This is a genomic window from Rothia sp. HMSC076D04, assembly GCF_001814645.1.
In the GTDB taxonomy this organism is placed as follows: domain Bacteria; phylum Actinomycetota; class Actinomycetes; order Actinomycetales; family Micrococcaceae; genus Rothia; species Rothia mucilaginosa.
The window spans coordinates 137,360-195,030 of the sequence record NZ_KV817369.1; the positions used below are offsets into that span (position 1 = coordinate 137,360).

Annotated in this window: 39 protein-coding genes, 5 tRNA genes and 1 pseudogene (1 of these 45 cut by a window edge); 34 read left to right on the top strand and 11 right to left on the bottom strand. The window is 61.7% G+C overall.

The window, feature by feature from the left end; all coding sequences use genetic code 11:
- From HMPREF2980_RS09520 to HMPREF2980_RS05165, 25 genes and pseudogenes are all read left to right on the top strand, one after another.
- Nucleotides 1–265: pseudogene (locus HMPREF2980_RS09520) on the top strand (hypothetical protein); the annotation flags it as partial.
- A gap of 186 nt (nucleotides 266–451) precedes the next feature.
- Nucleotides 452–1,507, top strand: a complete 1,056-nt coding sequence (locus tag HMPREF2980_RS05050) for a 3-isopropylmalate dehydrogenase (RefSeq protein ID WP_070688471.1) — start codon at nucleotides 452–454, stop codon at nucleotides 1,505–1,507.
- 354 nt (nucleotides 1,508–1,861) lie between these two features.
- Nucleotides 1,862–2,959 (top strand): branched-chain amino acid aminotransferase, encoded by a 1,098-nt coding sequence (locus tag HMPREF2980_RS05055; RefSeq protein ID WP_070633943.1) that lies wholly within the window; start codon nucleotides 1,862–1,864, stop codon nucleotides 2,957–2,959.
- Between the two features lie 148 nt (nucleotides 2,960–3,107).
- Entirely contained in the window at nucleotides 3,108–3,860 is a 753-nt protein-coding gene (locus tag HMPREF2980_RS05060) for a fumarylacetoacetate hydrolase family protein (RefSeq protein WP_005507404.1), read from the top strand.
- 57 nt (nucleotides 3,861–3,917) lie between these two features.
- A complete protein-coding gene (gene gltX / locus HMPREF2980_RS05065; protein ID WP_070690487.1) occupies nucleotides 3,918–5,429 on the top strand; it encodes a glutamate--tRNA ligase in 1,512 nt (503 codons plus the stop codon).
- Nucleotides 5,430–5,431: 2 nt separating this feature from the next.
- On the top strand, nucleotides 5,432–5,890 hold the full coding sequence (locus HMPREF2980_RS05070; protein WP_070690491.1) for a hypothetical protein: 459 nt from the start codon (nucleotides 5,432–5,434) through the stop codon (nucleotides 5,888–5,890).
- A 262-nt stretch (nucleotides 5,891–6,152) separates the two neighbouring features.
- Nucleotides 6,153–6,228, top strand: a tRNA-Gly gene (locus HMPREF2980_RS05075).
- A 526-nt stretch (nucleotides 6,229–6,754) separates the two neighbouring features.
- Nucleotides 6,755–6,826, top strand: a tRNA-Gln gene (locus HMPREF2980_RS05080).
- Nucleotides 6,827–6,848: 22 nt separating this feature from the next.
- Nucleotides 6,849–6,921, top strand: a tRNA-Glu gene (locus tag HMPREF2980_RS05085).
- 381 nt (nucleotides 6,922–7,302) lie between these two features.
- Nucleotides 7,303–7,377 (top strand) — tRNA-Val (locus HMPREF2980_RS05090).
- Between the two features lie 108 nt (nucleotides 7,378–7,485).
- The gene (locus tag HMPREF2980_RS05095; protein ID WP_070543779.1) at nucleotides 7,486–8,334 is read left to right on the top strand and encodes a PD-(D/E)XK nuclease family protein; all 849 of its coding nucleotides are present in this window, start codon (nucleotides 7,486–7,488) and stop codon (nucleotides 8,332–8,334) included.
- A 366-nt stretch (nucleotides 8,335–8,700) separates the two neighbouring features.
- Nucleotides 8,701–9,306: a peptide deformylase gene (gene def, locus HMPREF2980_RS05100; RefSeq protein WP_070506019.1), complete on the top strand. Its 606-nt coding sequence runs from the start codon at nucleotides 8,701–8,703 to the stop codon at nucleotides 9,304–9,306.
- Nucleotides 9,307–9,312: 6 nt separating this feature from the next.
- The gene (gene fmt / locus HMPREF2980_RS05105; RefSeq protein WP_070690494.1) at nucleotides 9,313–10,281 is read left to right on the top strand and encodes a methionyl-tRNA formyltransferase; all 969 of its coding nucleotides are present in this window, start codon (nucleotides 9,313–9,315) and stop codon (nucleotides 10,279–10,281) included.
- A complete protein-coding gene (locus HMPREF2980_RS05110; RefSeq protein WP_070690497.1) occupies nucleotides 10,278–12,281 on the top strand; it encodes an RsmB/NOP family class I SAM-dependent RNA methyltransferase in 2,004 nt (667 codons plus the stop codon). The genes fmt and HMPREF2980_RS05110 overlap by 4 nt, the downstream gene beginning before the upstream one ends.
- A 69-nt stretch (nucleotides 12,282–12,350) precedes the next feature.
- Nucleotides 12,351–13,052 carry a ribulose-phosphate 3-epimerase gene (rpe, locus tag HMPREF2980_RS05115; RefSeq protein ID WP_070690500.1) on the top strand — a complete coding sequence of 234 codons (702 nt, stop codon included), beginning with the start codon at nucleotides 12,351–12,353 and terminating at the stop codon, nucleotides 13,050–13,052.
- Nucleotides 13,053–13,405: 353 nt separating this feature from the next.
- Nucleotides 13,406–14,479 carry an ABC transporter substrate-binding protein gene (locus tag HMPREF2980_RS05120; protein WP_049356631.1) on the top strand — a complete coding sequence of 358 codons (1,074 nt, stop codon included), beginning with the start codon at nucleotides 13,406–13,408 and terminating at the stop codon, nucleotides 14,477–14,479.
- Between the two features lie 140 nt (nucleotides 14,480–14,619).
- The gene (locus HMPREF2980_RS05125; protein ID WP_070690503.1) at nucleotides 14,620–16,647 is read left to right on the top strand and encodes a prolipoprotein diacylglyceryl transferase; all 2,028 of its coding nucleotides are present in this window, start codon (nucleotides 14,620–14,622) and stop codon (nucleotides 16,645–16,647) included.
- 198 nt (nucleotides 16,648–16,845) lie between these two features.
- A complete protein-coding gene (locus HMPREF2980_RS05130) occupies nucleotides 16,846–17,892 on the top strand; it encodes a hypothetical protein (protein WP_049342129.1) in 1,047 nt (348 codons plus the stop codon).
- A 145-nt stretch (nucleotides 17,893–18,037) separates the two neighbouring features.
- Nucleotides 18,038–19,105: a FecCD family ABC transporter permease gene (locus tag HMPREF2980_RS05135; RefSeq protein ID WP_080974537.1), complete on the top strand. Its 1,068-nt coding sequence runs from the start codon at nucleotides 18,038–18,040 to the stop codon at nucleotides 19,103–19,105.
- The gene (locus HMPREF2980_RS05140) at nucleotides 19,105–20,211 is read left to right on the top strand and encodes a FecCD family ABC transporter permease (RefSeq protein WP_070690506.1); all 1,107 of its coding nucleotides are present in this window, start codon (nucleotides 19,105–19,107) and stop codon (nucleotides 20,209–20,211) included. The genes HMPREF2980_RS05135 and HMPREF2980_RS05140 overlap by 1 nt, the downstream gene beginning before the upstream one ends.
- Nucleotides 20,211–21,053, top strand: coding sequence for an ABC transporter ATP-binding protein (locus tag HMPREF2980_RS05145; RefSeq protein ID WP_049349016.1), 843 nt, complete (start codon nucleotides 20,211–20,213; stop codon nucleotides 21,051–21,053). Before HMPREF2980_RS05140 ends, HMPREF2980_RS05145 begins: the two co-directional genes overlap by 1 nt.
- Before the next feature lie 511 nt (nucleotides 21,054–21,564).
- Complete coding sequence (locus tag HMPREF2980_RS05150) at nucleotides 21,565–22,953, top strand: enterochelin esterase domain-containing protein (RefSeq protein ID WP_070690509.1); 1,389 nt, start codon at nucleotides 21,565–21,567, stop codon at nucleotides 22,951–22,953.
- A 268-nt stretch (nucleotides 22,954–23,221) separates the two neighbouring features.
- Entirely contained in the window at nucleotides 23,222–24,922 is a 1,701-nt protein-coding gene (locus HMPREF2980_RS05155) for a (2,3-dihydroxybenzoyl)adenylate synthase (protein ID WP_070690511.1), read from the top strand.
- A 66-nt stretch (nucleotides 24,923–24,988) separates the two neighbouring features.
- Complete coding sequence (locus HMPREF2980_RS05160) at nucleotides 24,989–25,216, top strand: phosphopantetheine-binding protein (protein ID WP_005507422.1); 228 nt, start codon at nucleotides 24,989–24,991, stop codon at nucleotides 25,214–25,216.
- A gap of 257 nt (nucleotides 25,217–25,473) precedes the next feature.
- Nucleotides 25,474–29,838 carry a non-ribosomal peptide synthetase gene (locus tag HMPREF2980_RS05165; protein ID WP_210399289.1) on the top strand — a complete coding sequence of 1,455 codons (4,365 nt, stop codon included), beginning with the start codon at nucleotides 25,474–25,476 and terminating at the stop codon, nucleotides 29,836–29,838.
- 74 nt (nucleotides 29,839–29,912) lie between these two features.
- Here the strand turns inward: HMPREF2980_RS05165 and HMPREF2980_RS05170 are convergent, their stop codons facing one another.
- Both HMPREF2980_RS05170 and aceE read right to left on the bottom strand, forming a co-directional pair.
- Nucleotides 29,913–30,782 carry a hypothetical protein gene (locus HMPREF2980_RS05170; RefSeq protein WP_070690513.1) on the bottom strand — a complete coding sequence of 290 codons (870 nt, stop codon included), beginning with the start codon at nucleotides 30,780–30,782 and terminating at the stop codon, nucleotides 29,913–29,915.
- A gap of 614 nt (nucleotides 30,783–31,396) precedes the next feature.
- Complete coding sequence (gene aceE, locus HMPREF2980_RS05175) at nucleotides 31,397–34,129, bottom strand: pyruvate dehydrogenase (acetyl-transferring), homodimeric type (RefSeq protein WP_070690516.1); 2,733 nt, start codon at nucleotides 34,127–34,129, stop codon at nucleotides 31,397–31,399.
- A 479-nt stretch (nucleotides 34,130–34,608) separates the two neighbouring features.
- On the opposite strand from aceE, the gene HMPREF2980_RS05180 reads away from it, so the two are divergent.
- Together HMPREF2980_RS05180 and gndA are read left to right on the top strand one after the other, a co-directional pair.
- Nucleotides 34,609–34,681, top strand: a tRNA-Val gene (locus HMPREF2980_RS05180).
- Between the two features lie 172 nt (nucleotides 34,682–34,853).
- A complete protein-coding gene (gene gndA / locus HMPREF2980_RS05185; protein ID WP_005505596.1) occupies nucleotides 34,854–36,326 on the top strand; it encodes an NADP-dependent phosphogluconate dehydrogenase in 1,473 nt (490 codons plus the stop codon).
- Nucleotides 36,327–36,546: 220 nt separating this feature from the next.
- Here gndA and epsC read toward each other — a convergent pair whose 3' ends face one another.
- From epsC to HMPREF2980_RS05220, 7 genes are all read right to left on the bottom strand, one after another.
- Nucleotides 36,547–37,131 (bottom strand): serine O-acetyltransferase EpsC, encoded by a 585-nt coding sequence (epsC, locus tag HMPREF2980_RS05190; RefSeq protein ID WP_005505599.1) that lies wholly within the window; start codon nucleotides 37,129–37,131, stop codon nucleotides 36,547–36,549.
- 299 nt (nucleotides 37,132–37,430) lie between these two features.
- Nucleotides 37,431–38,366, bottom strand: coding sequence for a cysteine synthase A (gene cysK, locus HMPREF2980_RS05195; RefSeq protein WP_005505601.1), 936 nt, complete (start codon nucleotides 38,364–38,366; stop codon nucleotides 37,431–37,433).
- A 402-nt stretch (nucleotides 38,367–38,768) separates the two neighbouring features.
- Complete coding sequence (locus HMPREF2980_RS05200; RefSeq protein WP_012903318.1) at nucleotides 38,769–39,545, bottom strand: DUF6318 family protein; 777 nt, start codon at nucleotides 39,543–39,545, stop codon at nucleotides 38,769–38,771.
- A gap of 117 nt (nucleotides 39,546–39,662) precedes the next feature.
- A complete protein-coding gene (locus HMPREF2980_RS05205; RefSeq protein WP_070690525.1) occupies nucleotides 39,663–40,631 on the bottom strand; it encodes a DUF6318 family protein in 969 nt (322 codons plus the stop codon).
- Between the two features lie 106 nt (nucleotides 40,632–40,737).
- On the bottom strand, nucleotides 40,738–41,580 hold the full coding sequence (locus HMPREF2980_RS05210; RefSeq protein ID WP_070690528.1) for a DUF6318 family protein: 843 nt from the start codon (nucleotides 41,578–41,580) through the stop codon (nucleotides 40,738–40,740).
- Between the two features lie 267 nt (nucleotides 41,581–41,847).
- Nucleotides 41,848–43,050, bottom strand: coding sequence for a DUF6318 family protein (locus HMPREF2980_RS05215; RefSeq protein ID WP_070690531.1), 1,203 nt, complete (start codon nucleotides 43,048–43,050; stop codon nucleotides 41,848–41,850).
- 269 nt (nucleotides 43,051–43,319) lie between these two features.
- A complete protein-coding gene (locus HMPREF2980_RS05220) occupies nucleotides 43,320–44,141 on the bottom strand; it encodes a DUF6318 family protein (protein ID WP_239664211.1) in 822 nt (273 codons plus the stop codon).
- 651 nt (nucleotides 44,142–44,792) lie between these two features.
- Between HMPREF2980_RS05220 and HMPREF2980_RS05225 the strand changes: the two genes are divergently transcribed.
- Together HMPREF2980_RS05225 and HMPREF2980_RS05230 are read left to right on the top strand one after the other, a co-directional pair.
- On the top strand, nucleotides 44,793–46,691 hold the full coding sequence (locus HMPREF2980_RS05225) for a dynamin family protein (protein WP_070690535.1): 1,899 nt from the start codon (nucleotides 44,793–44,795) through the stop codon (nucleotides 46,689–46,691).
- Nucleotides 46,692–46,738: 47 nt separating this feature from the next.
- Nucleotides 46,739–48,601: a GTPase gene (locus HMPREF2980_RS05230; RefSeq protein ID WP_070690539.1), complete on the top strand. Its 1,863-nt coding sequence runs from the start codon at nucleotides 46,739–46,741 to the stop codon at nucleotides 48,599–48,601.
- Between the two features lie 127 nt (nucleotides 48,602–48,728).
- On the opposite strand, the gene HMPREF2980_RS05235 is transcribed toward HMPREF2980_RS05230, so the two are convergent.
- Nucleotides 48,729–49,625 carry an IclR family transcriptional regulator gene (locus tag HMPREF2980_RS05235; protein WP_371440389.1) on the bottom strand — a complete coding sequence of 299 codons (897 nt, stop codon included), beginning with the start codon at nucleotides 49,623–49,625 and terminating at the stop codon, nucleotides 48,729–48,731.
- Nucleotides 49,626–50,035: 410 nt separating this feature from the next.
- On the opposite strand from HMPREF2980_RS05235, the gene leuC reads away from it, so the two are divergent.
- Nucleotides 50,036–51,478: a 3-isopropylmalate dehydratase large subunit gene (gene leuC, locus HMPREF2980_RS05240; protein ID WP_070543718.1), complete on the top strand. Its 1,443-nt coding sequence runs from the start codon at nucleotides 50,036–50,038 to the stop codon at nucleotides 51,476–51,478.
- Nucleotides 51,479–51,504: 26 nt separating this feature from the next.
- Entirely contained in the window at nucleotides 51,505–52,098 is a 594-nt protein-coding gene (gene leuD / locus HMPREF2980_RS05245) for a 3-isopropylmalate dehydratase small subunit (RefSeq protein ID WP_070593422.1), read from the top strand.
- A gap of 159 nt (nucleotides 52,099–52,257) precedes the next feature.
- On the opposite strand, the gene HMPREF2980_RS05250 is transcribed toward leuD, so the two are convergent.
- Nucleotides 52,258–53,706 carry a transcriptional initiation protein Tat gene (locus tag HMPREF2980_RS05250; protein ID WP_070690543.1) on the bottom strand — a complete coding sequence of 483 codons (1,449 nt, stop codon included), beginning with the start codon at nucleotides 53,704–53,706 and terminating at the stop codon, nucleotides 52,258–52,260.
- Between the two features lie 692 nt (nucleotides 53,707–54,398).
- Here HMPREF2980_RS05250 and murA point away from each other — a divergent pair.
- The 3 genes from murA to HMPREF2980_RS05265 form a co-directional block, all read left to right on the top strand.
- Nucleotides 54,399–55,832 (top strand): UDP-N-acetylglucosamine 1-carboxyvinyltransferase, encoded by a 1,434-nt coding sequence (murA, locus tag HMPREF2980_RS05255; RefSeq protein ID WP_049347430.1) that lies wholly within the window; start codon nucleotides 54,399–54,401, stop codon nucleotides 55,830–55,832.
- Nucleotides 55,832–56,689, top strand: coding sequence for a lysophospholipid acyltransferase family protein (locus tag HMPREF2980_RS05260; RefSeq protein WP_049347432.1), 858 nt, complete (start codon nucleotides 55,832–55,834; stop codon nucleotides 56,687–56,689). The genes murA and HMPREF2980_RS05260 overlap by 1 nt, the downstream gene beginning before the upstream one ends.
- 111 nt (nucleotides 56,690–56,800) lie before the next feature.
- Nucleotides 56,801–57,671, top strand: partial view of an NAD(P)H-dependent glycerol-3-phosphate dehydrogenase gene (locus HMPREF2980_RS05265; protein WP_070642638.1) — the 5' portion only. 248 nt of this gene lie beyond the right edge of the window; 871 of the gene's 1,119 nt are visible here — the first part of the coding sequence; it begins with the start codon at nucleotides 56,801–56,803; the stop codon falls past the right edge of the window.

Below are 57,671 nucleotides of genomic sequence, written 5' to 3' on the forward strand. Positions count from 1 at the left end.
TGGCGCAGGCTACGGTGGCGGTGGCTCCGGTGCTTCTACCTCCTCCTCCGCAATCGTTCTGACCCAGAAGTGGAACAACAACCCCAACGGTCTGCGCCAGAACGTTGGCTTCGCACAGTTCGGTGGCGGCGGTGGCGCTGGTGGCTCCTACGTTGCTCCCGGTGTTTCCGGTGGCTCCATCGAGTCCGCAGGTAACGCTCCGACCGAACGTGGCGTTCGTGGCAACGGCTACGTCAAGGTCTCCCTCTGCAAGCGCACCGCGTAATTGCATAGACCTTTAGGGCTCTAACTCTGAGTGAGAACTCATAACGATATTCCCCGGCTGATGATTCAGCCGGGGAATATTGTTTTAACCGGTAGTATCCATCTATCCCACCCCTCCCTAGCCCAGAGTCTGAGAACCCGCCCGCACACTCTACCGCCCACCCGCGGCGCGTATTACGGTAGAGGCATGACTGAAGCACGTAGCATCGACCTCGCCGTCATCCCCGGCGACGGCATCGGCCCCGAAATCATTACCGAAGCCCAGCGCATCCTCACCCGCGCCTGCGAGCTCGAAAACATCACCGTAACCCCCACCCACTACAAGCTCGGCGCCGAGCACTGGCTGGAAACCGGTGAAACCCTGCCCGACTCCACCATGGACGCCCTCAAGCAGCACGACGCGATCCTCTTCGGCGCCATCGGTGCAGACCCGCGCAGCGGCAAGATTCCCTCCGGCCTCATCGAACGCGAAATGCTCCTGAAGCTGCGCTTCGCCTTCGACCACTACATCAACCTGCGCCCCTCCCGCCTGTACCCCGGCGCAGTCTCCCCGCTCGCCAACCCCGGCAACATCGACTTTGTGGTCGTGCGTGAAGGCACCGAAGGCCCCTACATTGGCAACGGCGGCGTCATCCGCGGCGGCACCCCCCACGAAATCGCCACCGAAGTCTCCCTCAACACCGCACACGGTGTGGAGCGCCTGGTGCGCTACGCCTTCGAGCTGGCGTCCACCCGCCGCAAGAAGGTCACCCTCGTGCACAAGACCAACGTGCTCACCCACGCAGGTCGCCTCTACAACCGCTACTTCACCGAAATCGCGGCTGAATTCCCCGAGGTTGAGACCGACTACCTGCACATTGACGCGACCACCATCTTCATGGTCACCGACCCCGCCCGCTTCGACGTGATCGTCACCGACAACCTCTTCGGCGACATCATCACCGACCTCGCAGGTGCAGTCACCGGCGGTATCGGCTACGCGGCAAGCGGCAACATCAACGCCGTCGGCGAGTTCCCCTCCATGTTCGAGCCCGTACACGGCTCCGCACCGGACATCGCCCGCCAGAACAAAGCAAACCCCACCGCCGCAATCCTCGCCGGCGCAATGCTGCTGCGCCACCTCGGCCACGACGCCGCCGCAGCCCGCATTGAGGACGCTGTTGAAGCAGATATGCGCGAGAACGGCGCAAGCGTGCGCGGAACCGATCAGGTCGGCGCGGACGTGCTCGCACGCCTCGGTTAATACTTGCCCGGCTAAAACTGGCTCGGCTAAAACGTGAACTACGCTAGTGAAGCCCGGAAGGAACACACCTTCCGGGCTTCACCTGTTCACATCCTGAATGGGAGAAAAGGTGCGCATGCGGCAAACGCATCTTTCCGGTACTCTAAACAGGTCAGGCACACCCGCCCGGCACCTCGGCGGTGGACACCATCCACCACTAGCTTTGATGCATCCAACTAGCACAGACCGCTAGATGCACCATCTGCCCCGCACGACAACGCGCCCGGCGGCACACACCGGTCCCTCGCCCCGCCGCGAGAACCGCCACTCAAAGAACGCCCACAGAGGCAACTAGACGAAGAGGAACGCAGAACGATGGCAACCGAATTCAGCCACGAAGCAAACCAGTCACCCGCCACCGCCGAACGCCGCGCCGAAATCCTCGCAAACCCCGGCTTCGGTGACTACTTCAGCGACCACATGGTCACCATCGACTGGGAAGGCGACTACAAGACCGGCGGCACCTGGTATGACGCACGAGTTCACCCCTACGGCCCGCTCGTCCTCGACCCCGCAGCATCCGTGTTCCACTACGGCCAGGAAATCTTCGAAGGTATCAAGGGCTACCGCCACGCCGACGGCTCCGTATGGACCTTCCGCCCCGAGAAGAACGCGGCACGCTTCGCGAACTCCGCACGCCGCCTCTCCCTGCCCGAACTGCCCGAAGAGACCTTCATCGAATCCCTGCGTGAACTCGTGAAGATGGACGAGCAGTGGGTACCCACCGGCGACGGTGAAGCCTTCTACTTCCGCCCCTTCATGATCGCAACCGAGGCGTTCCTCGGCGTTCGCCCCGCACGCCACGTGCAGTACCACGTGATCGGCTCGCCCGCAGGTAACTACTTCGGCACCCCCGAACCCGTGGACATTTGGCTCTCCACCACCTACGCCCGCGCAGGCGAAGGCGGCACCGGTGCGGCAAAGTGCGGCGGTAACTACGCAGCATCCATGATTGCCCAGACCGAGGGTGAAAAGCACGGCTGCAAGCAGGTTATCTTCAAGGACCCGCACCGCGGCGACGCCATCGAAGAGCTCGGCGGCATGAACGTGTTCTTCATCTTCGGCAAGGAAAACAAGATCGTCACCCCCGAACTGACCGGCACCATCCTGGAGGGCGTGACCCGCTCCTCGCTGATTCAGCTCGCCAAGGACCGCGGCATGACCGTCGAAGAGCGCGCAATCACCCTCACCGAATGGCGTGAAGGCGTGGCAAACGGCGACATCACCGAAATCTTCGCCTGCGGCACCGCAGCAGTGGTCGCACCCATCGGCAAGCTCAAGGCAGAAGACTTCGAAATCCCGGCACCCACCGAGCACTTCGGCGAAATCTCCAAGAGCCTGCGCGAAGAGCTCGTCGGCATTCAGCTCGGCACCGTTGAGGACCGCCACGGCTGGATGACCCGCCTCATCTAAACGTGAATCTAACGTAACCCGCGAAATCCCCGCAGGATGCCCCCGCCCGACCCCGCACGTCGCGCGGTGAGCAATCCGCGGGGATTCGCTGTGCCTGCTAAAACCCGACCCGCCGCCCGCACCCTCGAAGGCTGGTACCCTAGAAAGTATGCGTATTGCACGATTTACCGTAAATAATGAGCTCCACTTCGGGCTGGTAGAAGGCGACGCAGGTGAAGAAACCCTGCGCGTACTCGCCGGCGACCCCTTCTACTCGGGTATTGAACCGACCGGCACCACCTACCCCATCGACCAGGTGCGCCTGCTCGCCCCGATTATTCCCCGCTCCAAGGTGATTGGAGCGATCGCAAACTGGGCAGGAACCGAGGCGCCCGCCTCCCCGCAGTTCTTCCTCAAGCCCAACACCACCGTGATTGGCCCCGGCGACCCCGTGACCCTGCCCGAGTACTCCGAAGCCGTCAGCGCAGAAGGTGAACTCGCCGTCATTATCGGTCGTATCGCCAAGTCCGTGCCTCTTGAGCGCGTGCACGAAGTCATCTTCGGCTACACCGTGGCAAACGACCTCACCGCCCGCGACCTGCTCGAAGACCGCCAGTGGACCCGCGCCAAGGGCTTCGACGGCTCCACCCCGCTCGGCCCCTGGATCGAAACCGACCTGGACACCGACTCGCTGAACATCACCACCTGGGTTGACGGCGACGTCGTGCAGGAAGGCAACACCTCCGAAATGCACTACTCCGTAGCCGAACAGGTTGCCGCAGCCTCCGAAATCTTCACCCTGCTGCCCGGCGACGTACTGCTCACCGGCACCCCCGCCGGCATCAGCGTACTGCGCGACGGCAACGAAGTAGAGGTCGAAGTCGAAGGTATCGGCTCCCTCGTCACCCGCGTGCGCGACTAAGCAGCCCGCACCCAAAAACGTAACGTACATCCTGAAACACATCGTCAAGGAGACATCATGACCGAATACCACGGTCCCGTACTCAACAGCCCCGCAGACACCCGCGTCCGCTTCTGCCCCTCGCCCACCGGCACCCCGCACGTGGGCATGGTCCGCACCGCCCTCTTCAACTGGGCATACGCACGCCACACCGGCGGCAAACTGATCTTCCGCATCGAAGACACCGACGCGGCACGCGACTCCGAAGAGTCGTTCAACCAGGTGCTCGAATCCCTGCACTGGCTCGGCATCAACTGGGACGAAGGCGTCGGCGTCGGCGGCCCCCACGAGCCCTACCGCCAGTCCGAGCGTAAGACCGCAGGCATCTACAACGAGATCTTCGAAAAGCTCGTTGAGGGCGGCTACGTGTACGAAGACTTCTCCACCCCCGACGAGGTGAAGGAACGCCGCAAGGCAGCCGGTCAGGACCCGCAGCTCGGCTACGACAACTACGACCGTAACCTCACCGAAGAGCAGAAGGAAGCCTACCGCGCCGAGGGCCGCAAGCCCGTGTGGCGTCTGCGCATGCCCGATGAGGACATCACCTTCAACGACCTGGTTCGTGGTGAAATCACCTTCAAGGCTGGCACCGTACCCGACTACGTGGTCGTCCGCTCCAACGGCGACCCGCTGTACACCTTCGTGAACCCTGTCGACGACGCGCTCATGGGCATCACCCACGTGCTGCGCGGCGAAGACCTGCTCTCCTCCACCCCGCGTCAGATTGCGCTCTACCGCGCACTCATCGACACCGGCGTGACCACCTTCATCCCCGAATTCGGCCACCTGCCCTACGTCATGGGCCAGGGCAACAAGAAGCTCTCCAAGCGCGACCCCGAGTCGAACCTCTTCCTGCTGCGCGACTCCGGCTTCATCAAGGAAGGCCTGCTGAACTACCTGTCCCTGCTGGGCTGGTCCCTCTCCGCAGACCAGGACGTCTTCAGCATCGACGAGCTCGTCGAGCACTTCGACGTACACGACGTTGTCGCCAACCCTGCACGCTTTGACGTGAAGAAGGCAGAGTCCATCAACGGCGACCACATCCGTGCGCTCGACCCCAAGGACTTCCGCGACCGCCTCATCCCGTACCTGCAGGCTGCAGGCGTACTCGGCGAAACCCTCACCGAACGTGAAGAGCAGGTCCTCACCGAGGCTGCACCTCTCGTTCAGGAGCGTATGCAGCTGCTCGGCGAAGCACCCGGCCTGCTCGCATTCCTCTTCAAGAGCGACGACGAGATTACCGTGGCTGACGACGCACGCAAGCAGCTCAAGGAATCCGCACCGCAGGTCCTCGCCGCAGCAATCGAGGCACTCGAGCCCCTCGAGGACTTCACCGCAGCCAGCATTGAGGCAGCCCTGCGCGCCGCAATCGTCGACGGCCTGGAAATCAAGCCGCGCCTCGCATTCGGCCCCGTGCGCATCGCAGTGTCCGGTGAGCGTATCTCCCCGCCCTTGTTCGAATCCATGGAAATCCTGGGCAAGGAATCCTCCCTCGCACGTCTGCGCAAGCTTGCCGCTGAACTGAGCTAACCATGAGCCAGCCGAATAACCAATCCATCATCGGCAAGGCGCTGCTCAAGGGCACCCTCATGGCGCTCACCAACGCCTGCATTATCTGGCTGATTCTGTACATCGCCAACATGGACAAGTCCGTCTTGATGGTGGTCGCTGTTGTCGTTGCGGCAGCCTTCGGATACGTGACTGCCTACTTCGAGGCGCGCGCCGCCCTGAACGCTCGAGAAGCTCAGGCACGGCACGCCCGCGGCGGCGACGTCAGCAGTTCGTCTGACGGCGTAGACACCTCGGACTCTTCGCGTGAAGAGGACGACGAAGACGACTTCGTGGACCCGGGTCCCGACCCGGACGCGGGCGACTTCGACGCCGGAAGCTCCAGCAGCTCCAGCAGTTCGGACTACAGCAGCTACAGTAGCTCCGACTACTCTGGCGGCGGCGACTCCGGTGGAGGCGACTCCGGCGGCAGCAGCGACTAAGCTCTAGAGAGTCCCCTTATCCAGCGGGAATCAGACGGCCGAAAGGTCTGAAGAAACCCGGCGGATAAGGGGATTTTTCGTTCATTTTAAAATATTTTTTGTGATGGGTATTTCCTGTAAAACTACTAGTCAGCATCTTTTAGCGGGTTTTATCTGGGGTTACTTGGGGGAGTGTGGCAAGAATTTGGTTTGCGCACCCCGGCAAAGCCTCGTATAGTAGTATCTGTTGTTGCGACGAAATGAAAAGTTCAAAGCGAAACATGCGGTTGTAGCTCAGTTGGTAGAGCACCACCTTGCCAAGGTGGATGTCGCGAGTTCAAGTCTCGTCAACCGCTCCACTCAAGCCCCGAGGTTAGCCTCGGGGCTTTTTCGTTGTCTCTGGGTTTTTGCTGTCTCCGGGAGTTTTAGTTTTTGGAGGTGCAGGGCAGGGGGGGGCTTTCCCGAGGTGGTTGCTTGGGTGGGTTGGCCGCCGGACTGCTTTGGCTATCTGATTATCTGACTGCCGGGCTATCTAACGACCTGACTGTCTGGTCATCTGGCAGCCAGGAGGTAGTGCAGGAAAAAATCTTCAAAAAATTTGGGACACAAAGCGTGCAGGGGCGAGGATAAAACTGCTCTCTGAGCCACCTCGGAGCTGCTTTGTGGGGTGAAAATCGGCCCCAAAACCCTCTTTTTGAAGAAATTTAAAAAACTTTTTAACTCCAAAAACCCCGGAAACACGCGGAAGTAGCGGGTGTAAAACCGTGAATGTGAGGCGGCTCTCCAGATTTCGGCTTGCACGCCTCCAGGAAGACCCGTATAGTTATTACTCGTTCCGGTGAAAAGCCGAAAGGTAAAAAACGGAACGGTAACTCAATAGAGTAATGGGATATGGTGTAATTGGCAACACGAAGGTTTCTGGTTCCTTTGTTCTAGGTTCGAGTCCTGGTATCCCAGCTAACCTCCTAACGGAGGTTGCGGCCCCATCGTATAGCGGCCTAGTACTCCGCCCTCTCACGGCGGCAACACCGGTTCAAATCCGGTTGGGGTCACACTAGGAAAAAAGCCTTGATTCTTCGGAATCAAGGCTTTTTTGTTTACCCAGCACCTCTGAGTCTAGATTCGGTAATGACTTAGCGACTTCAGCCATGGTTAAAAGCTATCCCTCAAGACGCTAACCCAGTCCCAAAGTCCGTACCTCATGACCAGAGTCCATAAGTCATTACTGAACCTGTAGCCACCTCAATCGGAGGAAGCAGTGCATGAGCAGAGAAGAAGAATCTCCTCGAAAAGCTACAAGTGTTTCGAGAAGCCACCATTTTTGTGGCTTTTCGAAACACAAGTGGCTTCTCGGCGGGAAGGGAACGGGAAGAAAAAAAGGGGAGCGCAAAATTTGACCTTCACGCCAAGCCTCGGTATAGTCTTATCCGTAAGCGTGATTGGCGCAGTGGTAGCGCGCTTCGTTCACACCGAAGAGGTCACTGGTTCGAACCCAGTATCACGCACCAATAACCCCCGTTTCAAGGAACGGGGGTTTTATTATGCCCACCGGTATTTGTGTCCACAAGCAGTACAAACCCAGCCGCGGACACAACCACCCGAGAATGAGGTACCCCGTGACAACACCCGAACTCGCCGCAGCCACCGACTACGGACGCATGTACGCGCGCGTCCGCGGAGGAGAACTCCTCGTCCCCTCCATCACTACCGTCATCGGACAGCACGCCAGCGACCTCAGCGGCTGGCACGGGTACATGGCAGCCAAAGCCGCCCTCGAAGACCAGCGCGCCTACCGCGCCACCGGATCCCACGGCCTCAAATTCGCCATCATCCGCGACGCAGCCAGCGCCTCCGAACGATACCGCGACGCAGCCGCCGCCCGAGGCGACCGCGTCCACAACTACGCCGAAGCCGTCGCCCTGCGCGCCATGGGCCGCGAACACAACCTCGACGAAAGCCGCGAACAGCTCATCCTCAACGGCGAACAGGCCTACGCCGACCGCTTCGACGAATGGTGGGAAGCCTTCAAGCCCCGCCCCCTCGCCGCCGAAGTCACCATCTGGAACGACACCGTCGGCTACGCGGGCACGCTCGACCTCGTCGCAGAAATCGCGGGCCGAACCTGCATTATCGACTACAAAACCAAAGGCACCGACAAACGCGGCCGCGTCAAAGCACTCGACGAGAAAGTCGTCATGCAGCTCGTCGCCGGACTCAAAGCTGAAGAATCCATCGTTGACCCCGACGAAGGCACCTGGGAACCCTGGAAATACGGCGACGCGCCCGTCCTCATGGGCGTGGCACTCGGCGAAACGCAGGTGCTGCCGCAGCAAGCAAACCCCGCCGTGCTCGAACGCAACTGGTACAAGTTCTGCGCCCTGCGCCGCGTCTGGGAATTCGACCGCCAGGTTCAAGAATTTGAAGACCCCGCGCTCATGCCCGTAGTGCCGCCACCTGCGGCATAGGCCAGCACCCCCGCCGACTAGAAGACTGGGCGGTATAGGGGAGTAGCGAGCGTAGGGGAGAGGATCAAACCCCCGAGGAGGTGAGCCCAGGGAGGTGAGGCTCAGCCCTCACCCTGCCGCCTCCACCCCCAGCGCCTCGATTCGTTCTAGATTCGCGCTACCGAATCGGCGACAATAGAACAAATAGGCAGAACGGCGCACCTGCTGTGAAGAATGCGCCCGCTGTGAGAACCTGCTCCTGGGAGACCCCTCCTGCCGAGAGAGCCCGCCAGCGCAGTTTCACCCGCGAGGTTCTACCAGCGCAGTTCTGCCGCCATATTGAAATCCGTAAGCACATTCCCGGCACCCCGCCGGCAAAGGAGAACCATGACCATCCTGAGCATCCGCACCGTAGGTGACCCGGTGCTGCGCAGCGTCTGCGACCCCATCACCGTCTTCGACGACGACCTGGCACGACTCATCGACGACATGTTAGAAACCATGTACGATGTGGGCGGCGTGGGCCTTGCCGGCCCGCAGGTTGGTATCTCCAAGCAGATTTTCACCTTCGGCGGCATTGACGACCGCGAAGGCTACATCATCAACCCCGTGCTTGAGGTTGGCGAAGAAGACCAGGAAGGCGGCGAAGGCTGCCTGTCCGTGCCCGGTCAGAAGTCCGCGACCCCGCGCAAGAACTGGGCGCGCGTGACCGGCGTGGACCGCCACGGCGAACCCCTCGTGCTGGAGGGTGAGGGCCTGTTCGCGCGCATGCTGCAGCACGAAACCGATCACCTGCACGGCAAGCTGTTCATCGACCGTCTCGTGGGTGAAGACCGCCAGCGCGTGATGCGTGCCCTGCGCGCTGCAGACTACAACACTGTCGCCGCGAAGACCGTGACCGAGCGTGCAACCCGCGTGGGCGGTGCCTTCGGCGGCGGTGGCGCGTTCGGTGCAGGCTCTGCCGGTTCCTCCTTCGGCAGCTTCGGAAAGTAGGCTCACATGTTCAACATCATTTACGCAGGCACCCCCGACGTTGCCGTGCCCCCGCTCGACTACCTGGCGAACTCCGATAAAGTTCGCGTGGTCGGCGTGCTCACCCGCGAAGACGCCCCCGTGGGCCGCAAGCGCGTGCTCACCCCCTCCCCGGTCGCGCAGCGCGCCGAAGAGCTCGGCCTGCCCATCGTGAAGGCAAACCGCTGGAACGACGAAGCCGCCGCAGCCATCGCAGAGCTGAACGCCGACGCAGCCGCCGTGGTCGCCTACGGTGCCCTGCTGCCGCTGCCCGCGCTCGAATCCCTGCGCTACGGCTGGGTCAACCTGCACTTCTCCAAGCTGCCCGCATGGCGTGGCGCCGCCCCCGTGCAGCGCGCCCTCATCGCCGGTGAGCAGGAAATTTTCTCCACCACCTTCCTGCTCGAAGAAGGTCTGGACACCGGCCCCACCTTCGAACAGGAATCCACCCCCGTAGCCGCCGACGACACCGCAGGCACCGTGCTGATGCGCCTCGCCACCAGCGGCGGCGCACTGCTTGAACGCACCTTCGAACGCCTCGAAGCGGGCGAGAGCGGCACCGTGCAGGTCGAGGACGAATCGGTCAGCTACGCCTCCAAGATGAGCATTGCCGACGGCCGCCTCACCTGGACCGAACCCGCCGAGCAGATCCTGGCACGCTTCCGCGGCGTGACCCCCGAACCCGGCGCATGGTGCGAACTGGGCGAAAACCGCTTCAAGATCGGTGGTCTGGCGGTAGCCGACGAGCGCCTGGTGGCCTCCCTGACCGAGGCAAACGGCGGCCCCCTCGCACCCGGTGCGGTGCGCCTGCACGCGAAGAAGGTACTGGTCGGCACCGGTACCGAACCCCTGATGCTGCTGCAGGTTCAGCCCGCCGGTAAGAAAATGATGGATGCGCCCGCGTGGGCTCGCGGCGCTGGCAAGGACATGGCGGAAGGCCTGGTGGTACTCGCATGAGCAACGAAAAGCGCCCCTACAAGGGAGGACACGGCAAGCCCGGTCACGCTGGCAACGGCAAGCCCGGCAACGGCAAGTTCAGCCAGGGTAGCGGTCAGGGTAAGTTCAATCAGGGCAGTGGCCAGGGTGAGGGCGGTGCGAAGCGTAAGCGTCGTCGCCGCTCCGGCGCTGGCAACGGCTCGAGTTCTGGTGTGAGCGAGCAGAACCGCCAGCAGTCCCAGAATTCCCAGCGCGCTCAGAACCAGCGCTCGCAGAATCAAAGCTCGCAGGGCCGCCCGCAGAAGTGGGACGACAACTCCCGCAGCGAATCGCGTACCGGCCGCCGCTTTGACGGCCTGACCAGCGTCGAACGCGCCGCACGCCGCGCCAAGACCGAGCACGACGACACCAAACGCGGTGGCGGCGGCACCTCCCAGCGCAATAAGAGCGGCCACGAACGCAACCGCCGCTCCATGTCCGCCCGCGAATTCTCCGCGGCGGCACCCTCCGCACGCTCGCGTACCGCAGACACCGCACGCGCAACTGTCTTCGACGTACTGCGCTCCGTGGCGGAATCTGACGCCTACGCGAACCTCGTGCTGCCCAAGGCGATTCGTAGCCACCGCCTCGACCACCGCGACGCAGGCTTTGCAACCGAGCTGACCTACGGCACGCTGCGCCACCAGGGCACCTACGACGCAATCCTCAGCCGCTGCGTAGACCGCCCTATCGAGAAGGTCGGCACCACCACCCTGATTGTGCTGCGCATGGGCGTGCACCAGCTGCTGAACATGCGCGTTCCCGCCCACGCGGCGCTGAACCAGAGCGTGTCCCTGGCACGCGAAAAGATCGGTGCGGGCCCGGCAAGCTTCATTAACGCGGTGCTGCGCCGTGTCTCCGAGCGCACCCCCGAAGAGTGGTACGAACTCATCATCGAGGACGCGAAGGACGACACCGAACGCATGGCGCTGCTCGCCTCGCACCCCGCCTGGATTGTGCGTTCCATGCGCCAGGCACTCGTTGCGCACGGCCGCCCCGCCTCCGAAATTGAGCAGCTGCTCGAAGCGGACAACCTCGCCCCCGTGGTGAACCTGGTGGCGCTACCCGGCCTGGGTAGCCTCGACGAGGCACGCGAACAGGGCGCCGTCGACGGCGAGCTGGTTGAAGGTTCGGCGCTGTACGCCTCCGGCGACTTGGCACGCCTGGAATCCGTACGTGAAGGCACCGTCCGCGCTCAGGATGCCGGCTCCCAGCTGGTAGCACGCGCGCTCGCCGCAGCACCCCTGGACGGCACCGACACCGCATGGCTCGACCTGTGCGCAGGCCCTGGCGGTAAAGCGGCGCTGCTCGGCGCGCTCGGTATTCAGCGCGGCGCATCCCTGGTCGCCAACGAGGCGGCACCGCACCGCGCGCAGCTCGTGGAATCCTCCATGCGCCCCCTGCCCGAGGACAGCTACACGGTACTCACCGGCGACGGCCGCCAGATCCGCGAGACCCTGCGCAAGAACGCCTCCGACCTGCCCGGTTCCATTGAGCCCGGTCAGCTTTTCGACCGCGTCATGGTGGATGTTCCCTGCTCCGGTCTGGGTGCCCTGCGTCGCCGCCCCGAGGCGCGTTGGCGCAAGTCCCCGCGCGATATTGCCGAGCTGCTGCCCCTGCAGCGTCAGCTCCTGGATGCGGCCATTGAGGCGACCCGCCCCGGCGGCGTCATCGCCTACGTGACCTGCTCCCCGCACGCGGCAGAAACCCAGAACATTGTTGCCGAGGTGCTCGAAAGCGGCGCGGTCAGCCTGCTCGACTCCGCCGCCGCGCTGCGCGAAGTCGCCCTGCACACCGAAGGCGCGAACGGCGAACCCGTGAGCGTGCTGGCGGGGGAGAAGGACCCCGGCCACACCCCCGAGATTAAGGTCAAGAAGGGCGCATCGGTCGTGAAGGCTTCGGAGAACCCGACCACCGCGCAGCTGTGGCCGCACGTGCACGGAACCGACGCCATGTTCCTCGCCCTGCTGCGTAAGAACTAACCTCTTATCCACCCGGTGCCTCGCTCAACCGAGCGGGTGCCGGGGGAGTGCAACCTAAGGACAACACACATGGGTATTGCCATTAACCCCTCCATCCTCTCGGCGGATTTCGCGAACCTGCAGCGCGAGCTGGAGCGCATTTCCACCGCAGACGCCGCGCATATTGACGTGATGGACAACCACTTCGTCCCCAACCTCACCTGGGGCCCGCCGGTGGTTAAGCGTCTGCGCGAAATCTCCCCGGTGCCGTTCGACGTGCACCTGATGATTGAGGACGCCGACCGTTGGGCACCCGAATACGCCAGCATGGGCTGCGAATCGGTGACCTTCCACGCGGAGGCGGCTATCGCCCCCATCAAGCTGGCGCGCACTCTGCGTGCTGAGGGTGCGAAGGCGGGTATGGCGCTGCGCCCGGCAACCGCCGTGGAACCCTACCTGGACATGCTCGGCGAACTGGACATGCTGCTGATCATGACCGTGGAACCCGGCTTCGGCGGTCAGGCGTTCCTGGACGTGACCCTGCCGAAGATCGCCCGCGCCGCCAAGGCGATTGAGGGCGCGAACCTGCCGGTGACCGTGCAGGTGGACGGCGGCATCACCGAAGAGACCATCCTGCGTGCCGCGGAGGCGGGCGCAACCTGCTTCGTTGCCGGTAGCTCGGTCTACGGTGTGGATGAGGCGCTCGGCGGTCCGGAGGCGGCAATCGCCTCCCTGCGTGCGGCGGCCGCATCGGTCAAGCGTTCCGGCACCGGATGCGGTTGCGGCCACTAGCGGTGCACGCTGGTAACGGCGCCCCGCATCGATGACACCCCCGCGCCCATAAAACCTCATACGCCCCGTTGTGAAGACTGCATCCCGTCGCGGCTCTTCGTGGCGGGGCGTTTTGCGTGCCCGGCTTTCTCAACCGCCGCAGATTTATAGTGAGACGACAGCAGGGGAGAGATACCTGTTTAAGCGACATAGTGTCAGCAAGACTATGACAAAGGGTGATATATGTTACCCCGCGCAATTCCGCGGCAAAACCGGGTATCCTGGCGGTCAGAGAAGGCAAACAGAACACATCTTGATGTAACACTCAGATATCTGTAAGGTTAGGTATAGTTTAGTCAAATCTAGGGGGAACTATGTCTTTCAACCGAACCGAGCTGACCGACGCCGAAAACCACGGCGCATCGGGCGTTAACCGCCGCGCATTCTTCGGCCTGGCGCTCGCCTCCTCGGCTGCTCTCGCCCTCGCGGCATGCAGCAGCGAGACCACCACGACCACCACTTCCGGCGGTTCCACCTCCGGCGGCAACAGCGGTACCCGCACCATCAAGGACATTGATGAGGAGAACGTAGAAGTTCCCGCCAACCCGCAGAAGGTTATCGTCCTCTCTGAGCCCACCCTCGACGGCCTGCTCGCCCTCGGCGTGACCCCCGTCGGTTCTGTCTCCGGTCGCGGCCAGTCCGGCGTGCCCAACTACCTTGCCGACCGCGCCAAGGGCGTGCAGATTATCGGCACCGTCGCCCAGGTCAACTACGAGCAGATTGGCAACCTTGATCCCGACCTGATTCTGGTCGACTCCACCGGCGTGGACAAGCGCTCCGAGGCCTTCGAAACCCTCAAGAAGATCGCTCCCGTCGTCTACTGCGGCTACGCGGGTGGCGACTGGCGCATCAACTTCCGCAACGTTGCTAACGCCATGAACATGGTCGACAAGGGCGAAGAAGTCATCAAGGCATACGAGACAAGTGCCGCTACGCTGAAGAACCAGCTCGCCCCCAAGTACGGCGACAAGACCTTCTCCATCGTCCGCTGGGCAGGCAACGGCCCCGCCCTGATTCTCAAGGAACTGCCCGCCGGTCAGGTACTCAACGACCTGGGCCTCAAGCGCCCCGAGTCGCAGGACCGAAACGGTCAGGGCCACTCCGAGCCCGTCTCCCTGGAGAACCTGGCAACCATCGACGCGGACTACATGTTCCTGGGCACCCTCGGCGGCGCAAGCCAGCAGAACCCGAACGCGCAGGGCTCCGCAGGTCTGCAGGGCGCCGAAGAAGCACTGAATAAGGCGAAGGAAACCTCCGGCTTCACCAACCTGAAGGCAGTCAAGGACGACCACGTGATTCTCGTGGACGGCTCCAAGTGGACCTCCACCGGCGGCCCGCTGCTGCTCGAGGGCATTATCGAAGACGTCAAGAAGGCGCTTCCGCTCTAAACGCCCTGTTCTGAACACCCCGTTCTAAATACCCTGTGAAGCAATCACCCGCTGAAGCTTCCGCCACCCTTCCCGCCGCGACCTAAAAACCGCGGCGGGAAGGGGATGCACGACCCACCACACCATCCTCAAGGACCACAATGACCGAAACTCGACCCGTGCGCACCGCAGCCCGCTACGGTGCCGTCGTGGCTCTCGCCGGCGCGCTCATCACCCCCGGAGCAGCGCTGACCGGCACCACCATTGCTTACGCGGACACCCCCGCCGCCACCCAGCAGGCTGATAAGGCTACCGTGACGATTTCCACCGAGAAGTGGCGCGAAGGTAAGCTCGTGCTACGCGGCACCGGCTTTACCAGCACCGCACCCGGTCGCGGCGCAGTGTTCGCAGTGAAGTTCCTCGACGCCCTGCCGGATGAAGCGCACCAGGCGATTAACCCGATCACCAAGAAGGGTGGCAACTCGCCCGCAAACTTCATGGGAACCGCCAAGGAGGACGGCACCTTCGAGGTTGAGGTGTCCCTGCCGACCCCCGAAAACACCGGTCTGACCGCTGAACAGCTGAAGAACAAGGGCTGGACCGTGGAGGGTACCAGCCACCGTATTCAGGTGCTTTCCGGTTCCCTGGGCGGTACGGATGCGGACGGCAACACCTACGACCGTCGTGCATCTGTGTCGCAGAATATTACGTTGAGCGACCCGGCTCCGAGCCCGGCACCGACCGCGGATCCCTCTGCTACCGCTGAGCCCAGCGCAACTGTAGAGCCTTCTGCGACTGCCGAGCCTACTGCGGAGCCCTCTGCTACCGCTGAGCCTTCTGCGACTGCCGAGCCTACCGCGGAGCCCTCTGCTACCGCAGAACCCACCCCGGCACCTACTGCAGACCCCACCCCGGCACCCAGCGAAGACTCGAAAACCTGCACCCCCGCTGACGGCTCCTTCACCCCGCGCCTGAGCATCGAGAACCCCAAGGCGGTTCAGGGCGGCAAGCTGCACCTGACCGGTGACGGCTGGTGCAACCCTGAAGACAAGAAGGCATCCGTTATCGGTCTGAAGATTGACGACGGCAAGGTATCCCGTAACGACGCCACCGCGGTCAACGACAACCGCACCATCTGGGCTGTCATCACCCCCGATGAGAACGGCCATATCGACGCCTGGATTGACCTGCCCACCCGCGACAACGCAGCCTTCAAGAATGACGAAGACGCCGCCAAGTACGCCTCCGGTGAGCACACCCTGCGCCTGCTGACCGGTAGCCTGCGTGAGGGCGACCGATCCGGAACCTACGGCGGCGCCAACAGCCAGGGCGGCATCAACACCACCTTCACCATCGGTGAGTACGCCCCCGTTGATGCACCCGAGCCGGTCAACGCCTCCGAACTGACCGCTGGTAATGGCGTGCAGGTGAGCCGTGACGGCTCCACCGTGACCGTGACCGTGCCGAACGCTGAACCGGGCACCTGGGTGTACGCCGCAACCTACCTCGGCAACTCCCCGCAGACCCTCTACGGCTCCGGCTGGAAGCGCCTGGATGGCAACCGTAGCTTCAGCTACGAAACCAGTGTGAGCATGCCCGCCGCAACCTACCGCGTGGTCGTGCACAACGGCAACCAGGGCGCTGACAATGCGGTGCTCGGTTTTGCTGACATGACCGTGGAACGTGCTGTTACCCCTCGTCAGGACGTTTCCCGCGATGAGCAGGACGCCACCGACCAGCTGGTCGAAGAGCTGAACGAGAACCCCGCAACCGCAACCTCCACGGCACCTGTGCCCATGCGTAACGCGGGCGGCCGCATCAGCACCCGCGCCACCGACGTGGACGCATCCCTCGCCGCGCTCTCGCAGAGCACCGCCCCGGTCGTGAACCGCGTGCAGGCTAAGGCGAAGGTTCAGAACGCGCAGAAGAACCTGGCAACCACCGTGCAGAAGACCGAAGCCAACGCGAAGAAGGCAGTGAAGGCTGCCGCCGGTTCGCAGAACTCGCAGAACACGCAGGGCTCACAGAACTCCGCCGCAGGCACCAAGGCACAGGGCCCGACCATTGAGGGTACTGAGCTGACCGGTCTGACCAAGTGGCTGGTCAACAACGCCAATAACCTGCTGCTCTCGGCGGCTGGCCTGGTGGTTTTGGCTGCGGCTCTGCTGCTGCGCACCTCCAAGAAGTAAGCTTTCTGACCACACATTCACACCGGCACCGGCTCACGCCCCACACTCTTGACCTCGAACCCTTGAACAGGGGAGTGGGCCGGGTGCCCCTCCAACCACTCGGGTCACGACCCGCTGAACTGCACCGACCTACTGAACTTCACTGACACGAACCCGGTAGCGTTCAGCTTCGACCCCGGTAATTTTGAAAGGACCACCATGCGTGCACCTTTTTCGGGAGCCCCGAAGGCATCCCTGACCTCTAAGGCGCTGACCGCCTGCGCTGCCGCAACCCTGGCGCTGGGCTTGGGCGTTGGCACTGCATCCGCTCTGCCTCCGGGCGGTGCGAAGGCATCTACCCCCGGCACCTCTTCGACTGTTTCCTCCTCTGTGAGCGAGCACGGCGTGATTTCCTTTAGCGTGAGCGGCTTCCCCGCAAACACTGTGGTGTCCGTGAAGGTGGACGACGGTAACCTGTGCCCCTCCGATGCGGCACAGGGCGCTTGCGTGGTGCACCAGCAGAAGACCGATGGCAACGGTAACGTCTCCGGTTCCTTCGTTCTGCCGGATGTTGGCGCTGGCACTCACACTCTGCGTTTCCTTGCAACTGGTGAGAAGCGTGACAAGGACGGCAAGTACCTGGGCACCGAGGCGTACAGCAACCGTAGCCCCGAGTTCACCGTGGTGGGTGAGGGCGGTTCGGATAATTCCTCCTCGAACTCTTCGGGTTCTTCCTCGAACCGCGGCTCTTCCAGCTCGAAGAGCAACGGTGGTTCCTCGAACGGCGGCTCGAACTCTAACAACTCAGACTCTGCAGACGAGGCTCAGGGCTCTAACGATTCCAACGAGTCCTCGTCCAATGGTGGTTCGAACGGCTCCTCGAATGGTTCTGCAGGTGGCGCGGCTGAGGCTGAGACCGTGTACACCGACGCTGAGGGCAACACCATCACTAAGGAGGAGTACGACCGCCTGAACGCGGAAGCTGACTCTTCCGGTACCTCCGGTACCTCTGGCTCTTCCGCTGCGCCTGCTGCTTCGGCTTCTGCAAATGCCCAGAAGAAGGCGACCGCTTCGGCGAGCGCATCTTCTTCGTCTTCTGCGCGCGGTACTGCGTCGAACCCGAGCGCTTCAGCTTCGGGCGCGGCTAACACCGCATCCACCGTTCAGACCGTGACTTACGGTGCTGCGTTCCCGTGGATTGGCGTGGTGGTTCTGGGCGTAAGCATTGTGGGTGCCGCTGCGCTGCTGCTGACCCGTAAGCGCTAAGACTTAACGTCGGATGCGGGTGGGGGAGTAACCCGCCCGCTCCGGCGTTTCTCTCATTATCTACCGGTGTGCCGGGTGCCCCTCGTGTGGTGTGGGTGCGCCGGGTGTGCCTCCCCGTTTTCTTGTATCGAGCATAAGGAGCATAGTGGCCTTCACGAGCTCATTGTCCCGAGATGTTCAGCAGGAGAGTACGTCCCGTCAGGGTTCTGTGATTCAGGGGCAGAAGTTGGGTAAGCGCCTGGCTTTTCTGTTCTTGTTTGCGGTGCTTTTGGTGGGGGCTGTGGCTGCTTCTTTGCTGTTCGGGTCGAATAATCTTCCGCCGGATCAGGTTCTGGCTGTTTTCAATGGCACTGCTTCTGAGCAGGCGCAGACGATTGTGATGGAGCAGCGCATTCCGCGTACCTTGGTGGGTCTTGCGGCGGGTGCGGCGTTGGCGGTTGCCGGTTCTTTGATGCAGTCGTTGACTCGTAACCCGCTGGCTGAGCCCGGCCTGATGGGTGTGAATGCCGGTGCTGCGGTGGCTGTGATTGCTTCCGTGGTGGTTTTTGGCGTGATGGGTATTTGGCAGTACATGGTTGCTGCGACGATTGGTGGCGCGTTGGCTGCGGTGCTGGTGTACACGCTGGGTCGTGGTCGTGACGGGTCGATTGTGAAGCTCGCTCTGGCGGGTGTGGCGATTTCTGCGGCGCTGTCGGCGATTGCACAGGGCCTGATTTTGGCTGATCAGGATGCATATAACGAGTTCCGTGTGTGGGTTGCCGGTTCGCTGGAGGGCCGCGGTATGGATATCGCGTCGACGGTGGGTCCGGTGATTCTGCTGGGTATGCTGGTGGCGTTCTTTGTGGCTCCTGCGATTAATGCTCTGAGTATGGGCGAGGAGGCGGCGACCAGCCTCGGCGTGAGTGTGCGTACGACCCAGAATTTGACGTTGCTGGCGGTGACGGTGCTTGCCGGTGCGGCGACTGCTGCGGTGGGTCCGATTGGTTTTGTGGGTTTGGCGGTGCCGTTTGTGGTGCGTGCCCTACTCGGTAATGATGTGCGCTGGGTGAATTATGGTTCGGCGCTGTTGGGTCCGGTGTGGCTGCTGTGTGCTGACGTGTTGGCGCGTGTGCTGGTGGCTCCGCAGGAGACTCAGGTGGGTATTGTGGCGACTCTTGCCGGTGCCCCGGTGTTCTTGTTCTTGATGACTCGTCGTAAGGTGGAGGCTCTCTAATGTCGAATTCTTCCGCTGTTTCGACGGCGACCGTCACCACTGCAGCTAATCGTTCTGCGCGTCGTAGCGGCCGCGATTTGGGTGGCCGCCCGGTGTTGACTGTGCGCGGTCCGCTGAGTGCTCAGGTGCCGTGGCGTGTGCTGATTTTGAATGTGGCGTTGGTGGTGCTGATTGCGGCGCTGGCGTTTTGGGGCATGTTGCAGGGTGATTATAAGATCGCCCCGGAGAAGCTGATCCCGGCGCTGCTGGGTGAGGGCAAGCAGATTACGGTGGCTTTCGCTCAGCAGCGTGCGGCGCGTATTGTGGCGGCGCTTCTGGTGGGTGCGGCACTTGGTCTGTCGGGTGCGATTTTCCAGGTGATTTCGGGTAATGCCCTGGGGTCGCCGGATATTATCGGTTTCACGAATGGTGCCGCGACCGGTGCGCTGTTGCAGATTATTGTGTTCAATTCCGGCCCCGTTGAGGTTGCCCTGGGCGCTGTGGTTGGTGGCTTGGCGACTTCGGTGCTGGTGTGGCTGTTGACGCGCCGCACGGGCCTGCATGGCTTCCGCTTGGTGCTGGTCGGTATTGGTGTGGGTTCGACCCTGGCGGCGTTCAATGCGCTGCTGGTGGTGCGTGCTTCGCTGACTCAGGCGCAGACCGCGGCATCCTGGCTTGCCGGTTCGCTCAATGACATCACGTGGGAGCGCACCTACGCGCTGCTGGGTCTGTTGCTCGTGGTGACTCCGCTGTTGCTGATGCTGGTCCGCCCGCTGGGCGCGATTCGTTTTGGTGACCAGGTGGCATCCGGTTTGGGTGTGAGCGTGAACGCGTACCGTGTGGCGGCTCTGTTTATCGGTGTGCTTCTGGTTTCGCTGGCGACCGCGACGACCGGCCCGATTGCCTTTGTCGCCCTGGCGGCACCGCACATCGCGAAGACCCTGTCTCGCAGTGGCGGGGTGGGCTTCACCTCCGCGGCACTTATGGGTGCGCTCATGGTGCTCGGCTCTGACCTGATTGGCCGATTCGCTGTTCCCGGACGCATCATTCAGGTGGGTGTGGTGACCGGCGCGATTGGCGGCCTGTACCTGATTTACCTGATTTACCTCGAAAGGAAGAAGAGCTAGTGAACGCTAGTGTGACGACCCGCCTTGAAGGCGAGAACATGGTGGTTGCCTACGGTGAGCATACGGTGCTCAACGGGGTAGATTTTCAGGTGCCGGAGGGGGAGCTGACCGTTATCCTAGGCCCGAACGCCTGCGGTAAGTCGACCACCTTGAAGGCTCTTGCCCGCGTGAACCCGCTCAAGGAGGGTGAGGTTCGCCTGGACGGCACCCCGCTGCCGCAGATGAAGTCCCGCGCTATCGCGAAGATCTTGGCGATGCTGCCGCAGACCCCGGAGGCGCCTAGCGGCGTGACCGTGGCGGATGTGGTGGCGCGCGGCCGCTACCCGCACCAGTCACTGCTGCGTTCTTGGTCTGATGAGGACGAGCGCGCCTGCGTGGAGGCGATGCAGGCGGCGAATGTGCTGGAGCTTGCTGAGCGTCCCATTGAGGCGCTTTCGGGCGGTCAGCGTCAGCGCGTGTGGATTGCCATGACCCTGGCGCAGCAGACCCCGCTGATTCTGCTGGATGAGCCGACCACTTACCTGGATATCACGCACCAGATTGAGGTGCTGAACCTGACGAAGAAATTGCATTCCGAAGGGCGAACGGTAGCCGTGGTTTTGCATGACCTGAACCTCGCTTTCAGGTATGCTACTCATGTTGTGTTAATGAAGCAGGGCCGGATTATCGCTCAGGGCGATCCGCGTGCGATAATTACACCGGAACTCATTCAGGAAGTTTTTGACCTGCAATCGGTCATTATTCCTGATCCATGCACTGGTACCCCTTTGGTTATTCCGAAGGAGAACCAAACAATTCATATTGCCGCTGACGCTATTTCGGCGGCCCGCGAAAGCGAATAGTTTTCGCCCCTAAGCCGCGTGGGAGTTAGCACCAACCGTCTCAGTACGGGTGGAAAAGCTCGGCATTGCGCCAAGCAGCGAACGCTAGGATCTGAGGGACCCAGGATCCCCTGCGCGTAGGGCGCCTACCCGGTGCTCGCCCGTCTTTGACGCATGAACGGATCCGAGCACTGGGTAGGTTCCATTTTGGGAACCCGTAGATGAGGCACCGAGACTGCCGCATGAGACTTTGAAAGTTGCGACTTGAGAGGTTTGATGCACGGTCTCGGTGCCTCATCTCATTTAACTGCCCGGTTTGTGGTGGCCACTGTTTGCGATCTACAGTTGGGGCCTGTATTTGAACCCCGCGCTCGCTGTCATGAATGTCATGTTGTGGTTCTTTCGCTTTTTCCTTTGGCTGGAGTTTGGGTAAGGGATACCATAGAGTGAGGTAGTAGAGGCTAACTAATGATAATGCGCCTCCTCACCGATTCTCACCGATTGAGTGTTTCCACAGACCAAGGAGGAACCGTTGGGCGAGCACGAACCCACCGCGACCGTTCCCGCGCAGAGTATTTCTGCACAGAACACTTCTGAACAGGCTACTTCGGCGCAGCCGCGTACCGTTGCACCGACCGTGCGCCCGACCCCTCCCAAGACCCCGCGCCCCGTACCGGCACCGCGCGTGGACAGCCCCCTCATCAGCGCCATTATCGCCGAGGCGGTCAGCCCCGAAGAGCTGAACGCCCGCATCCTTGAGGTCGTCTCTGAAGGCACCCCCATTATCGAGCCGGTGCACCGCGAAGACGGCAGCATCAGTGAGAACGAACGCATCGTCACCTTCCTGTACCACAACGAGCAGGCGGAGCAGGTGCTCATGTTCATCAACCGCCTGACCGATGAGAAGAACCTCGACCGTTCCCTCATGGCCCGCATCGAGGGCACTGGCTGGTGGCAGCTGAGCATGCAGATGGAAACCACCTGGCGTGCCTCCTACAACTTCTTGCCGACGCTGCCCGGCGAGCGCCCCGCCTGGCTGGGCGATGACGACCAGGTGCGCCTGCGCGCCGCCCTGGATTCCGGCGAGGGCGACCCGCTGAACCCCGAGACCGCGTGCAACCGTATCGGCCGTTGCATGGGTGTGGTGCAGCTTGAGCACGCGCCGGTGCAGGAGTTCATCCTGACTCAGGAAGAGATTGACGCGCTGCCCGCCCCCGAGTGGATGCAGACCTCTGACGGTCACCAGTATGTGCTCGGCCGCGTGGGTGACCCCGCCCCGAATGCGCCGCTGTTCATCCAGTTCGACGGTGAGATGTGGTTCAGCCAGGGTATGGAGCACACCCTCAACCGTGCCCACGAGGCGGGCCGTATTCCGGCGATGCACGTGTTCTTCCTGCACTCTGGCGGTCGTGAGAACCGCTGGAAGGAGCTGAACGGCGACAACCCGATTGCCGACTACCTGGTGGACATTGCATTCCCGCACCTGGAGGCGGTGCACGGCATTAAGACCGCGCCGCAGAACATTGTGATTAACGGTCAGTCGCTGGGAGGCCTGTCCTCCCTGTTGGCGGTGCTGAGCCGCCCGGAGGCGTTTGGTGGCGCGATCGCGCAGTCTTCGTCGCTGTGGCAGCCGCAGGTCATGGACTGCCTGGACGAGCTGGAGGCGGCGGGTGAGATTGACCGCCTGCGCCACCTGTACCTTGAGATTGAGGTGGGGGAGCAGGAGTGGGTTCTGGTGCCTCCTCACCGCGAGCTGAAGGAGCGCCTGGAAAAGCTGGGCCTGAAGAATGCGCGTTGCACGACCTTCAACGGCGGTCACGATTATGCGTGCTGGCGCGGTGCGATTGTGCCGGCGTTGGAACGTATTATTGCTGCCCGCTGGGAGGCTGAGCGCGCTGAGCGGAGCTTAGCTGAGGAGTAGCGAGAGGTCGCCTAGGGATCCTGCACGGGTAGAGCACACCCCGCATGGTGGGCGGGCGGGGTGCCCCGTTAGGGTAAACACCGTCGCGCCCGTATCCTAGAGAAGTACAGCCTAAGAGAAGTGCAACACTACCGCGCCGCGAGGGGTGCCGAAGGGTACCCGGCGTAGGCTGCGCACCCGCCCTCATTGACGAGATGGCATCACGCTGCGAACTCACGCAGCACGTGAGCGCTATAGAAACCGCAAACGACACAGAAATCGAGAGAAGATGACCGTAGAACGTAGCCCCCTGGCCCCCACGCCGCTCATCCCCGAGTCTTTTGCCGCGAAGTACCGCGAAGCCGGCTACTGGATTGACCAGACCATCCCCGAGTTCCTGCTAGATGCATGCCGCGCGAAGCCGCACTTCCCGGCGCTGGTGGCAATCTCGCACGCGCAGCTCGATGAGGACGGCAAGCCCCAGCAGATTCGCCTCTCCTACGGTGAGCTGGAGGCGGCAGGTCGTGCCGCTGCGGCGCGCCTCGTTCAGGCTGGCGTGCAGCCCGGTGACCGCGTGCTGCTGCAGCTGGGTAACACCGCCGAGTACCTGGTGTACCTGCTGGGTATTTTCTGGGCGGCTGCGCTGCCGGTGTTCTGCCTGCCGCAGCACCGCACCACCGAGCTCGTGCACTTTGCGACCCGCACCGACGCTGCGGCGCACGTGTTCTCTTCGCTGACCCCGGGCGCAGATTTCACCGCCCTGCACGAGGACGTTGCCGCCGAGCTGCGCAAGAACTCCCTGGAGCCGCCGGTCGCTATTGACGTTGCGGAGCCGCTGACCCCGCTGACCGAAGAGGAACTCGCTGAAGAGTTCGTGCCCGGCGTCATTCAGAACACCGAGAACCTGCGCGCGAGCGAGCAGGTGGCGTTCCTGCAGCTCTCCGGCGGTACGACCGGCATTTCGAAGCTGATTCCTCGCACCCACGCCGCCTACCTGTACTCGGTGCGCGGCTCGGTCGATATCTGCAAGCTGAACAACAACACGACCATGCTCGTGGTGCTGCCCGCCGCGCACAACTTCACGATGAGCTCGCCCGGTATCCTGGGCGTCATGTGCGCCTCCGGCAAGCTGGTGTTCGCGGCGGATCCGTCCCCGCAGACCGCGTTCCACCTCATTGAGATGGAGGGTGTGACCACCTCCGCGCTGGTGCCTCCGCTGGCTCAGGCGTGGGTCGCCTCCGCGGAAAAGCGCGGCGTGTCCCTGCCGTCCCTGCAGACCCTGCAGGTGGGCGGTTCGAAGCTGGCTCCGGCGGTTGCGGGCAAGATCGAGTCGGTGCTCGGTTGCACCGTTCAGCAGGTGTTCGGCATGGCTGAGGGTCTGGTGAACTACACCCGCTCGACCGACATGATTGAGCTACGCCTGCGAACCCAGGGCTACCCGATTAGCCCCGACGACGAAATCCTAATCGTTGATGATCAGGACCAGCCGGTCAAGCGCGGCGAGAGCGGCCACCTGCTCACCCGCGGCCCGTACACGATTCGCGGCTACTACCTGGAGGAGAACGCGAACCGCTACGGATTCACCGAGGACGGCTTCTACCGCACCGGTGACATTGTGCGACTGGTAGCAGGCAAGTACCTTGAGGTGACCGGCCGCGCGAAGGACCAGATTAATCGCAATGGCGAGAAGATTGCCGTGGACGAAATCGAAGAGCTGGCGCTGACCCACCCCGACGTTTTTGACGCCGTGGTCCTGGGCATCCCGGATGAGACCGTGGGTGAGCGCGTGGGCCTGGTCATTGTGCCGCAGGAAGGCGCCGACTTGGGCGAAAACCCGCGCCGCACGATGCACGAGTTCTTCACCTCGAAGAAGCTCGCCGACTTCAAGATTCCGGAGCGAGTGCAGGTTCTGCAGGAGCTGCCCACCACGAACGTGGGTAAGATTTCTCGCCGCGAACTGCGCGCCAAGCTTGCCGAAATTTTCGGCTAAACCCTTTGAGCTGACCATTTTCAGCTAAACCGTACGCCCTTATTCCTACCCCTATTGAGGAGAAAAATGTCCGCATTTGAGACCCTGCGCCCCATCATGGAGAAGTACATCGTCGAGCCCGACTCCCTGCAGACCGCTTTTGACGAGCCGACCACCGACCTGTTCTCCCTAGGCATGGACTCTATGGGCGCATTCGCCCTGCTCGACGACCTTGCCGCTGAGGGCGCCGTGATTGAGTTTACCGAGCTGGTGGAGAACCCGACCGTGGAGTTCATCGCCTCCCGCCTGGGCTAAGCGTTACCGCACCCCGAGTGCCCGCCTGCCGCGAATGCAGACGGGTGCCCGGGGTGTTTGCTACTCGCCTCGTTTTTTCTGTGCGCCGGTTTTGCGCCGTGTTGTGTAGCTGCGTTTACCCTTGTCAGCGCACTTCTGTCAGTGCACTTCTGTCAGCGTGAAGCGGCGGGGCAGTAGCCTCCCTTTCACACCTACCTTTAACACACCGCATATCATCCCTAATCCAGACCCCTAATCCAGACCTTTGAGAGGCCACCATGGGCGTAGCTGATACTACCGCACCCGCTAGCTTCGGGACTGCTTCCGACCTTCGCACCGCCGCGAACCCCTCCGCACAGCACAGCGCTGACAGCCCCTGGCTGCCGCTGACCACTAACGCGCGCGGCATCTACTTTGCCGCCGCGATTGACCCGACGAACCCCTGCTACAACACCGCGGAGGTTCTGCAATGCCCCGCAGACACCGACCTCGCTCTGCTGCGTGAGGCTTTTGAACAGCTCTACCGCGAGAACGAGGGCTTCCGCGTGCGCACCCGCATTGCTGATGGTTCCGCATCCCAGCAGATTCTGACCGAGGAGGCGTTCCTCGCGGGCATTGACCTGCTCGTGGACGGGGGCGAACTGAGCGGCACCGCCGAGGCGGGGGAGGAGAACGCCTCTGACCTGCCCGAATCAGCCCTGCCTGACTCTGATTTGCCCGCGCCGGTGCGCGCCTGGGCGCAGCGCCTGCTCGCCCAGCCCCTCGCCACCGATGAGGGCGTGACCGTGCGCAGCGCAGTGGCGCGTTACGGCGGGTTCCTCTGGGTGTACCATTCCTTCTCCCACGTGGTTGCCGACGGATTCGCGGCGTTCAACGGCCTCTCCCGCGTGGCGGCGATATACCGCGCCCTGTCCGCCGGTCAGCCGGTTCCGGCAACCCGCCGCATGAGCCTGCAGCAGCTGCTCGACGCCGACGATGCCGCCTCCACCGCCCGTGACGAAGACGTTGCCTTCTGGGAGGCGAGCGGCGCCCTGGAACAGGAAGATACCTCCCTGGCGGGTCGTACCGCCTCCCCGTCGGCTCAGTCTGTGCGCCTGGCGTTCAGCATTGACGTGCCCACCCAGCAGGCTCTGCTGGATGCGGCAAAGCAACACGCCGTCTCCTGGCCCGTGTTGGCGACCGCCGCCGTCGGCTCGTACCTGGCGCGTGTGGGCGGCTACCCGCAGGCTTCGTTCGGCGTGCCGCAGATGAACCGCATGTTCGCCCGCACTCTGCCGGAGGCGACCCGCGCCCTGGGTACGGCGAGCGCGCAGACCGGCTGTACCGCGGTGAATGTGTTGCCGGTGCAGGTTGCGGCGACCGGCCCCATCACGGAATCCCTGCACTCGGTGAAGGAGCAGTACGCCCGCAACGCTGAGCATCCGCTGGCTCGTCAGGAAGACCTCGAGCGTACCGCACGTAACGCCCAGTCCAGGCTGTTTGGTGCGCAGATTAACGTGGTGCCCTTTGACGCGGTGCTGCCGCTGGCGGCACCCTCCAAGGACGAGTCCGGATCCGCGGTACCGACTGCGCGCATTCACAATATCTCTGCCGGTCCCGTTGCTGACGCGACCTTCACCCTGCGCGGCATGCCCGGCCGCGGCAACAGCATCTCCTGCGAGATTGACATGAACCCGGCGCTCTACACCGCTGAGGAGCTGGAACGTCACGCCGCCCGCCTGAGCGAGTGGCTGCCCGTCTACGCGGCGGAGGCGCAGCGCGAGGGCGCCTCCCTGAACAACCTCGGCTTGGCGACCGAGGCGGAGCTTGCGACCCTGCGCGAGCTGACCGCCCCGGCGCTTACCGAGCACCCGATGGAGTACAAGACCCTGCTGGGTCGCTTCCGTGACGCGGTGGCGGCGCATCCGCAGGCGCTCGCCGTGCTGGATTCTGCCCCCGCACCCGGTGAGGTACTCACCCCCGAGTCGGAGCGCGCCTACGCTTTTGACCGCGCCCTCACCTACGCCGAACTGGACGAGCGAGCTCGAGCCCTTGCCGCGCAGCTGCTGGACTGGGGCGTTCGCCCTTCCGACGCGGTGGGTCTGCGTGTGCACCGCGGCGCCGAGCAGTACGTGGCGCTGTACGCCCTGCTGTACGCTGGCGCCACCTATGTGCCGGTGCTTCCGGATCTGCCCGCTGAGCGTGTGGGCGTGATGATGGAGGACGCCGAGTGCTCCCTGCTTCTGCACGGCCCCGGCCTGCACCCGCTGAACGCGGAAGAGCTGAACCCGCAGGAACCGCAGCGTCACGCGAACCTGCCGCAGCATACTCTGCCCCTACTGAGCGCCGAGGAACCCAACGGGGAACACTCCTCAGCACCCGCCGCAGAGGAGCTTCCGGGCGCGAAAACCGGTCTGGACGAGGACGCTTACGTGCTCTTCACCTCCGGCTCCACGGGCAGGCCTAAGGGCGTTGCCATCAGCCACCGCGCGATTGATAACCGCCTGCGCTGGCAGCAGCACCAGATTCCGGTGGGGGAGGGCGACCGCGTTCTGCACAAGACCCCCATCTCCTTTGACGTGCACGTGTGGGAGCTGTACTGGCCTCTCGCCGAGGGTGCCGCCGTGGTCATTGCCGCGCCGGAGGGTCACCGCGACCCCGCCTACCTGGCGCGAGTGATTGCCGAGCAGTCCGTCACTGCGGTGCACTTTGTGCCGACCATGCTGTCGGCGCTGACCTCTTCGCCGGCGGCGCGCCGCATCCTGGCTGATGCTGGCTTCGGTCAGGATCGAGAGCAGCCCCTGCGCTACGTGGTCTGCTCGGGCGAGGCGCTGCAGAAGGACCAGGTGCAGGCTGCGGGCGAGGTTCTGGGCGTGTACCCGCTGAACCTGTACGGCCCGACCGAGGCGGCGGTGGACGTGACCTTCTGGGAGACCTCCACCGACCCGCAGCGCGAGAGCGTGCCCATTGGCGAGCCGGTCTGGAACACCGGAACCCTGATTCTTGACCCGACCGGCCACCCCGTGCCGGTGGGCGTGACGGGTGAGTTGCACCTATCGGGTGTGCAGCTGGCGCGCGGCTACAAGAACAACCCGCAGGCGACCGCGGCGGCTTTCGTGGAGCAGGCTCCTGCCGGTGCGCTCGCGCTGCTGAACGGTGAGAGTCAGCGCCTGTACCGTACGGGCGATTTGGCGTGCTGGGAGATTCTTCCCGATGGTCGTGCCGTCATTGGCTACCGTGGTCGCACGGACTATCAGATTAAGGTTCGCGGTCAGCGCCTGGAGCTGGGCGATATTGAGATGGCTCTTGCCGCGGTTGAGGGGGTGACCGCTTCGGTGGCTCTGCTGTACCGCGGTCTGCGTGAGCCCGCCCTGGCGGCGGTGCTGGAGGTCGGCGACGTGCCCGCTGAGCGTGCCGAGCAGCTGGTGGAGGCGGCGCGTGAGCATTGTGCGCAGGTTCTGCCGGACTACATGGTTCCGACCCTGTGGCATACCCTGCCTGCTCTGCCGGTGAGCCCCTCCGGTAAGGCGGATCGCAAGCTGTTGGCGTCCCTGGACCTGACCCCTCAGACTTCCGATGCTGAGGGTCCGCACGGTCTGCTGGAGCAGCAGCTGTGCTCGATTATTGCCGGTGTGCTGGGTCGTGAGCGTTTCGGCGTGGATGAGGATTTCTTCGCCTCGGGTGGTCATTCGCTGGCGGCTCTTGAGGTGATTGCCGCGGTTGAGGAGCAGCTGGGTCTGAGCGTGAGCATTGGTGCGCTGTTTGCGCATCCGACAGTGCAGGCTTTGGCGGCGTCCATTGCGGGCGAGCGTGGCGAGGGTGCGGAGTTCGCGCCGGTTCTGCCGCTGCGTGAGCACATTTTGACTCAGCGCGAACACGTTGTGACTCAGCGTGAGCAGCCCGTTGTCCCCGATACTACCGGTGCCCCCGCGCCGCTGTTTATTCTGCCGCCTGCTGGTGGTTTGGGCTGGTGCTATGCGGGGTACCTTTCGCATCTTCCGGCTCAGCAGGGTGTGTATGCTGTGCAGGCTGAGGCGTTCTCTGACCCGAATGCCGGGTTTGCGTCGAGTTTGCAGGAGCTGGCTGAGGGCTACCTGAAGCTGATCGAGAAGACCCTGGCGGAGCGTTCGTTGCCGCGTCGTTTTGCGTTGATGGGCTGGTCTGTGGGCGGTACTGCCGCGGTGCAGGTGGCGGCTCTGGCGCAGGCTGCGGGTGCGCTGGTTGAACGTGTCATCCTGTTGGATGCGTATCCTTCGGAGCAGTGGCAGGGCGTGCCTGCGCCGGATGAGCAGGAGAGCTTCCGCGCGCTGTTGCGTATGGGCGGTTTGCCGGAGCCTGCCGCCGATGAGCGGCTTGATTTGCCGGGTACGTTGGAGCGTCTGCAGCGGGCGGGTTCGGCGATGGGGTACCTACCGGAGGAGAAGCTGGGCGTGTGCTTGGGTAGTATGCGTGCTTCAGCGGCACTGATGCGTGGTGCTGAGCAGGCGTTCTTTGATGGTGATGTGTTGCTGGTGGGTGTGCCGCATGAGGATCAGCCGTATTTGGACGCGGCGGGTTGGGCGGCGCATGCGTCGTCGTTCCGTGCGGTGCTGCTGGAGGGTACGCACCCTGATTTGGTGAATCCGGCGCGTCTGGCGGAGGTGACCGGCCACTTCGCCAATTAGCCCGCTCTATCTGTAGAGTAATTAATAAATATAAATGTCCCCGATTGATGATTTATCAACCGGGGGCATTATATTTATTGGTTTTTGAGAACCCACTCTTTATATCGGAGATAAACTTCTGATAGCTGCTTTCGCTGTTCTTCTAGTTTTGTTTCATTATCTCGAATGAGCGGTTTTTGATATGAGGCTACGAGGTTGGCAAGACCTTGAGCCATTCCTGTATCTTTACTGCATTGTGCTTCAATGACACTGATTCGAATTTCTTCTTCTGAGGCCGGGGCATTATTATCACCACTAGCGCGGGTTGCATCTGATAGCTCTTGTGTTTCCCATTCTTCATCGCCCTTTCGTGGCGTTAGACCTTTATCCGATAGGCATTTCCACCATGCTTCACGGTATTTTTTCCATTCGGGATGATTCATGGCAGCTGCATAGGATTCACCGTGGATTCGACGATAGGCTTCTGTGAGGCCACTTTGCTCTTCGAGGCTGATGCCGGCAATCTCTTTCAACGTGGCTAAGATTTCAGGCATGCACTGTTCCATGATTTTTGTGTCATATCCCCCGTATGATGGTGCATTCCCGGATCGCTTGTAGTTTCCATATTTGGCGGAGTATTCGGGGTTCCAGAGGCCAAACTCGCGACTGGACGAAAAGAATTTCCTATCTTCTATATCCGGGATATATATTTCGTAGGATTGGCCGTGTTTTGCGAAACAGCGTTGCCTGAGAATTTCCAAGGCTTGAGTGTAATACTGGGAATTTTCATCTAAATGGTCATTGTATTCTTCGAGTGGAGTAATGATTCGGTTGTTTTTATAGTCTAGAGTTGCTTGGGCTGTTTCATCACGTTCTAGTTGCGGGCCTGTAGAACAGGATGTGCATGCTAGCGTGAATGCAAATGTTAAAGCCATTGCGGGCTGAAAGAATTTCTTGAGGTTCATAATTCTCCCTCCTTAATTGGATAAAGAATATGCGGCCGTAAAGAAAGCGGGGCTGCATTTTGCTGATTGTTGCAAAGCATATGCCTCGGTGAATATGGGTGTCGAGAGAATCTGGAATCTATGTGAATCCCAGAGCGATAAGCAGAATCTCGGGGGGAGTGCTTGCTAGCTTGGGAGTGCACCCATAGCGAAAGGCTAAGACGCTATGGCAGACCACGCACAAGGGTGTTTCTGCAGCGTCGTTACTGCTGGGAGAGTATTCTAGAGCTTCATCATGAACCCCTATGAGTTATGGAGGGTAAATACTCGTAGATGAGTGAGTCGTGCCCCCCCCGCTGGTCGGGCACCCTGAATATCCACCAATACTATGGCGAATATCATAGTTGAAGGGTGGTTAAAGCCTACCACCGGCTAGACGCACCAGGCAATCAAAACTCCGGTCACGTCTGATTTATTACATGAGAAACGCATAGTCAACGAGAATATCAACAGGAAAAAGCCCGGGCGCCCTGCACCTCGTCACAGTTAAAACACGAATGCCCCCGGTTGATGATTCATCAACCGGGGGCATCGTTTAGCTTCTAACGCAGAACCGGGGTTCTACAGCTAAATGCTTAGTGCTGCTCCAGCTCGGAGTTAGCGTTCACGTTGAGCAGGTCGTACTTAGCGAATGCCTTCGCGGGAACGTCTGCTGCAACCTCGCCGCGCTTTGCCAGCATCTGCAGGGTACGGACAACAACCGACTCTGCATCGATGTGGAAGAAGCGACGTGCACCCGGGCGGGTGTCTGCGAAGCCGAAGCCGTCAGCACCCAGGGTTGCGAAGTCGTTCGGAACGAACTGGCGGATCTGGTCGGGAACATCCGAAGCGAAGTCGGTGGTCGCGACGATCGGGCCAGCAGCGCCAGCCAGCTTCTGGGTCACGTAAGGAACGCGAGCGGGCTGGTTCGGGTTCAGCAGAGCCTCTTCCTCAGCGGCAATGCCGTCGCGGCGCAGCTCGGTCCACGAGGTGACAGACCAGAGGTCTGCGGAGACGCCCCAGTCCTCAGCCAGCAGCTGCTGAGCCTTCTCAGCCCACGGAACAGCAACGCCGGATGCCAGCAGCTGTGCCTTGGGGCCGGAGGTCAGCGGGGACTCGCTGATCTTGTGGATACCCTTGATGATGCCCTCAACGTCAACGTTTGCCGGCTCAGCAGGCTGGTGAATCGGCTCGTTGTACACGGTCAGGTAGTACATGACGTTGTGGTCTTCGTCCTTGGTACCGTACATCTGCTCGATACCGCGCTCCACGATGTGAGCGATCTCGTAGCCGTAAGCCGGGTCGTAGATCTTGAACGCCGGGTTGGTGGACGCCAGAATCGGGGAATGACCGTCGTTGTGCTGCAGACCCTCACCGGACAGGGTGGTACGACCTGCGGTTGCACCGATGACGAAGCCGCGGCACAGCTGGTCGGCAGCAGCCCAGAAGCCGTCGCCGGTGCGCTGGAAGCCGAACATCGAGTAGAAGATGTAAATCGGGATCATCGGCTCGCCGTGGGTGTCGTAGGAGGAGCCCAGTGCGATGAACGCAGCGGTTGCGCCTGCCTCGTTAATACCCACGTGAACAATCTGGCCCTCGGGGGACTCGGTGTAGGTGAGCATGAGCTGGTGGTCAACGGGCACGTAGTTCTGACCGTTGGGGTTGTACAGCTTAGCCGAGGGGAAGAAGGAGTCCATACCGAAGGTACGTGCCTCATCGGGGGTGATGGGAGCGATACGGTGACCGAAGCCCTTCACGCGCATGAGGTCCTTCATCAGGCGGACGAACGCCATGGTGGTAGCAGCGGTCTGCTTGCCGGAGCCCTTCTTGGTCTGTGCGTAGACCTTGGACTCGGGCAGGATAATCTCAGGCTGGGTGTTTGCACGGCCGGGGATGTAACCGCCGAGTTCCTTGCGGCGTGCCTGCATGTACTGCAGTGCCGGGTGGTTTGCCTCGGGCAGGTAGTACGGCGGGTTGTACAGATCCTTCTCCAGCTCCTCGTCGGAGATGGGGATGTTCAGGTGGTCACGGAAGCCCTTCAGTGCTTCCATGGTGAACTTCTTGATCTGGTGGGTGGAGTTACGTGCCTCGAAGTAGGGGCCGAGCTCCGCACCCTTAATGGACTGTGCCAGGATGACGGTGGGCTTGCCCTTGGTCTCCATAGCTTCCTTGTAGGCTGCGTAGAGCTTCTTGTCGTCGTGGCCACCCAGGCGCAGGTTGAAAATCTGCTCGTCGGTCAGGTCTGCAACGAGTTCCTTGGTTTCGGGGTACTTGCCGAAGAAGTGCTCGCGGATGTAGCCACCGTCTTCGCCACGGAAGGTCTGGTAGTCACCGTCGAGGGTCTCGTTCATCAGCTGGATGAGCTTGCCGCTCTTGTCCTTCTGGAGCAGTGCGTCGTAGTCGGAGCCCCACAGGACCTTGATGACGTGCCAGCCTGCGCCGCGGAAGAATGCCTCGAGCTCCTGAACAATCTTGCCGTTACCGCGAACGGGGCCGTCCAGACGCTGCAGGTTGCAGTTGACGACGAAGGTCAGGTTGTCCAGGTGCTCGTTTGCAGCCAGCTGCAGTGCACCACGCGACTCGGGCTCGTCCATCTCGCCGTCGCCCAGGAATGCCCAGACGTGCTGCTCGGAGGTGTCCTTGATCTTGTGGTTGTGCAGGTACTTGTTGAAGGATGCCTGGTGGATTGCGTTCAGGGGGCCCAGACCCATGGAAACGGTCGGGAACTGCCAGAACTCGGGCATGCAGCGGGGGTGCGGGTACGAAGGAATACCGTCTGCGCCCTTGGTCTTCTCCTGACGGAAGCCGTCCATCTGGTCTTCGCTCAGGACGCCCTCAACGAATGCGCGGGAGTAGACACCGGGGGAGGAGTGACCCTGGAAGAAGACCTGGTCACCGCCACCGGGGTGGTTACGGCCGCGGAAGAAGTGGTTCTGGCCCATTTCGTAGAGGTCAGCCACACCTGCGAAGGTGGAGATGTGACCGCCAACGCCGATGCCCTTCTTCTGGGCACGCTGAACCATAATTGCTGCGTTCCAACGAATCCATGCGCGGTACTGGCGCTCGAGTTCCTCATCACCGGGGTACTCGGGCTGCTGGTCGACGGGGATGGTGTTGATGTAGTCGGTCTTGACCAGAGTCGGGACCTTAACGCCCTTCTCGCCAGCCTCCTTGAGCAGTGCGCGAAGGATGTACTCTGCACGCTCGGTGCCGTGAGTCTTGATAAGGTCCTCGAGGGACTCAGCCCATTCCTGGGTCTCTTCTACGTCGATGTCCTTCAGGCCATCAAGAAGGGTGCTCAGGGAGTGCTCGTTCGGTACGTTAGCCAAACTAATCCAACCTCTCTTCTGTGCGGTTGTGAGATCGCCCGCCCGCGATGTTGCGTTGTCGAACAATCTTTGTGTTTAAGCGCCATAGATCCGTGGGGTCTACTTCGCTACTTATCTCTACTATCTTAGACCTAAATGTGGGCTTCTTGGCATCAAACGAAGGTTTTTGTGATGTGGGTTTCGCGGCTTAGCTCTCTAAGCGAAAAATATGCGCATCAAAAGTACTAGTTAGGGTCTTTTTGCACCTATATAGCGCGGAATGGTGGGGTGGGCGGAATGGCGCGGAATAAAAGGGTATGGTCTACCTAAAAGGTCAAGAATCACCATGGCTTGATGTGGCTTGTTGTGGGGTGGGTTGCGAAAAGGAAAAAAATACTGAGACATAGAACACATGTTTTCGATTTGCATGCCACACCAGAAGCCCGTATAGTTTTCTCTTGTGTTCGCCACTGAAACAAAAACAAATCAGTGAGAACTACGGGTCTTTAGCTCAGCTGGTAGAGCGCCACGTTTACACCGTGGATGTCATCGGTTCGATCCCGGTAGGACCCACCGATTACCCCGGTACCGCAAGGTGCCGGGGTTTTTCTTTACCCACTACCCGCCGCGAGGGTGCCCGGCGGGAAGCTCACGAAGATAATCCAGCCGGAACTGTGATTCCTCCAAGCATAAAACTGCACTCCACCTATATTATAGCCTGCCCTAAGCGCGTATCCTTATATACATGACTGAAAACAAGAAGGCACAGATTGGTGTCACCGGCCTTGCTGTCATGGGCGCAAACCTCGCCCGCAACCTGGCACGTAACGGCTACACCGTGGCACTGCACAACCGTTCCGTAGAGAAGACCGACGCACTGCTGGCTGAGCACGGCGCAGACGGCGACTTCATCCGTACCGAGTCCCTGCAGGAACTCGTTGACTCCCTCGAGTCTCCCCGCCGCATCCTGATTATGGTCAAGGCGGGCGCACCCGTCGACGCAGTGATCGAGCAGCTCACCCCCATGCTCGATGAGGGCGACATCATTATCGACGGCGGTAACTCCCACTTCCCCGACACCATCCGTCGCGAGCACGCCCTGGCTGAAAAGGGTCTGCACTTCGTAGGCGTTGGCGTCTCCGGCGGCGAAGAGGGCGCTCTCTGGGGCCCCTCCATGATGCCCGGCGGCTCCGCAGAGTCCTACAAGCACCTGGGCCCGCTGCTCGAAAAGATCGCAGCGAAGGCACCGCAGGACGGCGCACCCTGCTGCGCATGGATCTCCACCGACGGTGCGGGTCACTTCGTGAAGATGGTCCACAACGGCATCGAGTACGCCGACATGCAGGTAATCGGTGAAGCTTACGACATTCTGCGCTCCATCGCAGGCATTGAGCCGGCACAGCAGGCAGAAATCTTCAAGACCTGGAACGAAGGCGACCTGAGCTCCTACCTGATCGAAATCACCGCAGAGGTGCTCGCACAGGTAGACGCAAAGACCGGCAAGCCCCTGGTTGACGTTATCGTTGACGCAGCGGGCCAGAAGGGTACCGGCCTGTGGACCGCTAAGGCCGGCCTGGACCTCGGTTCCCCCGTCTCCGCTATCGCAGAGTCCGTGTTTGCACGCGCCCTCTCCTCCTCCGAGCGTGAGCAGCGCGAGCAGGCACAACGCGAACTGCCCGCAGGTCTGATCGCAACCACCGGCATCGGTGCAGGCGACCCCGAGTTCGTTGAGGATGTGCGCCGCGCACTCTTCGCCTCCAAGCTCGTTGCGTACGCACAGGGCATGGACCTGCTCACCCGCGCAGGCAAGGAATACGGTTGGGATCTGAAGCTGGACACCATCGCATCGCTGTGGCGTGCAGGCTGCATCATCCGCGCCGAGCTGCTGGGCGACATCATGGCTGCCTACGCAGGCGAAGCGCCCGCGAACATGCTGCTGGCACCCGCCTTCAAGAACCTCATGGAGGAGCTCGTTCCTTCCTGGCGTCGCGTGGTGGCTAAGGCAACCGCACTGGGCATCCCCGTGCCGGTGTTCGCATCCGCACTGTCCTACTACGACGGCCTGCGCCGCGACCGCCTGCCCGCATCCCTGATTCAGGGTCAGCGTGACTTCTTCGGTGCACACACCTACGGTCGTATTGACGAAGAGGGCGCCTTCCACACCATGTGGAGCGGTGACCGTTCCGAGGTGAACGCAGCGGACATTCACGTTCACTAAGCTCACGTAGCTGAATACGTCAAAGCCCGCCTTCGGCTGGATGAGAATCCGGTCGAAGGCGGGCTTTCGTTATGTCTTGATGGGGCACCCCCGAGATGCCTCAGGGGTATCTTGAGGGGCGTATAGCAGGGGAGAAGACCTGCGGAGCCCGGTGAGGAGCTTGGAGCCTCATGAGGAGCCGCCAGGTGCGCCTCTACGGGGTCAAAATGCTTGCCAAGCGCTAAATCCACATGGCGGGGTCAATGTACTCCACAGCGTCCACCAGCGGCTTCTTCTTCTCCGGGGTACGCGGGCGATGCTTCGCCGGAATGCCGGTAATAATCGAATCGGCGGGGTGATCGTTGACGACCACGGCGTTCGCACCAATAGCGCTATCGGCACCAATCTCCACCGGGCCCAGCACCTTAGCACCTGCACCAATGGTCACACGGTCACCAATGGTGGGGTGACGCTTCACCTTCTCTAGGGAGCGACCGCCCAGGGTCACGCCGTGGTACAGCATCACGTCGTCACCAACCTCAGCGGTCTCACCAATGACAATGCCCATGCCGTGATCAATGAAGAAACGGCGGCCGATAGTCGCGCCGGGGTGAATCTCCACACCGGTCAGAAAACGAGCAAACTGCGAAAGAGTACGAGCCAGAGCCTTCGTCTCATCCTTCTGCCAAAGCTTATGGGTCAGACGGTGAACCCAAATGGCGTGCATACCCGAATAGTTCAGCGCAATCTCGACAGCGCCGCGCGCAGCAGGGTCGTGCTGGCGGACGTTCTCAATATCTTCACGCAGACGCGCAATAAAACTCATGGGTTCCCTTTCCCTCATCGGTCGTGCTCTGTGTATGCGACCTTTCCAAAGGTACCAACAACGGTGCTCATTCACCTATTCCCGAACTCTGTCGTCGTCATAGTGAGTGCTCTCTATAACATCTCGGTCACAATTGCGTGCGGAACGTAATATTCGGGCTCGGGCGGGTCTCAGCGGGGGAGCATCGCGGGAAAAACGCAAACGCTCCGCCCCGGCATGCAACCGGGACGGAGCGTCGAACACTGCGTACTGTTCTAGATGGCGGCCTCACGGGGAGGGGTGCCGAAGACCGGGGCCTATTAGCCGCGGATATCCTCGTACAGAGCGGTAGAGATGTAACGCTCACCGAAGTCAGGAACGATAGCCACAATCAGCTTGTCCTTGTTCTCAGACTTCTTAGCCTCCTCCAGAGCAGCCCACACAGCCGCACCGGAAGAAATACCGCCCAGAATACCTTCCTGGGTGGCCAGCAGGCGGGAGGTGCGCATAGCGTCCTCAGCGCTGACCGGAGTCACCGAATCGTAGATGCCGCGGTCCAGGGTGTCGGGAACGAAGTTAGCGCCCAGGCCCTGAATCTTGTGGGGACCAACGCGACCCTCGGAGAGCAGCGGGGAGTCCTTCGGCTCAACCGCAACAACCTTAACGTTCGGGTTCTGCTCCTTCAGGTACTTACCGGTACCGGAGATGGTGCCGCCGGTGCCAATACCCGCCACGAAAATGTCGACCTTACCGTCGGTTGCTTCCCAAATCTCGGGGCCGGTGGTGTTGTAGTGAATGGTGGGGTTCGCCTCGTTGGAGAACTGGGACGCCAGGATAGCGTTCTCGGTGGTCGCAACGATTTCCTTAGCCTTCTCCACAGCGCCGCGCATACCCTCGGTACCGGGGGTCAACACAATCTGAGCACCGTAAGCGCGCAGCAGCACGCGACGCTCAGCAGACATGGTCTCCGGCATGGTCAGGATGACGCGGTAACCGCGAGCAGCACCCACCATAGCCAGCGCAATACCGGTGTTACCGGAAGTGCCCTCAACAATGGTGCCGCCGGGCTTCAGCGCACCCGACTTCTCAGCAGCGTCAATGATGGCGCGACCGATACGGTCCTTAACCGAACCAGCGGGGTTGTAGAACTCAAGCTTGACCGCTACGTTACCGGGAAGACCCTCGTCCAGTCGGTTCAGCTTAACCAGGGGGGTCTGGCCGGTTGCTTCAACAATGCTGTTGAGAATCTTTGCCATGGGGTGCTCCTTCATGAGCTTGGGGGGAGGCCAGCCGCGATGGGGTCTCCGCAATGAATAATCGGTTACGTGGCAACTCTACTACTCACCGGCAGTAGGTTTAAACCTGCGGTCACAGTTCGTAATAATGCCAGAGAAAAACCTCAAGGAACGAGGTTCAGAAAGAGGGTACAGAAAAGCGCCGCACAAACCCTTTCTCGACAAAGGATGATGAATGTGCGGCGCTCTCTAGAAACATTATGTAGCCCAAAAGACAACCTCTGTATATAAGAGTAGTGGTGAACTCCGTTCACCGCAAGCTGGAGCCACAAATTTTATTGCCATCAATGGAAAAAACAGTAGAAAACCGCATCCTGAGACGGCACAACGCTAAAAGCGGGGGAGAAAACCAGCCTCAGAGGACTAGTTGATGTCCATGTGAAGATCCCACTTGTTGTTCAGGTAGCGGCCAACAGCCTCACCGAACATCTTCACGTGACGCTTATCAGCCGCCACGGTCTGCTCCTTGCCGTCCTTGAACAGCTTCTCACCCAGGTCCACGTTCAACGTCACGGTCCAGTTGTACGCGCCCTGAGCCAGAACCGGCTGCTTAGTACCAATAGTCAGGGTAGCGGTCGGGTTCACGTACCAGGTCTTCTTCTCATCAATACCGGCCTTGGTGGAGTCCGCGTACTTCTTCATCGCCGCCAGGGTCTCCTGGTCGGTGCTGACCTCGTTCATGTAGTGCATATCGCCGGTACGCAGCAGGTACTCAAACGCCGCACCGAAGTACGCCAGAGCCGCCGCGAAGCCAGCCACCGAATTCTGGTGCATAGCCTCCGGAACAATCGGGGACGGCACGTTCTGCGGCGGGTGCTCAGCATTACCCGGCTGGTACTCGCCGTGATCCTCCATCTTCTCCAGCTTCGCTACGCCACTGTAATCCTTATTGTCGTTAGGCAGCGGAGAGTTCGTTGCAGTAGCCGAAGCCGAAGCAGAAGCGGAAGGGGAAGCAGACGCCGATGCAGAAGCAGAGGGCGAAGCGGTAGCAGACTCAGAAGCAGCAGCAGAAGCGCTCTCAGAGCCAGAAGCGGAAGCAGACGCCTCAGAAGTAGCCTTAGAGCCACAAGCCGCCAGCAAAGCCATGGAGCTGACGCCCAGTACGCCCAGCGCCGCGCGGCGGGTCAGGTTCTCGGACATAGTGATACCTTTCAGTCAGTCGGTGATTGCAACCAGTTTAGCCGCAAACCCAACAGGATACAGAGTTGAGTGGACGAAGCGTGAGAAGCGCCTCGCAGATAAAAGCGTTATGACGAACTATGACGCCGCGGAAGTGGCGGACGCCTCAGCAGAAGCGGCGGCAGAAGAGGGCAGGGAAGCCGAACCGGATGCTGCCGCGCTCGCAGAGGAAACACCACCCTGAGCAGCGCTACCCTGAACAGTGGCACCGTACGCCACGCTCAGCTCCCACATCTTAGAATCAGGGTGGTAGCGGCCGCGGAAATCGCACTCCTGAACCGTCACCTGAGAAGCCGGACCCGCAGCAGAAGCAGAGGCAGTAGCAGAAGCGTTCGGAGACGCCGCATCAGACACCAGCGCATCCTCGGACGGCTCAGTAGGCTCAGCAGAAGCCGAAGCGCTCGCCGAGGCAACCACCGGCTGAATCTTGCCCTCAGCCACCGCCTCTGCACCAAAGTCCAGAGTGTACTTGCCCTTAAACAGCAGATTGCCATCACTCATAATCGACGGCTGAGCGCTCGCCAGAGCATAAGAAGCCGATGGGTTCACATACCAGGAACCCTTCTCCACACCAGCCAGAATCGAAGCCGACAGAGCATCCACCTCAGAGCGGGTCTTCGACGACAGCTGAATGCCGGTCGAGAACGCATCCGTGCTACCGGTCTTCACCAGATAATCCATAGCCGCCGCAAAATAAGCAATCGCCTCATGGAAACCCGTCACCGTATTCGCCGACAGAGCATCAGTCACCTTCGGCTTCGGAGCATTACGCGGCGGATGCTCTACCGTGCCCTGCTCATAATTCACCGCACCCTCATAGTGGGTGTACTCCACCAGACCCGAATAGTTCTTACCATCATCACTGTATCCGTTCGGGTTAGCGCTCGACTTCGAACCGTTCAGGCTACCACCCTGAGAACCAGACTGCTGGCTAGATCCACCCGAACCGCAAGCGCTCAACAGCGCCGCCGAACCGGCAACAGCAGAAGCCCTCACGCCCAGACGCAGCAGGGAGCGGCGAGAGAAAGACTGAGAAAAAGAAGACATAAGAGAAAAACCTTGAATCCAGGAAAGCTCGTTACTACCAGAGTAAAACAGATCATGCCCTAACCCGAGTGCGAGTTAGGGCATGATGCCTCATCCATCTGAGGGCTTAAAGGTTGTCACCATTAGAATTGCCGCCATTACCGGAGTTGCCGGAATTGCCAGCATTACCCCCATTAGCGGCACCACCATTAGCGCCACCATTCTGCGGCTGAGCCGACGCTTGAGCCTCGTACTCATCCTGAATAGTCAAAGTCCAGTCATTATCGTGGCGCACACCGGTAATCACCAAGCCGCGCTCAGTACGGCGCACCTTCTCAGACATCTCCGCAGGAGCACCGTCAATCACCACGGTCGGACCCAAATCAATCACCAGATCAAAGGTCCACTGCACGCTCTTCTTCACCAGCGCAGGAACCGCAGTGAACGCAGACATGGTCACCTTCGGCGACACAAACCAATCACGATTCTGCGAGCTCTCATTCGACTCATCCATAAACGACGAGAACGAAGCAACGAACTTCTCATCAGCCTTCGACTCACGCAGCGGAGCCGCATCACCGGTCAGCACCAGGTAGTTAATCGCCGCATACACGAATGCAATCGAATCGTACAGACCCTGCACCGAGTTTTCCGAAGCGCTCGCCGGGCGCTTGGGGAACGGCACGTTCTGAGCGGGCGCAGACTCGGTCGCCGGAACGAAAGTACCCTTCTTCTCATAGTTGTCGAAGGTGACCTCGCCGCTAAAATCAGTACGCGCAGAAGCCGAAGGGGAAATCTGAGGGGTATCCGCATCAGCGTTTTCGCTGGTGGACGAAGAACCACCGCACGCAACCAGTAGGGCGCTCAAAGACACGCCCGCAACGCCCGCACCCGCGTAACGCAGAGCAGTACGGCGGCTGATGCCGGTAGTGGAACTGGGAAGCCCGGAGGTCATGGGGAAAAGCGCCACGGAGTACCTTTCGAGTGAGAATCTCAGGTGAGAGACGAGTGAGAGTGCGCCTCGACGAGCGGATATCACACACGGACATCCCTCTAGAGACAGTCCTAAGTATAACGCGCCCCCGCCTTCACACCCGTGCGTACCAGCGCTCAAACGAGCGTGATATGCCGCCCATCAGCGAACTTACCGCAGCCAGTGAACTCAGTGGAACCAGCGGGAGCATCGCACCGGATGGGGTGAAAGAGGGGACGCGTTCATCGTCTATAGGGGGAGGGGCTACTGGGCGCCCTCACCGGGGACACCACCGGGAACACCGGCAGGTGCCTCAGCGCCGCCAGCTGCACCGCCCGCATCGGGGGCACCGGGCGCTACGGTCGGCTGAGCCGTCGCAGCTGCAGGCTGAGTCGCCACGGGCTGTGCGGGAGCGGTAGCCACAGGCGCCTGGGTCGCGGCAGGCTGAGGAGCCTGAGCCGCGCCACCCTGACCGGTGCCGGCCTGTGCGCCACCGTTCTGCGCACCACCGTTCTGGGAGCCAGTGTACTGACGGGAACCGTTCTGGGCGGAAGGAGCCTGCGCACCACCGTTCTGCGCGGCACCATTCTGAGCAGTGCCCTGAGCCGCGCCGTTACCCGAAGTATTCGCGCCGGTGTGTGCGCCAGCATTAGCCGCCACGGTGCTGTCATCAGTCACCGTCGGGGTATAGGTCGAGGAAGGATGCGCACGCGGAGTCTGCGTCGGCTTCGGAGTCAACGCGGGATCGTACTGCTGAGGCGAGATGACGACCCAGCGCTTCGCCTCCTCATCGTACTCAGCGTAGAGAGCCTTAATCTCCTGTGCCTCAGTGTCTTCCAGAGGCTTGGTCGTATTGGTCGCCTTCTCAACCTGCATACCGTGCGCCTGAGTTACGGTGCACGCCCACGCATACTTAGTGCCGCGGGTCGTCGGCTGCTTATCGGTCAGACGGAAAGTCCACTCACCATCAACCAGCCAGTTCGTGCCGGGCGCATAGAACGCACGCAGTTTCTCCAGCGCCGCACGGTCGGTAGAGTTCTGAGCCTGAACCACCTGCAGAGCAGGACCGGGGTCACCGGTCATGCGGGCATAGTTCACCGCCGCCGCAAAATACGCGAAGGTGGCGCGCAAACCGCGGGCGTTCTTGTCGTACATGCTCTCATCCTCAATCGGGATGGGCACGGCACTCGCCTTAGAATCAACGCTTGCCGGGCCGGCAGTCGGCTCAATCGTGTAGACCTGACCGGTTTCCGGGTCGGTGCTACTCATCGGGGCTGCACCGTTACCCGCAATGTACTTAGTCCACTTCAGCTCGCCCGACAGATTGTCGTAGGCACCCGCAATCGAAGCGGAAGCAGTGGGGGAGGCAGTCGCCTCCGCAGTCTTTTTGGAACCGCAAGCGGCAAGCATAGCGCCCAGGGCGGCGGTGCCCGTAAGCGCAATAAAGTGGCGGCGGCTGTGAATCATAGTGATCCCCTTGAATGTGCTGTGATGCGGAAGTATCGGTGATAAGTGAAGAGCTCACGCTCCAATTCTCAGCCTAACATCACGCCCCTACAGGAGGGCGCGAAGCAGTCACCCGCAGGGCGGGTAGACGCGTATTGAGGCGAAAATGGGCGGACCTCATCTAGCCCCTAGCCTATAGATTTCACGCGTGGCACACAAATAAAAGCCCTCATCCGTGCCTCATATCACCCAATATGACGGGTTCTTTGAGGCACGGATGTAAAGAAGCTTTAGGCTGAGCCTCGAATATAACGAGCCGCCTTAGAAGGGGTGCTCTCATTCGGGGTCGGGTGCGCACTCGGAATATTCGCGGACGGTTCAGCGGTAGCCGCCGGGGTTGCGGTAGCGCTCGGGGAAGACTTCGGATCCTCCAGCATCTGCCAGCCCTCTTTGCCAAAGTAGACGTACGCATCCGCCTTCTGATTGCTGCCGTAGATGCCGGTGAGCTGCTCACGCTGACGGGTTTCATGGTTGAACAGGAACGCGTTCTCGTCCACCTTCAGGGTTGCCTTCCAGCAGTAGACGTCCTGCTCGGTAGCGGGCACCGGCTGCGGGGAGCTCAGGTTAATGCACATGGGGTGGTTGTTCTTAGAGACCAGCCAGCCAATGTTGTAGCGGTAGATATCGCGGTACATCTGCGCCATGTTGCTAAAGTGCTCCTGGCCGGGCAGACCCATGAAAGGGTCGGTATCGCCGGTGAGGAGCATGTAGTTCTGCGCCGCACCCCAGTACTGCAGAAAGGCGTGCAGGCCCTCGACGGTGCGCTCTTTAGCCTCCGGGGGCATGGTGGGGCGGGGGACATTGACAGCTCGATGGCTCAGAGTGCCGTTTGAGAAATTCCCGGAACGCTCAAAGAACTGATCCGGCAGAAGAGCCGGTCCGCGACCGTCCAGGGCGGATGCGGGCAGGGGCTCGGCGTAGGTGATGCTGCGCGTGGTGGTCGCAGATTTGGTCTGGGAGCTCTGAGGAGCAGCCTTAGTAGGGGAAGGGTTAGCGAGTGGTTGAGGGCGAGAAACTGCGCTGGGGCTGCAAGCGCTTGCGAGTGCACTCAATGCTGCTCCGGAAGAAAGAGCAAGAAGATGGCGACGTGACAGCGAACCGAACATACGCAACCTTTCGCAAGAGTAAAGACGGGCAGGCAGTAACGGGTAGCTCGGATGCAGTGAACCTCAACGGCAGTTGATTGCAGTTGCGTGAGGGGTCGGTGAGCGTTCCCGATGGGTGTGGCATACCGCGGTGAGTACGGATGCGATAGAAAGGGCAGGTCAAAAGCCATCTGAAGGAATCGGTGTGGGTTATGACCTGCCTGGTTGTCGTGCTCAATGATTCTAAGCGTACTTTCAGGTTCACAATGACCATATCTGCGCTTAAAGGTAAAAAGTTATCAAATCTTAATATTTGCCCGTTTTATGCGGGTTATAAAACGTACCAATGTGTTCCGGGTAACCGCATTAAAATGTGCTTTTTTCCCGCGGAAACTCAAGGATTTTCCCACCTGCTCTTCTTATGAATAAATCATAAATTGGAGTTGTTGCACGCGGTGTGCAAGTAGTATTTCAACCTCTTCAGGTTGTCCAAACACCTATCAAAAACAGCCCCTCACACAGCCTTGGCACCCCCAACCGCACAACCTAGCCACAACGCGACCGCGCCAACACCCAAACATGGCATGAAGCAGGTGCACCCTATGGGACAATAGCGCTGTGACTACCACCGACTATGCGCAGCTCAAAGCAGCGCGCGAACTGCTCACTCGAATCCCCCTCCCGCTCGACGTAGAAGCCGGCGAAACCCCCGGCACCCCCTACACCGTCGCCCACGACGGCACCGCAGAGCACGGCACCGCCACCGCGCGCACCCTACTCGCCGCCATGGCACGCCAACTCGACGACTACATCCTGCCGCGTAGCGCCAGCGTCGATAACCCCCTCACCATCGTGGTCGGCGGCTCCACCGGCGCCGGTAAATCCACCCTCGTCAACACCCTGCTCGGCGAGCCGCTCACCCAGTCCGGCGCGATTCGACCCACCACCCGCCACCCCGTCCTGCTGCACCGTGCAGAAGACGAGGCGGCGCTGTCACCCGAACGCTTCCTGCCTACCCTGCCGCGTACCCGCACCTCCGGCATGAACGCCGGATCGCAGGCACTACCCGGCCTCGACCCGAAGATTGCGCGCGCCCTCATTCCTATTACTACCTCGGCGCTGCCGCAGGGCATTGCGCTCATTGACGCGCCCGATATCGACTCCGTCTCCGAGGAAAACCGCACCCTCGCCAAGGAGCTGCTCTCCGCCGCAGACCTGTGGCTCTTCGTCACCACCGCCAACCGCTACGCCGACGCCGTGCCCTGGGAACTGCTCCACGAGGCCGCCGCACGCTCCATCGCAATCGCCGTAGTGCTCAACCGCGTGCCCGAAGGCGACGAAGAAGCCATCGAAAACGACCTGCGACGCATGCTCGACGAAGCCGGAATCCACGCCGTCCTGATTCACACCGTCACCGAACAGCCCCGCGACGAAAGCGGCATGCTCGCCCCCGTCAGCCTCGCCCCGCTGACCCTGTGGATCCGCGAACTCGGCGCCGACGCGCCCGCCCGCGCCGCCATCGCCCGGCAGACCCTCGCCGGTGCCGTTGAAACCCTCGCGGGCAACCTGCAGGTGCTCGCTGCCGAACAGGCACGCCAGCAGGCGGCACACCAGTCGCTTGCCACCATCGCCGCCGAAGAATACGAGGACGCGCTGACCACCATCGACGGTGCCCTCTCCGACGGCTCCCTGCTACGCGGCGAAGTGCTCTCGCGCTGGCACGACTTCGTGGGAACCGGCGACTTCTTCCGCTCCCTCGACAGCACCATCGGCCGCCTGCGCGACCGCGTCGGCTCCGCCCTGCGCGGCCAGCCCGCCGCCGCCCAGAAGGTAGAGGACGCCCTCGAAAGCGGCATCCACGCCGTCGTGCTGGATGCAGCTGCCCGCGCCTCCGAAAACACCCGCACCCGCTGGCGTGCCAGCCGCGCCGGACGCTCCCTGCTGGCACGCCTGGATGCGCCGCAGGCTACCTCTGCTGTGCCCGAACAGAACGCAGAAGCTAAGGGCGAGGTGCAATCCGCCGAGGACATCTTCTCCGCAGCCGTTGCCGAGCAGATTCGCCTCTGGCAGGGCTCCGTGCTCGAAATGATTCGCGAAGAAGGCGCCGATAAGCGCAAGCGTGCCCGCTTCCTCTCCCTGGGCGTGAACGCCGCCGCCGTCATGCTCATGGTCGCCGCGTTCAGCCTCACCGGTGGTATTACCGGTATTGAGGCGGGCATTGCGGGCGGTAGCGGCGTGGTCGGCACCAAGCTGCTCGAGTCCATCTTTGGTGAAGATGCCGTGCGCCGCATGGCAACCCGCGCCCGCACCGACCTGCTTGAACGCATGGCTGATCTGCTCACTGAGCACGCCCAGCCTTTCACCGCCGTGCTCGAAGAAACCGATCCGCAGGCTGACGCCGAAGAGATTTACCGCGCCGCCGAACAGGTGCAGGCAATCGCCGCAGAAATGAGCGCGCAGAGTCAAACCACACAGCGCCAAGCCGCGGCCCGCGCTAACGGCTCAACTGCCCGCTAAACCACTCCGGACAGGCACCCCGCACCACAGACAAAGAAAAACGCACTATGACTACCCCCGAGAACAAACTCGAGAACACTGAGCGCGATACCAAGCGAGGCGCCACCCCCGCCGTGGCAACCTCGCCCTTCGCGCGCTCCGTCGCATCCCTCAAGGACGCCATCAGCTACGGCGAAGGACGAGTCCCCGAAACCGTGCTGCTCGACGCCGCTGCAACCCTCGAACGCCTCAGCCAACGCCGCGAACTCTCCACCGAACACACCGTCATCGGCTTCTTCGGCGCGACCGGCAGCGGCAAATCCACGCTCTTCAACGCCATCGCCGGACAGAACATTGCCCTCTCCGCGCCCACGCGCCCGACCACCTCCACCGTGCAGGCGGCAATCTGGGAAGCAGAAGGCAGCGAAGAGCTACTTGACTGGCTCGGTATCGACAAGCGCGTCTACCCGCAAACTCAGGCGCTCGCCGCCGAAGGAGAGGCAACCGAGGGTAATAAGGCAACCGGGGGAGCGGCGGCACCCAACGCCGTCACCGAACCGGCACCCGGACTCTTCAACCGCATCCGCCGAGCCGTCGGTGGACGCGGCGAAATGCGCACCCGCACCGGCGGCCTCATCCTGTTGGACATGCCCGACTTCGACTCGGTCACCACCACCAACCGCGACCTCGCCGCCCGCATGATGCGCTACGTGGACGTACTCGTCTGGGTTGTCGACCCCCAAAAATACGCCGACGCCGTCATCCACCGCGACTTCATGGTGCCGCTTGCCGCATCCGGCGCGCAGGCGCTCTGCGTGCTCAACCAGGCGGACAAACTCGCGCCCGCCGAGGTGCCCGCAGTGCTCACATCCCTCACCCGCCTGCTCCAGGCTGAGGGCACCGAAGCGCACCTGCTCTCCGCACCTATCGCCGTCTCCGCGCGAACCGGCGAAGGCGTCGACGTGCTCCGCGACCTGCTCGCCCAGGTAGCCGCCGCCAAGAGCCTGTCCCTGCAGCGAACCGACGCGCAGTTGCACGCCACCGCATCCCAGCTGCGCACCTACGCCGGGGGAGAGGGGACCGTGCTCGCCGGAGCCTACGCCCTCGAAGCGGAACAGAAGCTCGTGAAGGCATGCTACACCTCCAGCCAGGCAGAGCAGGTTCTGGAGGCGGCAACCGCCTCCTATCGCCGCGCCGCGGGTCAGCACACCGGCTGGATCCTCACCCGCTGGATGAGCCGCCTAAAGGCTGACCCCCTGCGCCGCCTGCACTTGGGACAGCAAGATGAAACGAAGAGCGCGTCTAAGACCGAGAAGTCCGCAGGTATGCTCGGTTCCGATAGCGAGAATGCACCCGAGCTGGTGGCATCCTCGCTGCCTCCGCTGAGCGCCGCGCAGAAGGCGGGCATGGCAAACGCCGTGCGCCAATACAGCAAGCAGATGGCGGCCCGCATCGACGAACCGTGGAAGCGCAGCATGAAGGAAGCCGCCCTCTCCCGCGAGGCGGAGCTTCCCGAACTGCTCGAACGCGACATGGTGCGCATCGACTACGGTCTGGGCCGCACCCGCGCCCCCTGGGTCATCTTCAACGCCCTGCAGTGGATCGCGCTAATGAGCGCCCTGGTAGGCGTCGGCTGGCTGACCCTGATTTCCGGCATGGCGTACCTGCAGATTCAACTGCCGCCCGCCCCGACCCCCGAAGGCTCCCCGGTGCCCCTGCCGACCCTGCTTCTGCTGCTGGGTGTGCTGCTCGGTATCGCCTCGGCGGGTGTGGGTAGGCTACTTACCGCCATGGGCTCACGTTACTACGCACGTAAGCTGCGGGGTCGCCTGCAGACCGGCGTGGAGAAGGCGGTGCAGTCCTGCGTGGTCGCCCCGGTACAGCAAGAAGCAAAGCGCCTCAACGCCTACCGCAAGGCGCTGGACATTTAGCGGCGTATCATCCGAGAAACCGTATCAGGACAACCCGCATCAAACTAAGAGCGCACAAAAGAATCCCTCCCCACCTCAATCGAGGCGGGGAGGGATTCTTTTCGTTAAATCTACACGCTACTGAAGCTTAGTCCTCTTCAGTACTCTCACCGCAGGGAGCCTGCTGAGACGCCGCAAGCTCACGCAGACCGTCCGTAATCGCCTGAGCAGCCTTAACGACCAGCTCAGGGTAGTTGCGGTTCGGCTGGCGGGTCATGCGGTCAATCGGACCCGAGATGGACACTGCCGCAATCACCTTGCCGCCGGGCGCACGCACCGGAGCAGAGACCGAGGCGGTTCCGCGCTCGCGCTCACCCACGGACTGCGCCCAACCGATGCGGCGCACAGCCGCGAGCATGGCGGCGCTGAAGTGGGCGTCGCGCAGGCCTTCAACAATGCGGTTCTGGTCTTCCCAAGCCAGCAGAACCTGGGCGGCGGAACCAGCCTGCATGGACAGCTGGGTACCGACCGGGATGGATTCGTGCATGCCGGAGGGGCGTGCCGCGGTTGCCGCGCATACACGCCAGTCGCCCTGGCGGCGGTACAGCTGGGTGGACTCGTCAGCTTCGAGGCTAAGCTTCTGCAGAATCGGGTCTGCCACGGTGATGAGCTCATCGGAAATGGTGGCGGACGCGAGTTCGGTCAGGCGGGGTCCGAGCATGAAGCGTCCCTGCACGTCGCGGGCTACGAGGCGGTGGTGAGCCAGCGCCACGGCGAGGCGGTGCGCGGTGGGGCGTGCCAGACCGGTTGCCTTGACGAGGTCGCCCAGGGATACGGGGCCTGCCTCGAGGCAGTCAAGGATGAGGGTTGCCTTGTCGAGCACGCCAACGCCGGAGGAGCCGTGGGAGTGTACCTCTACCATCTGCTCGTCGGCGGCCATGTGTTCGGGCGGCTTGACGGGGTCGACAATCGGTGCGTTGTGGTGTGTGGATGCGTTGGGGTGACGCATTCCGTGTGCGTTAAAACGTGAGGCGGAAGGAGTCATTCTTATATTCTATCTCAGAATATGAAAGATACCCCGGACTTCATGGACTCTTTGAGATGCAGAGCTGAAGATGGAATCACCCCCTACGGGATAAATTGTGAACTTTTCATAATAAGTGTTTGTGTGGGTTTATGGGTGAAAATATGCGAAAAGACGCAGAAAAATGCGAATAATCTCGCAAAATTACCCTGGAGTCATAGAGTAAACCCACATAAAAACACTCGCTAGTTCGGGGTGTTTCTGTGCCGTCTCACAGGCTAAGAATCCGTGAAAAAATATGCGACACGCCGCAGGGAAATACCGATTTGAGGGTCCCATCGGGTACATAATCCGCCCCTCAACTCTGCAAACTTGCGGCACGCACCACACCGAACGCATCCACCGTAGGAACGCATCAAGCAGGAGAAAGCATGACTAGCGAACAGAACGCAACCACCGCGGGCACCCGTCCGCGCACCCTGGCAGAAAAAGTCTGGGACGCACACGTCGTCGTCCCCGGTGAAAACGGCAAGCCCGACCTGCTCTACATCGACCTGCAGCTACTGCACGAAGTGACCTCCCCCCAGGCATTCGAAGGCCTGCGCATCGAGAACCGCCCCCTGCGCCGCCTCGACCTGACCATCGCCACCGAGGACCACAACACCCCCACCGACAACATCTTCGGCACCATCGCCGACCTGACCAGCCGCACCCAGATCGAGACCCTGCGCCGCAACGCTGCAGAGTTCGGCGTGCGCATCCACTCCCTCGGCGACCAGGAACAGGGCATCGTACACGTGGTCGGCCCGCAGCTGGGTCTGACCATGCCCGGCATGACCATCGTCTGCGGCGACTCCCACACTTCCACCCACGGTGCGTTCGGCGCTCTCGCGTTCGGCATCGGCACCTCCGAGGTGGAGCACGTCATGGCAACCCAGACCCTGCCTCTGGCACGCTTCAAGACCATGGCAATCAACGTTGAAGGCACCCTCAAGCCCGGCGTGACCGCGAAGGACATCATCCTCGCCGTCATCGCGCAGATCGGCACCGGCGGCGGTCAGGGCTACGTGCTCGAATACCGCGGCTCCGCGATCCGCTCCCTCTCCATGGAGGGTCGTATGACCATGTGCAACATGTCCATTGAGGCGGGCGCACGCGCCGGCATGGTCGCCCCCGACGAGACCACCTTCGAATACATCAAGGGCCGTCAGCACGCACCTAAGGGTGAAGAGTGGGACAAGGCAGTCGAGTACTGGAAGACCCTGCCCACCGACGAAGGTGCCGTCTTCGACAAGGAAATCTTCATTAACGCTGACGAGCTCGAACCCTTCGTCACCTGGGGCACCAACCCCGGTCAGGGTATTCCGCTGAGCCACGCCGTTCCCTCCCCGGAGGACTTCGAGGACGAGAACGACAAGGTCGCAGCAGAACGCGCCCTCGAATACATGGACCTGAAGGCCGGCACCCCCATGAAGGAAATTCCCGTGGACGTCGTCTTCCTGGGCTCCTGCACCAACTCCCGCATTGAGGACCTGCGCGCCGCCGCAGACATCGTGCGTGGCCGCACCATCGCCGAGAACGTGCGCATGATGGTCGTGCCCGGATCCCAGAAGGTCCGCGCGCAGGCAGAAGCAGAAGGCCTGGACAAGGTCTTCAAGGAGTTCGGTGCCGACTGGCGCTTCGCCGGCTGCTCCATGTGCCTGGGCATGAACCCCGACCAGCTGGCGCCCGGTGAGCGTTGCGCCTCCACCTCGAACCGTAACTTTGAGGGCCGCCAGGGCAAGGGTGGCCGCACCCACCTGGTCTCCCCGGTGGTTGCCGCCGCAACCGCTGTGCGCGGTACCCTGTCCGCCCCGTCCGACGTCGTGGCCTAGCACGCCGCTATAGCTAAGGAGCCATTATGGAACCCATTATTAAGCACACCGGCATTGGCGTGCCGCTGCGTTCTTCGAATGTTGACACCGACCAGATTATTCCCGCCGTCTACCTCAAGCGAGTGACCAAGACCGGCTTCGACGACGCCCTCTTCGCTAACTGGCGTAAGGACCCCGAGTTCATCCTGAACCAGGAGCCCTACAAGCACGGTAGCGTGCTGGTTGCGGGCCCGGACTTCGGTACCGGTTCCTCGCGTGAGCACGCCGTGTGGGCGCTGCGCGACTACGGTTTCAAGGTCGTTATTTCTGCTCGTTTTGCCGATATTTTCCGCGGCAACTCGGGCAAGCAGGGCCTGGTTACCGCGCAGGTTGCACAGGACGATATCGAGCTGATCTGGAAGGCGCTGGAGCACGAGCCCGGCACCGAAATCACCGTTGACCTGGAGTCCAAGACCGTAACCGTGGGTGCGCTGGTTGTTCCCTTCGAGGTTGACGACTACGTGCGTTGGCGCCTCATGGAGGGTCTGGACGATATTGGTCTGACCCTGCAGAACCTCGAAGCTATTGAAGCGTACGAGGCGAAGCGCCCCTCCTGGATGCCCCGTACTCAGGAACTCTAAGCCGAGAGCTCTAAAACCTAGAGATATAAAGCTCGAAGGCGGCGACTGATTCAGTTGCCGCCTTCGAGCTTTTCTGTACCCAAAAACCTAGCACACATATGAATGTGCCTCCCCGGAGCATCAGCTTCCGGGGAGGCGCATTTATTGACGACCTAGAGCTTAGGCACCCTCAGTGATGGGGGTGTTCAGGGTTGCGTTCTCGGTGCAGCCGTACAGCGTTGCAGAACCGGGGGAGCGCACGCCCGCGGTCGGGTTTGCGTTCTGTGCGGTGGCAAGAGCGAAGTCAGAAACCACCTCGTGGTTAATGTAGCTGCCGCCTGCGCCGCCGCCGCTGCTCAGGGCGCTGAGCGAGTAGATGTTGCCTTCGCCCTCGAACTGCACCTGACGGCCGAAAACGCCCTCGTAGTATGAGCCAACGGTCCAGATGTTCAGGCCTGCGCCTCCGCCGCCGTAGCCGGCGCCACCACCGGATGCTACGGAGGTGAGGGAGAGCTTGCCGTGGGTTCGGGAAAGCAGCGCGCCGGAGCCGCCCTTACCGCGGTAAGAGCCGGTTGCGTTCGCACCGCCGGTGCCCTTCTCTCCCTCATGCACGGAGTCGCCCTGGTAAAGGTAGTAGCGCGGGAAGCTGTACGATTCGAACCAGGAGGTAGACATGGGCTGGAGCTTCAGCTCGTTATTCTCGTCGAGAATGCCGACCAGCGCCTCACCGAGGGTACCCGCCACTCCGGAGCGGCCAGCGGTACCGCCGGTGACCATGAAGCGCATGTCCAGGGTCTTGTCGTCCTCCTCAAGGGGCTTGAACTCCTGGTAGGGGCTTGCCATGAGCATGCCGCCCTGACCGGTGTTGTCGGTGCCCAGGTCGCCGCCTGCGCTACCGCCTGCGGTGGTGGATGCGTCACGGCCGTCCAGTGCCACGCGCAGTGCCGGGTTCAGCTGGTCCTTGGGCTGCGCGTCAAAGATGCGCTGGTGGGTAGTGAGGGTGCCCAGCTGTGCGCCACCGCCGCCAGCGCCGGCAACGGCTACGACGGTGACTGCGCCGTCGCGGACGAGCTCGACCGCGGAGGAGCCGCCGCCGGACGCGCCGTACACGTAGCCGCTATCGGTGTCCACTACCTGCGCTGCGCCGGTTGCGGTGCTGGAGCCGGTGGAGTCGCCGCCGGCTGCGTAGCCTTCGCCACCGAGTGCGGGCTCCGCGCCGGCTACGGAGCCGACGCCGCCGTTACCCGCCCAGACGCGCAGGATGTCGCCGGACTTGACCGCAAGAACACCGCTGAGCTGTGCACCGGCACCGCCGCCAGCCAGGGCCGCGTTCGTGACGTCGGTCAGGTATCGGGGAGTAAAGGAAGATGCGGCACCGCCAGCACCTCCCACGAGGTCGAATCGTACTCGTCCAACGCCTTCAGGGACGAGCCATTCGGTGTATGCGCCAGCCTTGTCGTCGAAGCCGGTTGCGGTCGGCTTGAGGGTCAGAGCGGGGGAGCAGGTGGGCTCGCCGCTTGCCGCCCATGCAGGGACGGTTGCGCTGGCGAGGATAACGGGGGCACTCCATGCCGCACCCTGTACGAGGCGACGGCGCGAAATGCGTGATGCAGTGTTGTGATGTGTCATATTTGGGGTCCTCCGGTAGTTCGCGGATGCAGCCGCGAAGCGACCTGTGGTTGGTTGCGATGGGCCCTGGTTTTTAGTTGACTTTCGAATATTTACGGTGATGTTGAAGTGAATTTTTGAAGTTGAAGTGAATCAGGAAGCCGAACCGTTTTGGTTGGGTACCATCGCAAAGGTTTATGCAGTGAATGCACGCCACGCACCCTCCTGTGAGGCTCTGTACTGCGCGGGTGCAAGGTCGGTGCCGGCGCCTATGCCGCAGTGTAGAGCTGATTGGCTCCTCCGTGAGAGCGGAGGCGCCAATCAGTGGGCACGAGTGTGCACGTTATTGTAGGGGTGAGGTTGCTCTCAAGTTCAAATTCGGACGTTAAAAAGACGAAACTAACGTCAAATTTCGGCGAAGAAACAGAAAATGTTTGCATTAGTGTGAATATTTGTGTATCTTTTTGTTTTTTCTGGCTCTGAATCTGAGGGGGTCAGAGCGGTTTTTCACATACACAACAGAGCAAAATCTCAGTCACAAGTTCCAAAGGCTCTTCAGTGTTTGGAGCACCTTTACGCAGGGCTTAGAATAATGATGAATATATGCGCCCGTTTCGCCCTGCTACCGGCAGGGGCGCGGCACGACAGAACGCGGCGCATCGGCACACTGTTAAAGTTCGGCCTAAACCAGCCGACTCCACAAAGGATTTTTAATGACTGAGAACATCAGCAAGCTTCGCATTGAAGGTGGCACTCCGCTCGTTGGTGAGGTTCACGTTCGAGGCGCCAAGAACCTGGTGCCCAAGGCGATGGTCGCAGCACTGCACGGTTCGACCCCCTCGACCCTGCGTAACGTCCCTGACCTGAGCGATGTCGAAATCGTTACCACCCTCGTGGAGCTGCACGGTGCAAAGGTCGACTACGACCGCGAAGCTGGTGTTCTGACCCTCAACCCCGCACAGGATGCAACCACCGCCGCAAAGAACGCAGAGGAGATTCAGCTCTTCGGTGGTAACTCCCGCATCCCGATTCTGATGGTGGGCCCGCTGCTACACACCCTCGGTACCGCACGCATCCCCAACCTGGGCGGCTGCAAGATCGGTGACCGCCCCATCGACTACCACATGTCTGCGCTGCGCAAGTTCGGCGCAGTCGTTGAGAAGGACGACGAAACCGGCACCACCTTGATTGTTCCCGAAGAGGGTCTGAAGGGTGCAGAGATTGTGCTGAACTACCCCTCCGTGGGCGCTACCGAGCAGGTCCTGCTCACCGGTGTGCGCGCTAAGGGTAAGACCATCCTGCGCAACGCAGCGATTGAGCCCGAAATTATTGACCTGATTGCTGTTCTGCAGAAGATGGGCGCGATTATCTTCATTAACGAGGACCGCACCATCGTCATTGAGGGCGTGGACGAGCTGACCGGCTACGATCACGCGTCCCTGCCCGACCGTAACGAGTCTGCTTCTTGGGCTTCTGCGGCGCTGGCTACCGGCGGCGACATTTTCGTGCGCGGTGCAGCCCAGAAGGACATGACCGCGTTCCTGAACCAGTTCCGCAAGATGGGCGGCCTGTACGAGGTGACCGCCGAGGGCATCCGCTTTACCCACCCGGCTCAGCGCACCCCCGGAGCTCAGCTGAAGCCCATCGTCTTTGAGACCAACGTGCACCCCGGCTTCATGACCGACTGGCAGCAGCCCCTCGTCGTGGCGCTGACTCAGGCTAAGGGCGCGTCCATCGTGCACGAGACCGTGTACGAGGAGCGTTTCGGCTTCACCAACGCGCTGAAGCAGATGGGCGCAGATATTGTCGTCATGCGTGACTGCGTGGGCGGCACGCCCTGCCGTTTCGAGGGTAAGGGCTACGGTCACTCCGCTATTATTTCTGGCCCCACCCCGCTGACCGGTGCCGACATTGAGGTTCCGGACCTGCGCGGCGGCTTCTCCCACATTATTGCTGCTCTGACTGCTAAGGGCACCTCTCACGTGAGCGGTGTTGAGCTGATTGCTCGCGGCTACGAGAACTTCGAGGAGAAGCTCAAGGGCCTGGGTGCCAACTTTGAGGTGCTGGCACGCAAGGCGTCGAAGGCTCCCAAGCCCGATGCAGCAATCGTCGTTGTTGAGCCCGAGGAAGTTGAGGTTCAGGACTAGTGAGCGGACAGCAGGGAAAGCAGGCTCTGCCTGAGATTGAGCCCACCGCCTCCGGTGATGCTCTGTACAAGGTGCTCGGTAACGCTGCGCGCGGGCTGTACAAGCTCATCGCGCGCGTTGAGATTACCGGCCGTGAGAACCTGCCTAAGAGCGGCGGGTACATTATCGTGGCTAACCACACCACCGAGCTTGACCCGGTGACTGTGGCTTTCCCTGCTTTCGTTGAGGGCGCCCTGCCGCGCTTCTTGGCGAAGGATTCGCTGTTCCGCGCCCCCGTGCTCGGCTACATTATGCGCAAGCTCGCGCATATTCCTGTGGTTCGCGGTTCGGTGGATGCGCGTAAGTCCCTGATTACTGCCCGCAAGATTGTTGAGGCTGGCGGTGCCGTCGTGATTTTCCCGGAGGGCACCACCACCCATGATCCGCAGCTGTGGCCCATGCAGGCGCGTACCGGCGCGGCTCGTCTGGCTCTTGCGACCGGTGCGCCCGTCTACCCGGTGGCGCACTGGGGTGATGAACAGATTCTCGGTTACGTGGATGAGGCTGGCGAGGACGGCCGCATCAAGGAGAAGCGTAAGATTTCGCTGTTCCCGCGCAAGACCGTTCGCGTAAAGGTTGGCAAGGCGCTGGATATCGCCTCCCTCGTTGAGGATACCAGCCCCGAGGCTAAGCACACCCGCACCGAACTGGGCGTGGTCACCGACGCCATGCTGGACGCTATTACCGCCGAGCTGGAGACGATCCGCGGTGAGAAGGCTCCTGAGGGTCGTTGGAACCCGCGCACGAAGCGTCGTGAAGCACCCGGTACCCCCTCGGGTCCGGTTGGTGGCGCGCTCGGCGAACCGGACGAAAAGTAGCATCCCAGATGGGAAAATCGTAGAGGCCCTGACAGAAGCCGCGGCTATTTGCTGAGGCGCCTGTCAGGGACTCGCACAATAACCTCACAAGGAAGAGAGGCAGGTGTTTTCGTGACCTTCTTTGGACGCACCCCCGCAGCAAGCCCTGAATTTACCCCTCCGGCAACCGTACAGTCTATTGCGGTGCTCGGTGCCGGTAGCTGGGGCACCGCTTTCGCTAAGATCGCGGCGGACGCTACCCGCGAGCGCGGCGATGACACCCGCGTGACCCTCATCGGTCGTGATGAGCAGGTGATGGCTGAGTGCGAACGCACCCGCGAGAACGCCCGCTATTTTCCGGGAATGAAGCTGCCGGATAACATGCACTTCACGGCGGATGCCCCCGCGGCGCTGACCGGCGCCGATATCGTGGTTCTTGCCTTGCCCGCGCAGGTTCTGCGTTCGCAGTTGCAGAGCTTCGCCCGCTATATTGAGCCGAACGCCATGCTGGTGTCTTTGGCGAAGGGCTTGGAGACCGGTACGGGTCTGCGCATGTCGCAGGTCATTACCGAGGAGCTGGAAGAATCCATGGCTCTGCGCGGTGCTGATCTGCGCGCGATCGGCCATATTCCGCACCGCGTGTGCGTGCTCTCGGGCCCGAACCTGGCGAAGGAAATCATGGGGGAGGAGCCTACCGCCTCCGTGGTTGCGGCTCGTACCCTGCCGGTGGCTGAGGCTGTTGCTCACGCGATTGCGTGCGGTTACTTCCGCCCTTACACCAACACGGATGTGGTTGGTACTGAAATTGGTGGCCTGGTGAAGAACGTGATTGCCCTTTGCGTGGGTATTTGCGAAGGCCGCAATTATGGCGATAACTCGAAGGCGTCCATTATGACGCGCGGTCTGGCGGAGATTACCCGCCTGGCGGTGGCGTTGGGCGGCGAGGCTGCGACGATGAGCGGTCTTGCCGGTATGGGCGACTTGATTGCGACCTGCTCTTCGC

Coding starts and splice junctions, on each gene's coding strand:
- HMPREF2980_RS05050 (WP_070688471.1), top strand. CDS start 452: ATGACTGAAGCACGTAGCATCGACCTCGCCGTCATCCCCGGCGACGGC.
- HMPREF2980_RS05055 (WP_070633943.1), top strand. CDS start 1,862: ATGGCAACCGAATTCAGCCACGAAGCAAACCAGTCACCCGCCACCGCC.
- HMPREF2980_RS05060 (WP_005507404.1), top strand. CDS start 3,108: ATGCGTATTGCACGATTTACCGTAAATAATGAGCTCCACTTCGGGCTG.
- gltX (WP_070690487.1), top strand. CDS start 3,918: ATGACCGAATACCACGGTCCCGTACTCAACAGCCCCGCAGACACCCGC.
- HMPREF2980_RS05070 (WP_070690491.1), top strand. CDS start 5,432: ATGAGCCAGCCGAATAACCAATCCATCATCGGCAAGGCGCTGCTCAAG.
- def (WP_070506019.1), top strand. CDS start 8,701: ATGACCATCCTGAGCATCCGCACCGTAGGTGACCCGGTGCTGCGCAGC.
- fmt (WP_070690494.1), top strand. CDS start 9,313: ATGTTCAACATCATTTACGCAGGCACCCCCGACGTTGCCGTGCCCCCG.
- HMPREF2980_RS05110 (WP_070690497.1), top strand. CDS start 10,278: ATGAGCAACGAAAAGCGCCCCTACAAGGGAGGACACGGCAAGCCCGGT.
- rpe (WP_070690500.1), top strand. CDS start 12,351: ATGGGTATTGCCATTAACCCCTCCATCCTCTCGGCGGATTTCGCGAAC.
- HMPREF2980_RS05120 (WP_049356631.1), top strand. CDS start 13,406: ATGTCTTTCAACCGAACCGAGCTGACCGACGCCGAAAACCACGGCGCA.
- HMPREF2980_RS05125 (WP_070690503.1), top strand. CDS start 14,620: ATGACCGAAACTCGACCCGTGCGCACCGCAGCCCGCTACGGTGCCGTC.
- HMPREF2980_RS05130 (WP_049342129.1), top strand. CDS start 16,846: ATGCGTGCACCTTTTTCGGGAGCCCCGAAGGCATCCCTGACCTCTAAG.
- HMPREF2980_RS05140 (WP_070690506.1), top strand. CDS start 19,105: ATGTCGAATTCTTCCGCTGTTTCGACGGCGACCGTCACCACTGCAGCT.
- HMPREF2980_RS05155 (WP_070690511.1), top strand. CDS start 23,222: ATGACCGTAGAACGTAGCCCCCTGGCCCCCACGCCGCTCATCCCCGAG.
- HMPREF2980_RS05160 (WP_005507422.1), top strand. CDS start 24,989: ATGTCCGCATTTGAGACCCTGCGCCCCATCATGGAGAAGTACATCGTC.
- HMPREF2980_RS05165 (WP_210399289.1), top strand. CDS start 25,474: ATGGGCGTAGCTGATACTACCGCACCCGCTAGCTTCGGGACTGCTTCC.
- HMPREF2980_RS05170 (WP_070690513.1), bottom strand. CDS start 30,782: ATGAACCTCAAGAAATTCTTTCAGCCCGCAATGGCTTTAACATTTGCA.
- gndA (WP_005505596.1), top strand. CDS start 34,854: ATGACTGAAAACAAGAAGGCACAGATTGGTGTCACCGGCCTTGCTGTC.
- epsC (WP_005505599.1), bottom strand. CDS start 37,131: ATGAGTTTTATTGCGCGTCTGCGTGAAGATATTGAGAACGTCCGCCAG.
- cysK (WP_005505601.1), bottom strand. CDS start 38,366: ATGGCAAAGATTCTCAACAGCATTGTTGAAGCAACCGGCCAGACCCCC.
- HMPREF2980_RS05200 (WP_012903318.1), bottom strand. CDS start 39,545: ATGTCCGAGAACCTGACCCGCCGCGCGGCGCTGGGCGTACTGGGCGTC.
- HMPREF2980_RS05205 (WP_070690525.1), bottom strand. CDS start 40,631: ATGTCTTCTTTTTCTCAGTCTTTCTCTCGCCGCTCCCTGCTGCGTCTG.
- HMPREF2980_RS05215 (WP_070690531.1), bottom strand. CDS start 43,050: ATGATTCACAGCCGCCGCCACTTTATTGCGCTTACGGGCACCGCCGCC.
- HMPREF2980_RS05230 (WP_070690539.1), top strand. CDS start 46,739: ATGACTACCCCCGAGAACAAACTCGAGAACACTGAGCGCGATACCAAG.
- HMPREF2980_RS05235 (WP_371440389.1), bottom strand. CDS start 49,625: ATGACTCCTTCCGCCTCACGTTTTAACGCACACGGAATGCGTCACCCC.
- leuC (WP_070543718.1), top strand. CDS start 50,036: ATGACTAGCGAACAGAACGCAACCACCGCGGGCACCCGTCCGCGCACC.
- leuD (WP_070593422.1), top strand. CDS start 51,505: ATGGAACCCATTATTAAGCACACCGGCATTGGCGTGCCGCTGCGTTCT.
- HMPREF2980_RS05250 (WP_070690543.1), bottom strand. CDS start 53,706: ATGACACATCACAACACTGCATCACGCATTTCGCGCCGTCGCCTCGTA.
- murA (WP_049347430.1), top strand. CDS start 54,399: ATGACTGAGAACATCAGCAAGCTTCGCATTGAAGGTGGCACTCCGCTC.